Origin of the sequence: Nitrospira sp. MA-1 (assembly GCA_032139905.1) — a bacterium.
Lineage (GTDB): Bacteria > Nitrospirota > Nitrospiria > Nitrospirales > UBA8639 > Nitrospira_E.
In genome coordinates this window covers 115,344-173,014 of sequence record JAQJDB010000002.1, presented here as the reverse complement: position 1 = coordinate 173,014, position 57,671 = coordinate 115,344, and the positions used below count along the sequence as shown (strand labels likewise).

Below are 57,671 nucleotides of genomic sequence, written 5' to 3'. Positions count from 1 at the left end.
CCTTGATAGCTGCTCGTGTTCAGATCCAGACATGTGTCTTGATGTGAAACCGGTGGGTTCCTGTAGTCAAATTACTAATGAGTCCCTTATTGAATGGCACAGGATAACTTCACCCTTCGGGGGTCTGAAGTCCTCTTATTAATAATAAATTACCATTTTTGAGAGTCAAGAGGTAATGCGGGGAAACGATATTCTTACCAAAAAACCACAGATCCCTTTCCCCCTTGTAGAATTCTTTGAGAATCAGATGGAGGAGAATACGAAAGGGATGCCAACTTCGACCATAACCCGCATATCGGGGAGCAGTGTGAAATGAATGGTAGTGAATTGCCCTGGAAAACGACCAGGAATTTTAATTGTGTCAGGTGAGCAAATGGCACTTGAATCAAATGCACATGCTCCATCCTCTCCGCAACCGTTATGCCTCATCGTATGAGGAGTTGCCGTTGGATTCTCGCATAAATGGAGATTTCCGAGGTCAATCAAGCCTGTTGAGGAGTAAAAGACGGCGCAAATCTCTCAACTAAACTGAATATGAGTGGAACTACCCCACGCCCACGTAGTGCTCATTAACATGCATAATCCCAGAAAATTTTTGCACAGTGCCTGTCGACAACCCTCAGGTTTTCTATTCACGAAATGGTTATGTTTAATATTTTCTTCTTCTAATTTCATAATTCCTATGAATTCGATCTTTTTGTGATCGTCATCCTTTTCATTTGGCGGTTTTTTAGTTTTTGAGTTTACATTTCAAAAACTAATGAAATACCACTACTTTCCCAGAGTAACTTTCATTTACCTCTCTCAACAGTTCTTCCCTAATTTGCGCCACTTGCCCATTGCCATAGTCCAGTTTTAACATCAAGGCTTGGACCTAAATATCCCGTCAATCAATGCGGTGACCTTATGCTGTATTGCACACCATCAAGAAATCCTCCTCACCCTCTTCACGAGAAGTTAAGCAAGATTTAGCCTAGATTAAGTCTCGCGCGGGTGTGAATGGGGACTACGTTCTTCCTGGCTTTAGCAAAAGTGAGAAGAAGGGGGATCCCAGGATTGATTTAAGATTTACTTCCTGTTTAAACCCTCAAACCAAACGAAGGTATGCCATAGCCAAGTGAAGCACTGAATCATCTTTGGCCCAATTGCCTGTTCAAACGAAATCGGTAATACCCACAATTAAAAAAACGGGAGGGCGCCAAAATTGGAAGACAACCAAAGAGGTCTTCGATAAAAAATAAACTAGGTTCTGGTTCTGTACCCCTGATTCCCGATCGTATCGAACAAAAAGGAGGGATGAACATGAACCGTAAACTATGCGCAATTAACGTAATAGGGAGTGTCGTATTTGGAAGTGCCTTAGCCCTGGGAAATCCTGGAATGCTGCCGGACCATCCGGGTTATCCCATGGGAGACGCCAAATCCCCGGTGACGGGCCAGTCGGTAGCCAATGACCCGGGTCAATCTCACCCCAGCCGGGATGAATCGCTCCAACAAGCTTCCGGATTTCATGATTCACATACCATGAATCCTGGAAAGGAAGAACGCCCGAATATTGTGCCGCCTGGGGGATCAAAGGCCATGAACACAAAGAGTGATTCCGGCAAGTAGGGTATAAGTCTGCAAACCGTCCCCGAACAATCGGGAGCACCAGGGGGTCTGAAAAGGAGGGAGCTTAAAGCTCCCTCCTTTTTTTATTTTCTATGCAAGCTTTTGCCTGCCACTCAATCAGGTTTCCTAGTAGCTCCATTCCTCCCCTTCGATTTAGAACAAGGTATAGATGAAGGGGGCAACGGCTGAACCCTCACTTAGGATTATAAGGCCGCCGAGCAATAAGAGCATGATGATGATGGGGGCAAGCCAGAACTTTTTTCGTTCCCGCATAAAGTCCCACAATTCCCCAAGAAAACCTGTCATCTGTTTTTCCTCCTTTAGAAGGGTTTCAGCACATGGTCTGCGGACCTGGCCTTTTTGGGAATGCGATAGCTGTTCGCTTTGGGATCATAACCAAGTTGCAATGGTCGTTTACCTAATACTCCCATGACGAACGCCATGGGAGTAAACATTCCAAAGAACATTAGGCTTAATATTATTCGGGAATTGATCCATCCTAATTTTTCCCCGATTTTCATCCAGACTCGATGTAAGGGACCCAGACCTTTTGGATAAACCATTCCCATTGCCCCAAAGGTCCCGGCAACAAGACTTGCCCATACTCGAATGCCTTCTCCATGAATGACCAATGGCCATAACGCTACTATCAAAAAGACTCCGCCCATTAACAAGCCAAACGAGCGAAGATCCTTTGCAGTTGGTTGATAAATCGTTGATGTCATGTCATTATTCTTTCCCGCTTAATCCAATTCAAACTCATTCATCCACGCTTCATCCTTAGGCACCGGCTTTTGATGTTCCTTCAAGACGAGACAATTTTCCAGCACCAGGACGTCCATCTCAGTCCGCATAAAACACCGGTAGGCATCTTCAGGCGTGCAGACAATCGGTTCGCCTCGAACATTAAATGAGGTATTGATCAACACCGCACACCCGGTTTGTTTTTCAAACTCTTGCAACAATTGATAGTAGCGAGGATTGGTATCAGGTGACACCGTCTGAACCCTGGCAGAATAATCCACATGAGTCACTGCTGGAATATCCGATTTGGGAACATTCAGCAGATCAATCCCCCAAAGTTTTTGTAGATCCGGTTGTACCGCTCGTCGTCGCTTCTCGGCAACCGGGGCCACCAGTAACATGTAAGGACTATCGGTATCCATCTCAAAATACTCTGACACTCGTTCTCTTAAAACCGATGGTGCAAAGGGACGGAAGGATTCCCGATATTTAATCTTTAAATTCATGACCGATTGCATTTTCTCGCTACGAGGGTCACCCAAGATACTTCGTCCCCCTAAAGCCCGAGGACCAAATTCCATGTGCCCCTGTAACCATCCGATGACCTTTCCCTCAGCCAAATACTCCCCCACTCGACGATACAGGTCTGAATCCTCCACGCGCTCATACCTGGCCTCAAGCTGTTGAAGGCTGGTTTCTATTTCCTCGTTAGAAAAGCGAGGCCCTAAATAGCTACCTCGCATCGAATCACTAGAGCCCTGACATACCCGAGGCTGATTCAGATAGCTGTAATGCACATTTAACGCCGCCCCCAACGCGCTCCCCGCATCGCCTGCCGCCGGCTGAATCCACAGCCCGCTGAATGGTCCTTCCCGCAGCACTCTCCCGTTTCCGACGCAATTCAAGGCGACCCCTCCGGAAAGGCAAAGATTGGAAAGGCCTGTTTCTTGTTGAAGACTATTGGCAAGGCGCAGCATGACCATCTCGGTGACTTCTTGTACAGACCGGGCCAGATCCATTTCCCGCTGGGTGAGAGTACTTTCCGCCTGACGCGGAGGACCACCAAATATGGCGTCGAACTTATTGTTGGTCATCCGTAATCCGGTACAGTAATCGAAATAGTCCATATTGAGCCGGAAGGTGCCATCCGGCTTCACATCCACCACATTATCCAAAATTGTTTTCAAATACTTAGGCTCTCCATAGGGAGCGAGCCCCATGACTTTATATTCACCGGAATTGACCTTAAATCCCGTATAGTATGTAAAGGCGGAATACAGCAGCCCGATGGAATGAGGGAAGGGAATTTCCCATAGAGGCGTTAATTGGCTCCCGCGTCCAACCCATGCTGAAGTGGTGGCCCACTCGCCGACCCCGTCCATACACAGGACCACGGCCTCCTCATAAGGGGAAGGGTAAAAGGCCGCAGCGGCATGAGATTCATGGTGCTCCCCAAAGAGCAAAGGTGGCAATTTCTCCTTTTTTTCGAAATTACCCACCTGACGAAAAGCCTTTTCTAATAAAGTTCGCAGAAACAGCTTTTCTTTGATCCAAACCGGAATGGCGGTCAAAAAAGATCCTAGTCCCTTCGGGGCATAGGACAAATAGGTTTCCAACAAACGTTCAAATTTGACAAAAGGTTTGTCATAGAACACCAGATAATCGACGCCGCGCAGGCCAACCCCCCCTTGCCGCAGACAAAACTCCACTGCATGGTTCGGGAACCCGGCATCATGTTTCTTTCGCGTAAACCGTTCTTCTTGGGCAGCCGCTACAATCTTGCCATTCTGGATGAGACAAGCCGCACTATCGTGATAATAGGCCGAGACGCCTAAGATTGAAGTCAATTTGCCGGTTGGCTTGGTCATGTTTTCCTTAGATTAAGGGCTTTCCTTAAGAATTGAGACTGGTGTTACCAGGCAGAAAAACCTCGAACCCTACTTTTTCGGTGAAAATCAAAGGGACTTAAGAGATCCTCTTTTCTGTTCATACTATCGATAGAAAAGAGCACACTCAACTCATCGAAAGATTTCGTCAAAGAACAACTTCATATACCCCCATGATCGTCGATTGGCTTGTTCCTGGTATTGTACCCCCTCCATGCCATATTGATTGGCCGAAGGATTAGTAAATCCATGTTGGGCGCCTCCAAAAACCACCATGTGCCAATCAAACCCAGCTTCGCCTAATGCACGTTTAAATTTTGTAATGTGGTCCTGGCTAAGAAAGGGATCAGCCTCTCCGTGGGCAATGAGGATTTTTACTGAATTCTTATTAGAAAGAGATGCGGACGGAAGAGGGAGCGACCCATGAAAACTCACGACTCCTTTGACCGGTGCCCCATCATACACCATTTGCATAACCGTTGCCCCTCCAAAACAATACCCAATAGCCGCTAACCGGGTTTGGTCTACCAGGGGGTTAGCCTGAAGAAGCCCTAATCCCTCTCTCCCCCTGGCCTGCCACATCTCTACATTGGCGGTGATCTGTTGCATCCATTGCCGGGCGTCATCGGGATGAGTGGTCACTTTTCCCTTTCCATACATATCCACAGCCACCGCCACATATCCCAAGGCCGCCAATTGTTCCGCACGTTCTCTGACATATTCATTCAGGCCCCACCATTCGTGGACAACCAAAATCCCCGGACGCTTACCTTTTATCGCATCATCCCAGGCAACGACCCCTTCCAAAGCAACTTCTCCATGGTTATAGGGGATAGTTGTAATCTGTACTCTGGCTTCCACTAGCGAAGACCACCCACACACAATCATGAGGAGAAATAGACCCAATCGATAGTAATAGTTCATGATTTCTACTTTTTTGATGGATTGGTATAAAATATGGATCGGAATACCGACTCAGAAATGATAACGATCTAGAACTATTTCTTCCATTCATTGACCTGAATTGCTTCAGGAAGGGCTAGATACTAATTTTACGGTAAATTTAGCAGTTGGCAATCTTTTTGGCATTCATTGCTTCTGGGGTTCCAAAGAATCCGCCAGCTGTGTTCTCCAATCGAGGGAAAGGAGCACAATGTTCTTTTTTGATCGGTAGAACTCAAACAACACGATGGCATTCAAATTGGGATCACCGGAAATAACTCGTTGATACTGGTCTTTCGTCATCATCACCATACGGGTAGATTGTTGAACATCCCTTTTCAGTTCTTCAAGCGCCAGGAAATCTCCAAGACCCTTTCCCACAATTCGTGAATAACCGTGGAGATAGTCCCAATAAAATTCATCTTCATCCTCTCGCCAATCCCATGACTGAAACACCAATATAGGGTCGGTCTGATTATTCAGACGCCGTTGATTTTCGTCAAAGGCCAGCCTGGGAGAACCTTCCGCCTGAATACCTGGGATAATAAACCCTGTTACTGTCACCATAAGGGCTATGCCCAACACCCCAACACCCACCAGACCCATTCGCAGATAATTCTTCATGGCCAGGCCAATCATCATCAGGCCTAAGATACCTAATCCCAGTCTAAGCGCCAGAGGAATGATGTCCAACGGAACATGCCATTTTTTTTGTATCAGGATAGGTCCGAGAATTACTGCAACAACAAAAACAATACCCAAACATCCTAACATGCCCCTCAACGGGCCCCATCCATCTGATGCTGACGTTTCATATAGCAATCGATGATACACATACCCTACCAATAAACCGAATGCTGGCAGGAGAGGCATGAGATACCGTTCATGTTTTTCAGGAGCCAGACTCAACGCCACAAAATATACCACCACCCAAAGAAAGACCCACAATTCTTTTGGCGACTCAAGCCATGGTCGACGTTTCCAGATGAGAAAAAGGCCCACAGGAAATAAGGCCGACCAGGGGAAGGCATCGAACCAGATTACCAGTCCATACCAAAAAATGGGACGTTTCCCCCAATAGGCCTCCCACGCAGAATGTTTTTGATCTCCCGAGACGGTGATCATGCGTTTGAGATTTTCTTCAAAGAAAAAATGTTGTCTGAATTCCTGGCCAAGCAACAGGTAATAGACGCCCAGCAACAAACCACTCAAGACGACTCCCACCCAAAAATACGGTTCACGAAACACCCGCCTGTCCCGGCGCAACCATAAGAATATTCCCACCACCAAAATCGGTAGGGCTAAGGCATGTAACGTTTTGACCATCGAGCCCAAAGCCAAAGCCACAAAACCGACGACATACCACCCTTGAGACGACTCCTGAAAATACGCGCGGGCCCAGGCATACATCCCCACCGTCATACAAAACGTTAACACAGGATCAATAATGGCCAAGGGACCAAACCACAAGCCCGCATAACAGGTCGCGCAGACCAGTGCGCCCCAAAATCCTGCCATTCCTGAAAATAACAACCGGCCCAAGAAATAGGTCGTGATCATTGTTCCCATACTGGAAACAATCGATGGTAACCGTAACGCCGCCTCACTCCATCCCAACCCATGAATAAATCCCGCCTGAAGCCAAAAGAAAAGAGGCGGTTTATTAAAATACGGTTCCCCCCGCAGCCACAGATGCACATAATCCTCCGCCGCCATCATGGTGTGGGTGACAATGGCATACAAACCCTCTGTTTCCCCAAACAGAGAAATCGAGGCATTGTAACTAAACGCCAGAAAACCAATGACTAGAAGAAGAGGAATATGGATAGCAGGGCGCTCAAGGAAGGCACCCCAGGAGGTATTCATCAGAATAAAAGAGAGATTTCGTTGCCCATGATGGTCATTTCCCACTAATTTAGCGGGAACACCCTACAAAAAAACCTCCGAGGTTGTTAACCCAATCGGCTATTTGAACCACTCATTTCTTTGAATCAGGGCATCGGCATCAACTTGGGAATGGTGATTGGGCAACAATACTTTTATGTTTGCCCCTATTGAAGTTCTGCCATGAAGCAGCCGGAGGGAATTAATACAAAAGGAAAATTGACAGTCCCTAATTAATACGTGAATAACTCTAAAAATCACGTTTACGTGTTGTAACCTACGAGTGGTGGTATTAAATCATCAAGTCAACAGAGGAAATTTAAATGGTGCGCCCGGAGGGACTTGAACCCCCAACCCTCGGCTCCGAAGGCCGATGCTCTATCCAATTGAGCTACGGACGCATAAGGAGCTGACTTTATACATCCCGCCAAGGTCCCCGTCAACCAGGCTGTCATCTCTTCAGGGTTCCTCTAGCTGTTTCGGTTTCTTTCCATCCACTAAAGTGATTTGATCAACTAGTAAATTTGACCAGTTTGGCCCATCCGTCTGGGGAATAGTCGCAGAAGCTCCTGTTGGGTTGAAATAGGCTTGAGTAAGAAATCTTTGCAAATTTTCCAAAAGTCAGGAATCACATGATACGTACCGAACAACTGGCCCACGACACCATCATGTTTCATGTGCGAGGGCAGTTTAATAAACAGGTTGCCAAAGAATTGAGTTTGTCGGTCTTTCGTTCCTATCACTTAGGGTTCAAGACATTTCTTTGCAATCTGTACCTGGTAATGGTGTTTGATAAGGATGCACATTACCACCTGACATTGATTGGGGAAGGGTTACGAGTTAAAGGAAGAAACTGGCGAGTAATTAGACCCCCCTCTTCGAGCGGAAACCAGCTTATCCTCCGCACGAATCTTCAGTTGCTTACTCCTGCAAACTTGAATTAATTTTCCTGCTTAGGTTCTAACTCCAAGTGCAACAGGGAGTTCATAGCTTTTTCTATCAGGCGGTTCGTAACCTATGAGGGTTTACCATTGGCCAAGAGCTATTGGACTGTCCCCACGACCATAATCTCTTTCTAGGTTCTCCCAGTCACTAAGGCCATTGCAATATCAGGCTTATCCCTTTTCAAAGAATGTTGCACTTGGAGAAACCGCCCTGTTAAAAAAAAAGACGTTACCGACTATCTTCCCTCGGTGTAAATAAAAACCTCCATGTCCGGCTCTCACTTAAGCCCTTCTTGAACTCACCTGATAACTATAAATTTTGCCCCTCTCCAATTTTTTGTAATCCCTGCTGACTTCCGGCCAGAATGCATATCATTTGTGGCGGGGATAGAGATTCGATTACCAATTTGTGGAATGAAGGAAGGGTGGAGTTAAAGCAAAGAAAACGGGAGATCGTTCCGTTTGATCTCACAGGGAATTTCTCTGCGACTATTCCCCAATGTCATGATTAATACGATTCAGGGGTGGGGAGATCGACTTCGGATTGGGTGGCTTCCGGGACGAGTTTTTCTAATCGGCGATGATAATCACGAAGACGTTGCTGTTGAGGTGGAGTGAATTTAATAGTTTCCTGATTGTGCAATTCCACCAACTGTTCGACGCATTGTAACAGGGGAGGAACGGCGTCAAATACTTTCCCCGCCTCAAAGGCTTCTAAGGAATCGACAAACAACGGTGGGAGAGTTTTGTACGTCAGTCCAACTCGGTCACGAAATCGATAGACCGTGGTTTCATAGGCATCGACTGCCTCCGGAGTCGGACGAATTCCAGCAGACAATGCCAGCATGGACTTGGCCGGTACCTTGGCAGCAAAAGCCGCTAGACCAGCAATCAGTTCTCCTAAGGTGTCAACTACCTGCCCAGGTTCCAGCTTGGCCTCGTTTTTCATAGGTTCAAATCTACTCCAATCGCTTGGTTGCTTGTCAAGACAGCAGTAGGTCTTCCTTGCCCTTCAAGGCATTCAGTACCGTCGCCATATCTTTCGGCAACTCTGCTGCAAATGTCACCATTTTATTAGAAACAGGATGCACGAAGCCGAGAACCTTGGCATGTAACATCACCCGGGGAATGGCCATCCCTTCTACAAACATAACTTTTTTCCCACCATAGGTTTGATCACCCAGGATCGGACATCCGATAGCCTTGAGGTGAACTCGTAGCTGATGCGTGCGTCCTGTACCAGGGAATAACTCCACATGGGCGGCCGCTGACCCAAATCGCTCCCTTACCCTGAAACTGGTCAACGATTCCTTGGGGTTGGTTGTGCGTGCGGAAAAAGTTTTTCGGTCTTTGGTATCCCGTCCGATCGACAACTCAATCCGGCCTTCCCGTGTCTTTGGTCCTCCCCACACAATCGCTTCATAAACTCGAGTGATGGAATGGGCTTTAAATTGTCCTGCCAATAATCTGTGAGCCTGATCATTTTTCGCCACGACTAAGATACCTGTCGTTTCTTTGTCCAGACGATGAACCAGCCCCGGACGCTCCTTCCCTCCAATTGATGAGAGATGCCCTTCACCGCTTTTCATGTGATGCAGGAGCGCATTCACTAAGGTCCCAGTCCAATGGCCTGGTGCCGGATGAACGACAAGGCCTGCAGGTTTATTGAGAACCAACAGGAATTCATCCTCATACAGGATGACAAGGGGAATAGGTTCAGGATTAATTTCCACGGGCTCTGGACGTGGTACGACCAGCACAACGCAATCACCAGGCCTAACCTTGTGGCTGGGTTTCACAACCTGACCACCGACGGTAATATGGCCGTCCTCAATTAATCGTTGGAGAGCTGTCCGGGAAAAATATGGTTCGCGGTTGGCAAGAAAATGATCGAGGCGCTTGGGCGATTCGCCTGCGGTGACGATGAACTCCGTCCGCGTAGCGACATGCGGCATGGCAGGTAAAAACGAACGGGGTGGTCAAAAACTCTATAACAGGCGGGAACCGCCCTGTTGGCGGCGGCCGGCAATCTTTTGTCGAAGACGGGCTTTTTCCAAACTGACCCGAGCTTCTTCTACTTCCGATGGCAAACCACCTCGCTCCAGACGCTCCTCTGCTTTTCGAACGGCATCCTCGGCGCGTTCCACATTAATATCCTCTGCTTTTTCGGCGATTTCTGCCAGAATCGTCACCTTTGTCGGCGTGACTTCCGCAAATCCCCAAAGTACAGACATATATTCGGTCTGTTCACCCACACGGTAATGAAGCTCGCCAATCCGCAAAGTGGTCAGAAAATGACAATGGCCAGGAAGCACCCCGAAATCGCCTTCGCTTCCGGGAGCCGACACATAGTCGACTTCCTTACTGAGCAAGCGGTGCTCCGGTGTGACTACCTCCAAAAGGATCTTCCCTGAGGACTCTGTTGCAGCAGAATCAGCCATTATTTTTTATATCCAAGCTTTTCCGCTTTTTCAATGGCCTCTTCAATCGGTCCAACCATATAGAAGGCCTGCTCTGGTAAATGATCATATTTACCATCCACAATTTCTTTGAAGCTTCGAACCGAATCAACGAGCTTGACGTATTTCCCAGGGGATCCCGTAAAGGCTTCGGCCACATGGAACGGTTGAGAGAGAAACCGTTGGAGTTTTCTGGCCCTCGCCACTAATTGTTTGTCGTCTTCCGACAATTCGTCCATACCTAAAATCGCGATAATATCCTGGAGATCTTTATACCGCTGCAAGGTGCCTTGTACCCGTTGCACCACCTGGTAATGTTCCTCACCCAAAATATGGGGATCTAAAATTCTGGAAGTGGAGTCCAAAGGATCGACCGCAGGATAGATGCCCAACTCCGCCAGTTGCCGGGACAACACCGTGGTGGCATCCAAATGGGCAAATGCCGTAGCCGGGGCGGGGTCAGTCAGGTCATCGGCCGGCACATAAATCGCTTGAACGGACGTGATAGATCCCTTCTTGGTCGACGTGATCCGTTCTTGCAAGGTCCCCATCTCCGTACCCAGCGTCGGTTGATAGCCCACGGCTGATGGCATTCGACCGAGCAAGGCCGAAACCTCTGATCCTGCTTGAGTAAATCGGAAAATGTTGTCGACAAAAAGGAGCACGTCCTGATGCTCCTCATCACGAAAATATTCCGCGATGGTCAGTCCGGTGAGACCCACCCGGAGACGCGCTCCGGGTGGCTCATTCATCTGACCATAAACCAAAGCGGCTTTTGATTTGGTGAAATCATGGGGATCAATGACCTTAGAATCCTGCATTTCATGCCAGAGATCATTGCCCTCACGGGTCCGCTCACCAACTCCGGCAAAAACTGAAAACCCGCCATGGTGGAGAGCGATGTTATTGATAAGTTCCATAATGATGACGGTTTTACCCACACCGGCACCACCGAACAGGCCGACCTTTCCCCCTTTGGCATATGGCTCCAACAGGTCGATGACTTTAATTCCGGTTTCCAATATTTCTGTTTTGGTTTCCTGGTCCTCTAATGCAGGAGCCGGACGATGAATAGACCACCGTTTTTGCGTTTTGACTTCGCCGAAGCCATCAACGGGATCTCCCAAGACATTAACCACTCGTCCCAGAGTTTCCTTGCCTACGGGAACAGAAATAGCGGCACCGGTATCCCTTACCTCCAAACCCCTGACCAGTCCATCCGTTGAGGACATGGCGACCGCCCGCACACGGTTTTCCCCTAGGTGTTGGGCTACTTCCAATGTGACCTTATCCGGCTGTCCGCTCTGATCTCCTGAATTATTGGTGATCGTTATGGCATTAAAAATATTTGGAAGTTTTCCTGGCGGAAACTCAACGTCCACCACCGGTCCAATGACTTGAATGACTTTTCCAATTCCGAGATCCGTACCCACCATAGACTCCTTGGTTGAAAAAGATTGGTGAACGGCACACGGAGTCCCGTGCCCGGCCAGGATCAACCTTCGAATTATTTAGAGGACTCTGAGCCTCCCACAATATACATGTTCACGGCATTAGTTATTTTCTGAGTGTATTTAATAGAAGAAATTTTCTGTCGAAGACTTTGAAGACTCGGCATAGCAAATAACTTTACCCCGCTTGATCGTAGCCTTTGGACTGTTTAAATTCTGAAACGATGTTTTTTAACTTACCCCCAAATTCCTCATCAATTTTCTTTTTGGTCACAACCTCTTCCCTGATATTGGGATACTTTTCTTTAATGAAGGCTAAAAGGCTTTGTTCAAATTCCCTGATTTTATTCACAGGAACATTATCAAGAAACCCATTCACTCCCGCAAAAATTGACAAAACCTGATCTGCCACAGGCAGGGGTTTGTACTGATCCTGTTTAAGCAACTCTACCATGCGTGCACCCCTGGCCAATTGGGCTTGGGTGGCTTTGTCCAATTCACTTCCAAATTGCGAAAAGGCCGCCATTTCACGATATTGGGCCAAGTCAAGCCTGAGCGTCCCTGCAACTTGTTTCATCGTTTTAATCTGGGCCGAACCACCCACGCGGGATACTGACAACCCAACGTTAATCGCTGGCCGAATACCTGAATAGAACAAGTCGGCAGCTAGATAGATCTGCCCATCGGTAATAGAAATTACATTCGTGGGAATATAGGCAGAGACGTCACCTGCCTGCGTTTCAATAATCGGCAATGCCGTCAAACTGCCTGCGCCTTTTTCATCACTCATCTTGGCTGCCCGCTCTAATAAGCGGGAATGCAAAAAGAACACATCACCCGGATAGGCTTCACGGCCTGGTGGACGTCGAAGGAGAAGGGAAAGCTGGCGATAGGCAGTCGCATGCTTGGACAAATCGTCATATACAATAAGCGCATGCTTCCCGTTGTCACGGAAATATTCCGCCATGGTGACACCGGCATACGGTGCAAAAAATTGTAGCGAAGCCGAATCGCTGGCTGTGGCAGACACCACCGTGGTGTACTCCATGGCTCCATGGTCTTCCAAGGTTTTCACCACTCGAGCTACCGTCGATCGTTTTTGCCCGATAGCCACATAAAAACAAAAAACACCCAGACCTTTTTGATTGATGATGGTGTCAACGGCAATGGCTGTTTTCCCAGTCTGACGGTCTCCAATAATTAGCTCCCGTTGGCCTCGCCCGACAGGAATCATGGCATCAATGGCCTTGAGCCCAGTTTGAAGTGGTTCTCCGACTGATTGCCGATCAACTACACCAGGTGCCCGAACTTCGATAAGGCGTGTTTCCGTGGTATTGATCGGTCCCTTTCCATCAATGGGCTTCCCAATGGCATCGACCACGCGACCGACCAGCGCCTCCCCAACAGGGACCTCAGCAATTCGCCCGGTGCGCTTCACCGGATCACCTTCGCGAATCCCCACATCTTCACCCAACAGGACCGCTCCCACACTATCTTCTTCCAGGTTCAATGCCACCCCGTATACTCCACCAGGAAATTCCAACAACTCCCCTGCCATCGCCCCTTCCAGGCCATAGACCTTGGCAATATTATCACCTACCTGGATGACGTAACCCATTTCTTTGACGTCAACCCGTTGCTCGAATCCTTTTATTTTTTCCTTAATGATGGAGCTGATTTCTTCTGCTTTGATCTGCATGGATTATCCCTTCGTCAACTGATCGTGCATACCGGCTAGTCGGCCAGACACCGTATTATCAAATACCAGGCTGCCAATTTGTATTCTCAATCCCGCAATAAAATGGGGATCCACCTCAAAAGCCACTTCCACCCCATGGTGCAGCGATTGAGACAAGTTTTGCTTGATCTGTTCTTTCTCGGCCGCTTGTAATGGTTTGGCCGAGCCCACACAGACTTGCTGAACTCCCTGTTGTTGAGATGCCAAATCCGCAAACGCCTCTGAAATTTCAGGGAGCAACATAGCCCGATTCTTTTTCAACAGTTGAGTGAGGAAATCCCGCATGACTGGAGGGGCTTCCATCCGTCGGCTCAATTCATTCAGAACGGCCTGTTTTTCCTCAAAATTAAAGACAGGTGAAGCGAGGACATGCTTCAAGGCAGGGGTTTCCTCCAAGCCCTGTTGCAATGCGCTTAAGGCACTTCGTGCGGGCTCAACACCCGATTTATCGAGCAGTTGGAAAAGCGCCGATGCATATCGGCGCCCAATGGTGCTTTTATTCACAGTTTACAGAAATTCCAGGCAGCCACGGGTTGAACGGAACTGGGCGTGTGCTAAGCGGGTGAAAGTAGCATGAGTGATAAAGGCTGTCAACCGCAAAGAGCGGATGTAAAGGGATTTTTTAACTAATTCCGTATTAACGTGGGAGTGACTCAACGGGGATGGGCTCCTCGCACATCTGAATGCCTTTTTTGTGAGTTGGCCCTTGAATGATTCCTCCTCCCAATACACGATCACCCAGATAAAATACGGCTGACTGGCCGGGGCTTAAAGCCCGAACAGGTGAATCAAACATTATTGTCATCGAGGTGGAGCCTGCCCATCGGTGAATAGCTGAGACGGGAGGAGAACTATAACGAAATTTCACATCAATTTTTGGAGTATTTCTCAATGTCTCCTGGGAGAAAATATTCAAATCTGAAACCAGACATTCTCTGCTATCTAAATCCTCGGCAGGACCCAAAACCACCATATTTTTTTCCGGTTCCACGCGCTGTACATACAACCGGCTTCCTCCGGAAATACCCAAACCTTTTCGTTGCCCTGGCGTATAAAACGCGACGCCTTGATGCTGCCCTAGCTCCTTACCCTTCCCATCCACGAAAGTACCAGGAATTGAAGCCTGAGGTGCATGCTGCTTGAGGAATTGACGGTAATCACCTTGCGTCACAAAGCAAATTTCCTGGCTTTCTTTGAGTTCGTCCACTGGCAGGCCCATGGCCTCCGCTTCCTTCCAGACGTCAGGTTTTTCCATTTCCCCTAAAGGGAACATCATTTTTGAGAGCCAACTGGGTGGTATACGATAGAGAAAATAAGATTGGTCTTTTTTGACATCCTGCCCACGAACCAGGAAAGGGGTCCCTGCTTCATCGTGTCTGATATTGGCATAGTGGCCGGTCGCAATAAAGTCAGCTCCAAGATCATCCGCCACCTGGAAGAGACCTCCAAATTTCACTCGTTCATTACACCGAACACAGGGATTAGGTGTGGTTCCTTCAATATAACCCCCAATGAAGTCATCTATGACTCCCTTCTGAAAGCGTTCGCGGGTATCGATGACCTGGTGAGAGATCCCCAATAGTTCTGCCACATGCCTGGCCATTCCCACCTTACAGCATCCTCGCTCCTCCCAACGTTTGGAAACGGAGGACTCATCCTCTTCCTCCCAGACCTTCAATGTGACCCCGATAACTTCGTGGCCCTGCTGCTTTAATAGTTTGGCTGCAACGGAGCTATCCACGCCTCCGCTCATTCCCAAGACAACCCTTTTGGAAACTGAGAATGGCATTAGCGACTCAACGGCTCTGTTTCTAATTTTTTTTCTATTTTTTGCTCTACCTTGGGAATCGTCTTGCCCTGTCCATTCGGGATACCTTTATTGTCGATAGGTGCCTCTAATTTCGGAGCCGAACCCATATCGCACTCGCCTTGGAAATACACGCCTTCTTCCATGGCAAAAATAGGAGCATGAACATCACCAATGAGAACCGCCGGCTTCAGAAGTTGGATTTTTGATTTTGCGGTGATGACACCCTCAATCCGGCCACTGTTCACAATGGTCCCGCCTGTGATGGTCCCTTTGATAACGGCACTTTCACCTATGATGAGGGTATCATCAATCGTGATTTCACCTTCAAAGTTTCCATCTACCCGCACTGTTCCCTCAAATTGAGCTTTACCTTTAAAGTCGACACCCTTACCCAAAAATGTATAAAATTCCTGGCCAAAGCCCAAGTCCTTTTTCTTGTCTTTTTCACCCCACATACATCGTTTCTCCTCTCATCCAGTAAAGAGCCATCAGGTAGCAGGCTGGGATCTCCATGACCACCTGGAAACCAGCCGCCTATTTTTTGCAGAAGACTGCCTGGCTTTATTTCACCTTCACCGCTTCTTCTACCGAAATTACAAGTTTGGTCTCTTTGCCTTTTCGCTCATTTTTTTGGGGCATATTGCAGGTGCCATTAAACAAAACCCCCTCATCCATCGACAAAAGAGGGGCAGTAATTTTACCTACAAAAACTGCTGGGGCTAACAATTTAACTCGATGCTTGGCCTCAACATCCCCCGTCAATTGTCCCTGACACATAATGGTTCCAGCATGAATTTTGGCAGCGATGACCGCTTTTTGCCCAATAATTAAATTACCATCGGTATATATTTCACCCTCCAGGCGGCCATCCACCCGAACCGTTCCCTGATACCGAATGGTTCCCTTGAAGGTCACCTCTTCACCAACAAAGGCAATGATATCACCTGATTCAGGCTGGCTGCCTGAGACCACCGGACCGTCAACCACAGCTGGTTCCTTCTGCTCACCTTGACTCATTTCTGCCGCATCCTGACCGTTTTCTTCCTTTTTGTTGAAAAACATGAGCCCCTCCCTCCTCGATAACTGTGCGCTCCAATTCCTTCATACCTGGCTAGGTACCCATTAAAAATAACTCCACCATTTTCCATCAGCATGATCCTTCACCCCTATCAGGAGAGGCCTTCTGACACAGAAGCCATTCCGCTAGTACATTCAAATTCTATTCCAAAACCAGTGAAGTAATCCGATCCAGCTCATCATCGGAAAAATAATGGATGATGACCTGTCCTCCCCTGTTTCCGGACTTCACCTGCACTTTAGTTCCCAATCGTTTTCGAAATTGCTCCTCCAGGTTACGAAATCTATTGGGTTCCTCTTTCTTCGATTTGGCGAATTTGCCTTTTTTGTGCACGGCAATCATCTGCTCAATTTGCCGAACCGAGAGTTGCTCGGAAACAATTTTGCGGGCAAGCTGGAGTTGTGCTGCCGGAGTTGGAAGACCTGCCAAGACCTTCGCGTGGCCTAAACTGATGGCCCCCGTCTCAATATACTCCTGAACATCTTTAGGCAGCGAGAGCAGCCTGATAATATTCGCGATGGAGGAGCGATCCTTTCCTACGGAGCGGGAAACCAGATCCTGAGTCAAGCCAAATTCCCCCATTAGCCGTGAATAGGCTTTGGCTTCCTCCATAGGATTGAGATTCTCACGCTGGATATTTTCTACCAACGCGATCGCTAAAGCCTTCTCGTCGTTGGAATTTCTCACCAGGACAGGAATGGTAGACAATCCGGCAATTTTCGCCGCTCGAAACCGGCGTTCTCCGGCAATCAGTTCGTACATGCCATCGCCTTTTCTCCTGACGACAATTGGCTGCAGTACGCCATGCTCTTTGACGGATTGGGCTAATTCATCTAATTCTGCCTCAAAAAATGTGGTTCGGGGCTGGTACCGGTTCGGGAGAATCTGGTCAAGTGGAACCATGGATACTGCCTGACCATCCTGCTCCACTTTCCAGACAAGAGTCTTTTTTTCTGGAAGCAGGGCCTGAAGCCCTTTACCTAATGCTTTCTTTTCCATTCCTCAAAATCTCCTTGGCGAGGTCAAGATATGCCTTAGCTCCACTAGACGCGGCATTATAGGACAGAACCGGCTTCCCATGGCTGGGCGCTTCAGCCAATGCCACATTCCTTGGGATAACAGTCCGAAAGACTTTCTCTCCAAAAAACCCTCGAATTTCATCTTGCACCTGCCGCGAAAGATTAATTCTTGAATCATACATCGTCAACACAATGCCTTGAATCTCCAGATTCGTGTTAAATGACTCCCGAATCCTTTCGACATTTCCCAATAACCGACCTAATCCTTCCATTGCATAATACTCGCACTGCACCGGAATAATCAGGCCAGATGCTGCGACAAGAGCATTAATCGTCAAGAGTCCGAAGGCGGGCGGACAATCGATGATAATAAAATCATAATCCAGAATTCCGTCCAACACACTTTTCAGAATAGTTTGCCGATCAGGGAGATTTGTTAGTTCGATTTCCGCTCCGACCAAATCGCCCTTTGAGGCTACGACACTCAGTCCGCTTATGTCAGTAGGTAATATTACCTTCTCAATCAAACGTCTTTCCATTAAACATTCATAAATTGTCACGCCTTGAGGCTCAATGGACAACCCACTGGTCGCATTGGCCTGTGGGTCCAAATCAATCAATAGGACAGATTTTCCAGATATGGCCAAAGCCGCGCAAAGGTTGATGGACGTAGTAGTTTTTCCCACTCCGCCCTTCTGATTGGCAATGGCAATGGTCTGTTTCAAGATAATTCCATAAAAATTCTTATGAATAGTTCCACGTGGAACATGGCAATGGCCAGATTATGGCGCAAATTTTAAAATCGACAAGACACGACTTCCATACTCAAACGGCAATTCATAGGAGAATTCTTCAAACACTTCCATGCCATCGAGCCGAGAATTATTGTCAATACTTTTGGATCGAAATACAACTAGTTTCCCGGTTTTTTTTAAAATGTGCTTAAGATACGGCAAAATATGGTCTACATTGACCCCTTTACATATGGCGAAATCACACTTTTCATCATCCACCACCATAGAATCAAAGTCTTCCAACCGAACTTGGAGAACGGAAGTCTTTGGCAACTCAAGTTTTCCAATAATATAATGGAGGAAGGCCGTCTTATTGGATCTGGGCTCCATTAACAAAACATCAAGAGCAGGCAAAGCCAGCTTGAGCGGTATTCCCGGAAACCCTCCTCCTGTCCCAATATCAACAATCTTTGCATCAGCTTTGTTTCCCAGCGCCAAATGTCCAGCCAAGGAATCAACAAATAGCAAAATGGTCCGCTCCCTGTCCGTACGAAGACCGGTCAGATTAATCGACCGGTCCCAACGACACAATTCATCATAATACAAACCAAATTTACCAAGTGTTGCCTCGGTGAAAGAAAGCCCAAGCTTCTGAGCCCCGCGATTGAAATGATCTATGAAATTAAATGATTGATCGCTTTGTTCCACGTGGAACATTCCTACTTATATGAATCTTAAAGTGAGAAATTGTTTTTGGGCTTAATGAATATGGAATTTGCCAAAAAACGGATTTATGCTGATACTGACGAATGAATATACCGAACTAGCTGGCCTTTTTATGTTTTTCGACCGCAACAAGGAGAAGTGAAATGGCGGCAGGAGTCATTCCAGAAATTCGTGAGGCCTGACCAATGGATGAAGGGCGAACTTTTTTTAGTTTTTCAACAACTTCATTTGAAAATCCTTTGATATCATCATAATTAAAGTCATCCGGGACATGACGATGCTCTAGTTTTTTAAATTGCCCTATAAGCTGTTCCTGCCGCTTAATATATCCCTCATATTTGATCGTTATTTCAACAGCCTCAACTACGTCAGGATCATCCTCTTTTGTTCCATTTAAGAATTGAGCCAAATGATGATATGACACCTCATGCCTTCGAAGCAGTTGAGCAAGTGACGAGTTTGGTGCAAAACTTTCCATTGGAATGATGTCATCATGAACCAAACCCGATGACTTAGGAGCCGTGGCATGAAGTCTGTTTATCTCACGTTCGATCTTTCCCTTTTTTTCTTGAAAGGTATCAAACGTACCCTGAGATACAAGCCCGATGCGATAACCTTCCTCCATTAAACGAAAATCGGCGTTATCCTCTCTGAGTAGAAGCCGATATTCAGCTCTTGAAGTGAACATTCTATAGGGCTCACGTGCATCTTTTGTGATCAAATCATCAATTAATACGCCGATATAGGCCTGAGATCTATCTAAAATTAGCGGTCTGTCTTTCTTCACCTGAAGCGCAGCGTTAATACCGGCCATGATTCCCTGGGCGGCCGCTTCTTCATAGCCGGAAGTCCCATTTATTTGCCCGGCATGAAAGAGTCCCTTAACGAGCTTCGTTTCCAAGGTTTCATGGAGTTGTCGTGGCGGAAAGTAATCGTATTCAATCGCATAGCCGGGCCTGAGAAAAACCGCCTGTTCAAGACCCGGTATAGTCCGGACAAATGCCTGCTGGACGTCTACCGGCAGACTGGTTGAAATTCCATTCGGATAAAATGACCGTGACTCAAGAGTTTCAGGTTCCATGAAAATTTGATGTCTGTTTTTATCCGCAAACCTGACCACTTTATCTTCAATAGAGGGACAATATCGTGGACCAGTTGATTCAATGATTCCGCAGTACATAGGAGACCGATCAAGATTTTCCCTTATAATTCGATGTGTTTCATCATTCGTATAGGTAATGTGGCAGTGAATTTGTGGGTTGGGAAGGGTAGTGGTTCGAACGGAAAATGGTCGAGGGACCGCATCACCAGGCTGCGGAATCATGACGTTGAAATCAATTGAATCCCGGTCAATCCTCGGAGGGGTTCCTGTTTTTAGCCGTCCAATTTCAAAACCGAAGTCTCTCATGCAATCCGATAGATTCTCCGCAGAAGGCTCGCCCGCTCGCCCGCCGGGAAGATGGTTCAATCCAATATGCATGAGTCCCTTCAGAAAGGTTCCCGAAGTCAGGACAACCGCTTTCGTGAGAATTGTTTCTCCGCTATTGGTCATCACACCATTGACGGCACCGCCCTGCGTAAGAATCCGATCAACGGTGCCTTGGATAATTGACAAATTATCCTGCCTGCTTACGGTATCCTGCATTCTATTGGCGTAAATTTGTTTGTCACATTGGACTCGTGTAGCGCGGACGGCCGGTCCCTTCCGCATATTGAGCACACGGAATTGAATGCCGGATTGGTCGGTATTCCATCCTATTTCTCCCCCGAGGGCATCAATTTCTTTAACGAGATGGCCCTTCCCAATCCCTCCTACGGCAGGATTGCATGGCATTGTGGCGATTTTTTTTAAATCAATCGTCACCATCACCACCCTACACCCCATCCTGGCGGCTGCAAGGGCTGCCTCACACCCGGCATGGCCACCTCCGACGACGACAATGTCACATTCCCTACTCATGAGTTAGTATTCTGTTTTTTATGAAAAAATTGGCCGGTATGCCTTTTACTTCCCAATGCAAAACTCTCGAAAAATTTTGTCTAAAATATCTTCATTTGTGATCGCACCGACAATTTCTCCAAGGGAATTCAGTGCCATCCGTAATTCTAACGCCACACATTCGGCAGAAAGCCCATCATCTATGGCTACAATGGCGTTTTTCAAGGCCACACCCGCGTTGTGAAGAAGCGTCTTATGTCGCAGTCTTGATACGAGCACTGAATCATTGGCTTCAAATTGGCGCCCCACAGCCAAAGACTTGATGGCTCTCTTTAATCTATCGAGTCCTTCACCGGTTAAGGCCGATACTTCAACATATTTTTTTTCTCCCACGAAACCATCCTCAGAGCTTATTCTATTTTGGTTGACAATACTCTGAAGTTCCTTCATGGAAAATTTTGCCGGCAAGTCGATTTTATTGAGAACCATGACACAGGGTTTTTGTATATATTTTTCAATAAAACTTAAATCTTTATCATTAGGTGGTAAACTTCCGTCAAATGACACAATCAACACATCCGCGTCTTCAATGGCCTGATTAGCGCGATGCATTCCCTCATTCTCTAACTCATCTGTCGTTTCTCGTAATCCAGCAGTATCGAAGAGACGTATCATGACTCCTTCAACCATGATGGCCTCTTCGAGAACATCACGTGTGGTCCCAGGAATATGGGACACAATAGCTCGATTGGTTCCCAGTATGCCATTCAACAAACTGGACTTTCCCACATTGGGTCGTCCTACAATGACGGTACGAATACCTTCACGAATCATTCGGCCTTCCTCTGCGGACTCCAACAGCTGCAATATTTCTCCCAAGATCTCCTGTGTGTCGTGTTTCAATTCGCTCTGGTCAATAAACTGGATATCATCATCCACAAAATCCATTCCGGCTTCCAGGTGGGCAACGAGTTTCACGAGACGGTCCCGTTGATGTTGAATGAGCAGAGATAACCTTCCCTGAAGGTGTTCCTGGGCGATCTTCAAACTCTGAAGGGAATTTGCTCGTATGGTATCTAAGACTCCCTCTGCTTGGGTTAAATCCATCCGCCCATTCAAAAAGCCCCGCTTGGTAAATTCACCCGGTTCTGCCAATCTGGCACCAGTCTGCGTCAAGGCTTCGCAAATGGCATTCACAATGACCGGCCCTCCATGTGCATGGACTTCTACGACATCTTCTCCTGTATAGGATCGGGGGGCTCGCATGGTCACAACCAGGACCTCATCCAATACCGAGGGAATCGCTCTTCCCTCATCCCCCCAAGATTGAATAGGGTTCCAAATAAATTGGCCCAAATACAACTGATAGGGCTTAATCTGTTCAAGAGACTTACCAGAGCGCAATTGAAGAATGCTTGAGGCAACCGGAAGGGCACGAACACCACTAACCCGAACAATTCCTACACCCCCTTCTCCCATAGGGGTGGCCACGGCACAGATGGTGTCGTCTAAAGAGCCCATAGCTTAGACAGAGGCAAGGACTAGGATTTAGAGGAAGGACCCGAGGGAGATGATGAGCGTTTCTTTTTCCCAGACTCCAAAGCGGGTTCGCTCCCTTTTGGAGAAGGATCCGTAGACCCACCTCTCGGTTTTTTCAAAATATACCTGTCAGTCACAAATTGTTGAGTGACGGTCAACACATTATTGGTCACCCAATATAACACCAAACCTGCGGGAAAGGTGACAAACAAAAATGTCAAGCCAACAGGCAGGATCATCATCATTTTTGCCTGGGTGGGGTCCATCGTGGTGGGCATGATTTTTTGTTGGACGACCATAGAAATCCCCATCAGCACAGGCAGCACATAATACGGATCTTGGGCAGAAAGGTCTGTAACCCACAACATAAACGGGGCCTGCCTGAGATCAATCGTCATATACAAAATATTAAAGAGCGCAACAAACACGGGCATCTGCAACACCATGGGGAGACACCCACCGACAGGATTCACTTTATGCTCTTTGTAAAGCTTCATGAGTTCCGTGTTGAGCTTCTCTTTGTTGTCTTTGAGTTTTTCCTGAAGGGCCAGCACTTTTGGTTGGATGGTTTGCATTCCTTGCATGGACTTGTAGCTTTTGTATTGCAAGGGAACAAATAACAGTTTAATCCCTAAGGTCAGTAAAATAATGGCCACACCATAATTATGGGTATAGTCATAAATGAAACGTAAAACTGAAAACAGCGGCTTCGCCACGGCTTTCACAATGCTCCAACTGCCATAAATAAACCATCCAAAATCAATGGTATCTTCCAACCCGATATTAAAAGATTTAAGGACATCGTATTTTTTGGGACCGGCGTACAATTTTGTCTTATGGACTTGTTCTCCTGATCCCCCCGAAAGAGACATGCCCGCTGAGACAACCATTTCGGTTTCAAGTTTGGAAAACAGGCTTTTCGCATTTTCCGGGATAAAGACACTCATAAAGTATTTATCCTGAAGGGCCAACCATCTCACAGGACCCTCGCGACGCAGGATCGGAGCATCCGCATCGGGAGACACCTTTTCCATTTCCTCCCCGACCATCCAGGCAGATCCCAGCAATCCAATAAATCCTTGACCCCATTCAACAACACCAAAATTGGTGCCCAAAAGCACATCGATATCCCCTGAAATCCCCCGAGTACGAATAGTGATATCCACCAGATAGGAATCGTAATGAAAGGTAAGTTCTTTTTGGACCCACAATTCGGAATCGGAAGAGGAATAGGTTAAAAGCACTTTACCGGTGGGATGGGCTTCATCTAATTGGTTAAAATCCTTTTGAACTTGAAAGTTCCCTTGACGAAGCCGCTGGGTCTCCACCTCATTGCCTTTGACCTGCACGGTGAGTGGCCCGGGAAACTGCCCATTGGGATATACCAATTGGACGGGAACATTTTCCTCTGTCTGGGTGAGATATTTTTTTAATTCCCAGGAGTTCAACACTCCTCCCTGCCCTGAAATCCCAGCTCGGAAAAGTGGTGTCTCAACAACCACAACCTCTTCGGTAAGAAGTGGCTCAGTAGAAAAATTGGAAGAAGATACTGAATGTGATTCAGATGAAGACGGGGAGATCGTCTCCGCATCCGCCCCTTTCGCCGGCAAACTCGTTTTCAGCTCTTGATCGATGATTGGACTGGTAGAGAAAGGAGAATACCCCAACTCCTTCAGGAGCAGGTCATATCCAAAGATAATCCCTAAGGAAAGAACAAGGAAAAGGACGACGCGCTTTTCCATTTTTCTAACTCGTGAGTCTCATTAAAGCTGGTGGTAATTAACAATCAAACAAACGGAGGCAAAATGTTCAGCATTCAGGGAACCGGATCCAGCCCCCCAGGATGGAATGGATGACACTTGAGAATTCGACTGGCCATTAATACCAAACCCTTTATCGCGCCATGTTTATGGATAGCCTCTAAGCCATAATGAGAACAGGTTGGTTCAAAACGGCAACAGATTCCCATAAATGGGGATATCCCATATTGGTATCCCGCAATCATTTTTTTTAAAACAGAAGCTACCATATTTTTATTAAAGAAGACCTACTTGGGCCAATGTGCCCTTCCAGGTTTCTCCAACCTTCTGATATTTCACTCCCAAAATCTTTGTTTTTGGGTAAACGATGCAATGAAAACCACTCGCCATGCCGGAGTGCGATTCTCTTACGAGTTCACGGAAAATCCGTTTCAGCCGATTTCTCGTCACGGCTTTCCCCACTCGTCGCCCTACGATAATTCCTATACGGGACGGATCATGGTTGGGTACACGACTAACAAGGAGGGTAAAAAATGGGTTCCGCACAGCAGACCCATTGGACTTCACTCCATCGTATTCATATTTTTTCTTTAAAAAAAACGGGAAGCCCACCTCTTACTCATCAGAAACCGTTAAACGTTGCCGGCCCTTCTTTCTCCGGCGGGCAAGAACCTTTCTCCCATTCTTAGTGCTCATGCGTTTTCTAAACCCATGATCTCGTTTTCTTTTTAAATTAGAAGGCTGTCGATAGGTCATTGACACGGCGTTGTTCTCCTTTTAGCCATTTTCTTATTAACACGGCATTTTATTGGGGGAAAGAGTAAGAGTCAAACATATTTTCCCATCCTAAACTCATATACCCCATTGATTCGTTGACTGGATTCTGACGGAAAGATATAGTCGGATTCTCTTTTCCCTCAACATTTTCTTCAACAGAACAAGGTTTCCCGTGTTGCGCTCCATCAAGGGTCTTAAGGATATTTTACCTCAACAAACCCCCCAGTGGAGCTATATGGAACACCTCGCCCATACACTTGCCACCCAGTCTGGCTTCTCAGAAATACGTATTCCAATATTCGAGTCCACTGAACTCTATGCCAGGAGTATTGGAGGAGCAACAGATATTGTAGAAAAAGAAATGTACACCTTTCCCGATCGAGATGGAAGCTCTCTCACTTTACGTCCTGAAGGAACAGCGGGCGTAGTGCGAGCTGTATTGGAGCACCATCTCCTGGAATCTCCTTCAACCAGAAAACTATATTACCTTGGCCCGATGTTTCGTCATGAACGCCCGCAGGCTGGTCGATACCGGCAATTTAACCAATTCGGGGTTGAGGCGTTTGGGACCGAAGATCCCTTTATGGATGTGGAAGTGATTGCCCTTTTATGGAGATTCTTTAGTTCCCTGGGACTTAAAGACCTCACGTTGCATATAAATTCAATCGGCAATCCTCAAGACCGTGAAAACTATATTCAGGAACTCAAACGATTTATTTTGCCAAAACTGGAATTGATCTGTGGTAACTGCCAGCGTCGGTACTCGACAAACCCCTTAAGGATACTTGATTGTAAAGTTCCTATTTGTCAGGAAGCGACCCAGGACGCTCCAACTCTTTTCGACCATCTTTCCCCGGAATCAGCCTCTCACTTTGACACCGTCCTCGACGGATTGACTTCTATAGATATCCCTTTTTCCATGAACTACAGATTAGTGAGAGGATTGGATTACTACACCCGTACGACTTTTGAAATTACCACTCCGCACTTAGGCGCACAAAGCACCATTGGGGCCGGAGGACGGTATGACGGATTAGTCGCCTTACTGCATGGACCTTCCACCCCTGCCATAGGGTTTGCTGTGGGACTGGAACGAGTCGCACTTCTCCTTTCAACCCACCTCTCCACCCCACATCCGCCGTTATTTTTCGTGGCCGGGTTTGGAAAGGATGCTAAGCCGATGGCGCTTAAACTGCTTCACACCCTCAGAGAGGCGGGTATACGGGCAGACACAGACTATAAAAGTGTCAATCTTAAATCCCTTCTTCGATCCGCGGATAAGCTTGGAGCCAGTTATGCCATTATCCTGGGAGACGATGAAGCCCGTTCGGAAACGGCCATCCTTAGAAATATGACCACCAAAGCTCAGGAATCCGTGAAGCTGAAAGAAATTTCTCAAAAAATTCTATCATTAACCTTATAAATGATGGGATAAGATATCTTGCCTTTTTTCTTGACATTTTTTTTACCTGGTGCTAGGGTTTTTTTCTTATTTTTCAATAAGAAACGATATTTTTTGAATAAAAAAATATCCTCCGCATATTTCATTAACAAATCCAGTATTTTACGTATTAATCCAAGGTATAAATAAGGGATGCCAAAAAATCTGGTTATCCTTATCAGAGAAGATCCCACCCTTACGCACCGGGCATCCGAAGCTATGCGAATTGCGTTGGGATTATCGACCGGTCCAAATCCGGTAAAGATTATTCTCTTAGAAAATGCCAGGCAGTTAATTTCTGATGAGGCCTATGATCTTCCTGATGGGGAGATTCTAGAAAAATACCTCCCTTCTATCAAAAATTTAGAATTGCCGATAGTTGTACCAATAGGGAGCGGGAAGACCTTCTCACTCGATCAGGAGTTTACTATTCAAGAGTCCACCCCATCTCAAATTGCCTCACTCGTTTCTCAAGCAGATCGAGTCCTTACCTTTTAACGGTATCGCTTATGAGAAATATTTTATATATCTGTACGAAAGACCAGTATGACTGGAATGTTTTTATCCCGGAACCGGTTCCTTCTCTATCTGAGAAAGATGTAACGGTCTTGCTCCTCAAGGGTGGACAGAGTTTACCGCCTATTCCAACCTCCCAGGTTTTTGTTTTAGGCCGTGAAGGAGAAAGAGGAGATGATTCCCGACCTTCTGAGACAATTTCCTATCAGGGGTTTTTGGAAAAAATATTTCTGTCGGATTTGGCCTTGGTGATATAACTATCCCTCTTCTTCTTTGTTATAAAAAAGAAAAAGAAACAGTAGGAGTAGTCGTAGTAGGGATAGGGAATAGGGGGGATAATTGATCTTGAAATTTAAAACTCCTTTGAAATTGGGCAGGGAAAGTGGTTTGAATTTTAAAAATATCTGGGTGGAAGTTGTGGATAGAGGGCATGAAGTTTATGGTAGAGGGTGTTGATAGGAATCGGGAAGAGTCTAATAAAAAATGGCAGGACCATGATTGGTGTCGTTACTATTAACATCTGTGAATAAAATTGTGAATAAGTTGAATTTACCTAATATTAACAATGAAAAAGTTTGGGTAGACGTGTTGAATTTTGTCAGTCCACGTGTGGGGGATGACACCATTGAAACATGGTTTCAGCCTTTGGTTTTAGAGGGTCTTAATGAAGATCAGGCTCAGATCCGTGTTCCAAATAGATTTTTTGGGGAATGGTTAGGCAGAAACTATAAGGATTTACTCAAAGAAGCTTTTCAGTATGTCGAAGGGGTGAATCCGGCAGAGATTATTTTTGTCATGAAAGAGCAGGATGGGGAAGGGAAACCTTTGCCCGAGCTTAAAACTGAAGTTCGAGAAACCCGTGGGCCCGTTCAACTTCAACGGGTAAGACGGCAACCTCTTCCTAATCCAAAATATACCTTTAAAAACTTCGTGGTGGGAGCAAGTAATCAATTTGCCCATGCGGCATGTCTTGCTGTAGCGGAATCCCCTGCCAAAGCATATAACCCGTTATTCATTTATGGCGGCGTAGGATTGGGGAAAACCCATCTTCTCAACTCTATAGGGAATTATATTGCCGATCATGGTGATCTCCGTATTGCCTATGTCACAACAGAGCAATTCACTAATGAGGTCATTAATTCCATACGCTATGACAAAATGATTGAATTGAGAAGGCGATATAGAAATGTGGACATGCTGCTCATTGACGATATTCAATTTTTAGCAGGAAAAGAACGTACTCAAGAGGAATTTTTTCACACATTTAATTCTCTCTATGAGGCTGGAAAACAGATCGTGTTGTCGAGTGATCGTTTTCCCAAAGAAATGCCCTCAATGGAGGAACGGCTTCGGTCCCGGTTTGAGTGGGGGCTGATTGCCGATCTTCAACCACCTGATGTGGAAACTCGAATTGCCATTCTCCGAAAAAAATCGGAAGAAGAAGGTATTGCGATCAATGAGGATGTCATCCAGTTGTTGGCAGCGAATTTAAAAAGCAATATTCGCGAGATTGAAGGAGCACTTATTCGGCTTGGTGCCTATGCGTCGCTCACGGGTCAAAAAATCACTGTGGATATGGCAAAACATATTCTCCGTGATCTCCTGGGTGGGAAACGAAAGGTGATTACGACAGAGGATATACAAGAAGTGGTCGCCAACCGCTTCCATGTCAAAATATCCGACTTGAAGTCGAAACGACGGACGAAAACGTTAGTGTACCCTCGCCAAATTGCCATGTTTCTCAGCCGTGATATGACGGACTCCTCCTTTCCGGAAATAGGAAGAGATTTCGGGGGAAAAGACCATACAACAATTATTCATGCCTGCAAGCAAATGCAGAAGGCTCAGGAAACAGATTCCACTCTTCGAGCCACCATCGAAAGCCTGAAGGAAGAAATCGGCAAGGGATAGAACCACCGTTCATAGGAAACATATGAAAATTCAAATTACCAGGGAGGATTTGTTAACCGCACTCCAACGGGTGCAGGGTGTGGTGGAGAAGCGGAATACCATGCCGATCCTGGCGAATATTCTGTTGGAGGCCAAGCCGGAAGGCCTGGATATTGTGGCGACTGATTTAGAAATTGGCATGAGAGGATTATATAAAGCCACGGTTCATGAGCCGGGGTCGGTCACATTCTCCGCTCGAACACTTTTTGATATTTTAAAAGAGATCAGACATTCCGACATTGAATTGGTCGTGGGTGAAAATAATTGGGTGACGGTGAAGGCCGGGAAAAGCCAATTTCGTGTGGTGGGCTTACCCAGTAAGGATTACCCTGCCCTTCCAACTATTGAACGGGAAGGGTTGATGGCGCTCCCCGCCCAAGGGTTGTTGCAGCTTTTAAAAAAGACGGTATTTGCCGTGGGCGAAAAAGATACACGTTATGTGTTGAACGGGCTTCTTCTCACCCTGATTCCTACAGGAGCCACGGTGACACTTCGTCTGGTGGGCACCGATGGCCATCGGTTAGCCTGGGCTGAGCAGGAAGTGACTCCCGAGAAAGCCGCAATCCCCGAAGCCGAAATTAAGGTCATTATTCCCAAGAAAGCTGCCATAGAAATTCGGCGACTCCTGGAAGAAGACGACGAACAACCGTTCCTCGGGTTTACCAAAAATATGTTAATCTTTCGGAAAAGCGGGTTGGTGTTAACTTCCCGGATTATGGAAGGGACCTATCCCAACTACCAGCAGGTGGTACCGAAAGAAAGTTCCAAAAAAATTACCGTCAATAAGTCCGATCTGGAGGGTGCCCTTCGAAGGGTAGCTATCCTTTCGAAAGATAAGGCCCATGCCGTGAAACTGTCCATCAACCCCGATCACATTCATCTTTCTTCAAAAAGTCCGGATTTAGGAGAAGCAGATGAGGACATCCCGGCTAAATTTGTGGGAGAAGGCTTTTCAACCGGATTCAACGCCAGATATTTTTTGGATGTGTTATCTGTCATTGAAACGGAATCGCTGACCCTTCAAATGGAAACACCCTTAAGCCCGTGTTTGATTCAGGAGCAGGGAAATCCCGCGTTCAAAGCGGTGGTGATGCCCGTGAAGGTTTGACGGATTTGACCCAACAGACATTTCTTCTTCCACACGTAGCCAAAGCCTAAAATTGTATGGAATCCGAAACAAACCCTAGCCAAGAATCTGCCCACTCGGCAGACCGCCAACATTCTGATGTTCGGTACGATGCCGACCAAATCCGTGTCCTGGAAGGACTGGAGGCGGTTCAAAAACGACCCGCCATGTATATCGGCAGCACAGGTGTCGATGGCCTGCATCATATGGTCTACGAGGTTGTTGATAACAGTGTGGATGAACACATGGCAGGCTATGGAAGTGAAATACAGGTGGTGCTTCAGGTGGATGGTAGTGTCCTGGTCTCGGATAACGGAAGAGGGATACCCACCGGCCTGCATTCCACACAGAAAAAATCGGCAGCCGAAGTCGCATTAACAGTTCTCCATGCCGGTGGAAAGTTTGAGGAGGGTGCCTATAAGGTGTCGGGAGGATTGCATGGTGTCGGGATATCCGTCGTGAATGCCCTTTCGGAATGGCTGGAATTGGAAATTTGGCAAAATGGGGAAGTATTCGAACAACGATATCATCGTGGGAAGCCGCAGACACCATTAACGGTTGCGGGGATCACTAAAAAACGCGGAACAAAAGTGGTCTTTAGGCCGGATCCCCTCATTTTTGAAACTGTGGAATTTAGTTTTGATGTATTGGCGCAACGACTTCGTGAATTGGCCTTCCTGAATAAGGGGTTGGAGATCTGCTTAAAGGATGATCGGGCGGGAAAAGAAAAGGAGCAGGTATTTTGTTACATAGGAGGAATCGTCTCTTTCGTCGAACATCTGAATGAAGCCAAATCTCCCCTTCATCCTCCCATTGTCGTGGAAGTGGAAAAACCGGAAATGATTCTCCAGTTGGCCCTTCAATACAACGAAGGGTATTCGGAGAATTTGTATTCCTTTGCCAATAATATTAATACCCGCGAGGGCGGCACGCATCTCATCGGATTTAAGTCCGCCTTGACGCGCACCATCAATAGTTACGCGACCGCCAATGATTTGTTTAAAAAGGATTCAGAATCGCTGAGCGGAGAGGATGTGAGAGAAGGTCTGACCGCCGTGGTGAGTGTGAAAATCCGCAATCCGCAATTTGAGGGCCAGACCAAAGCCAAATTAGGCAATAGTGAAGTTAAGGGCATTGTGGAGTCGGCCGTCAATGAAGCCTTGGGATCGTATCTTGAGGAAAATCCCTCGGTAGCAAAAAAAATCGTCGGGAAGTCTGTGGATGCGGCACGGGCCAGGGAAGCCGCAAGAAAAGCCAAAGAGCTGATTCGCAGAAAAGGCGCGTTGGATGGGGGGTCACTTCCTGGAAAATTGGCCGACTGCTCAGAAAAAGATCCGCAATTCAGTGAACTGTATCTCGTAGAGGGTGATTCGGCAGGAGGGTCTGCAAAACAGGGGCGTGATCGACGTTCACAAGCCATCCTTCCACTCAAGGGCAAAATCCTGAATGTCGAAAAAGCCAGATTTGATAAAATGCTTGCCAGTGAAGAAATCCGAACCCTCATCATGGCGATTGGTACCGGAATAGGGCGGCCACGGGAAGATGCTGAAAAAGGCAAGGAAGATAAAGACGCCTTTGATATCAATCGAGCCCGGTACCACAAAATCATTATCATGACCGATGCGGACGTCGATGGCAGCCATATCCGGACCCTGCTTCTGACTTTCTTTTTCCGGCAAATGCCGGAACTCATCGAGCGAGGCTATATCTACATTGCTCAGCCTCCCTTGTTTAAGGTCAAAAAAGGGAAGGGAGAAAAGTATCTCAAAGACGAAGCGGCAATGAATACCTATCTGTCCAATCTCGCCGTGGAGGATACGCAACTCTTTCTTCCGGAACAAAACGAATTTGTGACCAGAGATGAACTTATCCCGATTTTAGACAAGCTGGTGGCCTTTGAGGGGCTCTTAACTCGTCAGGGGCAAAAGCAAATTGAACCGGCGCTGCTCCGCGTATTGGTGGATTTTCCACAATTAACGAAAGATCTGTTAAAAAATCGTGGTGACTTGGAAGTATTAATTGAGGAGGCCACTCGTCGGCTTCGACTGGCGTTCCCCGAAGGCACCGTGGATCTGACGATTCAGAACGATAAAGAGCATCAGGCCCACCACATCCTCTGTCGGGTGGCAGGGAATGGCAGTCAGAAGTCTTTGAACCTGACTCACGACATGGTGGGTTCTGCAGATTTCAGAGAATTACAAAAAATCTCTCCTTCGGCGTTGGGGTTGGGACGACCCCCTTACCGGTTAAAACGCAAAGACACGGAAGCGGAATTTTCCACCAGTCAGGATCTGGTGACAGAGTTTTTGGAAACAGGGAAAAAGGGCATGTCAATTCAGCGCTACAAGGGTTTGGGCGAGATGAATCCGACACAACTGTGGGACACCACCATGAATCCCGAAACCCGCAGTCTTCTGCAGGTGACATTAGAAGATACCACCGGAGTGGATGAAATCTTTACCATTTTGATGGGTGATGAAGTTGAACCCCGCCGGAATTTCATTCAACGACATGCCCTGGAAGTTCGAAATTTAGATGTCTAGCAGGTGCCTTCGTTTGCCTACCGCTCTGTTGAACCGAAGGTCGAATCTTTGGCGTGGTCTTGCGTGCAGGGAGCGATGGGCCGGACCAAGTCCCGTGAATGTGCAGAACAGGAAGTGCGATGATCTCTTTCGAGGAGTGACGTATGCCGGTTGAACCACGTCTGACGCAAGTTGCCATTGAAGATGAAATGCGTTTGTCCTATTTGGACTACGCCATGAGCGTCATTGTCGGACGGGCGTTGCCGGACGTGCGAGACGGACTGAAGCCGGTTCATCGGCGCATCCTGTATGGCATGAATGAAATGAGTCTGGGCTCCGGGAAGCCCTACAGAAAATCCGCAAAAATTGTCGGTGAAATCATGGGTAACTATCACCCGCATGGTGATTCAGCCATTTACGACACGTTGGTCCGCATGGCCCAGGATTTCAATATGCGGTATCCCCTCGTGGATGGTCAGGGAAACTATGGGTCGGTCGATGGCGATCCACCGGCAGCCATGCGTTACACCGAAGCCCGCTTAACCAAGCTGGCCGAGGAAATGCTGGTGGATATCGACCGGGAGACCGTCAACTTTACTCCGACGTATGACGAGTCGTCCCAAGAGCCCGTCGTATTGCCGGCTCGTATTCCGAATCTATTAGTGAATGGAGCAGGAGGAATTGCGGTAGGATATGCCACCAATATTCCTACGCATAATCTGGGCGAAGTCGTGGCGGCGCTGATTGCCCTTATTGAACGGCCTGAGGTGACCATTCACGAGCTCATGGAATTCATTCCAGGACCTGATTTTCCCACGGCCGGATTTATCTACGGCACGCAAGGGATTAAAGACGCGTATGAAACGGGACGGGGTCTCTTGTCCCTTCGGGCCAAGGCGGACATCGAGGTCGATGAACGCACCGACCGGTCGCGCATCATCGTGACGGAACTGCCTTTCCAGGTGAACAAAGCTAAACTGATAGAAAAGATCGCCGACCTCATCCACGAAAAACGGGTGGAAGGGATATCCGATCTTCGGGACGAATCCGACCGGGACGGACTCCGCGTGGTGATCGAACTCAAGAGAAATGAAAACGCATCGGTCTTACTGAATCAATTATATAAACACACCCAGATGCAAACCACCTTCGGGGTCATCATGCTGGCCTTGGTGGGGAACCGTCCTGAGGTGTTAACCCTCAAACAGATTCTGGCCGCGTTCCTTGAACATCGTAAAGAAGTGGTGATTCGCCGGACCGCGTACGACCTTCGCAAAGCCGAAGAGCGGGCCCACATCTTAGAGGGCTTAAGACGTGCCTTGGAATTCCTGGATGAGGTCATTGCCCTCATTCGTGGAGCGTCTTCTCCGGAAACCGCTCGCCACGGCCTGATGAGCCAGTTTACCTTAAGCGAGGTGCAAGCCACCGCCATTCTGGAAATGCGGTTGCAACGCCTGACCCAACTGGAACAGGACAAGCTGACGCAGGAATATAACGAACTGGTTTCCCGCATTGCCCATTTGCGCACCATATTAGCCTCTGATGCGATGGTGCAACAAATCGTGAAACAGGAATTAATAGAAATCAAAGATCAATATTCCGATGAGCGACGAACGCAGATTCTCCCGGCCGAAGCCGAGTTACAAATGGAAGATCTGATCGCCGAGGAAGAAGTCGTCGTCACCATTACGCATGCCGGGTATATTAAGCGAAATGCCGTGTCCATCTATCGGGCCCAACGCCGTGGCGGAAAAGGGAAAGTCGGCATGGGGGTCAAAGAAGAGGACTTCGTCGAACAAATCTTCACGGCCTCAACCCATGATTACCTGTTGTTCTTTACCGATGCCGGTCGGGTCTACTGGCTCAAAGTGTATCAGTTGCCGGATGTCGGACGGTCCAGCAAAGGGAAAGCCATTGTGAATTTGTTGACCATCAGCCAGGGGGAGCGGGTCACCGCGACTCTGCCGGTCCGGGTGTTTGCCGAAGACCAGTATGTGGTGATGGCCACGCAAAAAGGCTATATCAAAAAAACCGATCTGGCCGCATTCAGCCATCCCCGGCAAGGCGGAATTATTGCGTTGACGCTGGAGGAAGGTGACCGGCTCATCGGTGTGGATATCACCGATGGCACGAGGGAAATTCTTTTGGGCACCCGCATGGGTATTGTCATTCGCTTTCGTGAGGAAGATGTCCGTCCGGTGGGACGAACGGCCCGTGGAGTCAGGGGCATCACGTTGGCGAAGACTAATGAGGTCATCGGGATGGTCACGATTACCAGTGAAACGCAATCCTCAATTCTGACTGTCACCGAACGCGGGTATGGGAAACGCACGCAGGTCGAGGAATATCGCCTCCAATCACGGGCGGGCAAGGGCGTCATCAGCGTCAAAGTCACCGAGAAAAACGGGCCGGCCATCTCGTTCCATCAAGTCTGGGAAACGGATGAAATCATGCTCATGTCCGCAGAGGGCATGATCCTTCGTACCCGCATGGGAGATATCAGGGAAATTGGGCGCAATGCCCAAGGGGTTCGGCTGATCCACTTGCCCGATGACGATCGAGTGGTAGGCGTGGCCAAACTCGCAGAGACCGATGAAAGTGACCAACCGGATCCGGATGAACTCAATGGCGAGATGCCGGACGAACCGGCCTCCTCAACGGAATAAGGTCACGCGACCTTCTCAAACCTGCAAACCGAAGACGTTGGTGTGTTCCGAGATGACCAGAGAAATTGAGCGGTCATCAATAATACGGTAATCCCTACCCTTGGTAAGGAGGGACGCAAGATGCAATGAGGCTGTGCAAGGGGTGGGAAATCGAACTGCCGTTCGCCTGTTCGTTTCTCCTCCATCACTCCCCTACCTCTCCTGCACCTGGAAAACGGGAGGAAGCAGGAAAAAGAGATTGCATCCGGGAAGGTTGTAGAGTTGGATTTCCCTCACAAAGCCACAGAGCAACCAGCAAAACGCAAAAAGTTAGACCCCATCGTCATCATGGGATTGGGCATTTTGATTGGGGGAATAGGTGTCATCTCCCTCGGTATGTTCCTTTCAAGACCAGACCGCACCATTCCGCCCTATAGTATCGGTGCCCAAGAGGGGTCGTTGGTAGCCGTCCACGTCCCTTCCTATACCAGTGATCCAGAAATAAAAACCCTGATTATGCGGTTCGGCGATGTCGGCCGCGCCACTCGCGATTTTGGAGACATGAAAATCCGTCCAACCACTCCCGACGATCCTCGCGGACGATACCAAACGCTACAGGTCATCATTTTTTCGGATCCATTCTGGACGGAACCGGATAACCTTCATCGGTATGTCGCCAATGAGGCCGATGACGCTTCGGAAAAGACCTTTCGAAAAAACTTTGAAGAGGCCGTTCGAGCAGGCTATCGTGCTGATGCCGAAGGTCAGGCGGGATGGATCGGTCCCTGGAACCGGAGCGGTTCAACGGATCGAACACTTACCATGCAGTGGGTATTTCAAGAGACCTGGGAGGAGGGGAGTTCTAAACCCCAGGCTTCTTCGCCGGCTCTGTAGTGGAGGACGGTGGTTCAGCCAGGGCTTTAGTGATAGTCTGAGAAAGAAGGACTTGAAGGTCAGGGTCACTCAGGCGTTTAGCTAAGCCGGTGGCAAAGGGCGATGATTCACCGACAAAGGGAGGAGAAGCTTGGGGTATCGGATCCGGTTGAGGGGGAGCCTGTGGAATGGAGCCGATACGTAAGACGACCTCGGTTAAGGCCAGTTCCGGCATCATCGAGTGAATCGCTTCCAAAATAGCCGGTTTCAAAAACATGAGTTGCTGAAGCCAAATGGAGTTATCCGCCACCAGGTGCAGTTTTTTAAAGCGGATACTCTCAGGGTAGGAATGCTTGGCCATCGTTGAACCCACAAGGTGTTCCCACTCCTGTTGAAGTTGAACCTCGGAAAGCTTGAGGCCGAGTGGATTACCTTTGGAAAAATCTTGTATAAGGCTCTGGATCGACTCAAAATAACTCATCGTGCAGCTATTGTATCGTATCGTCCAGAATGATTCATCCGTCTTGGGCCTATACCCGTTTTGTCATCTCGACCCGAGGGAGAGATCATTTTCCCGGCATCTTGTAGGCAGCGGGGGCCTATCGAATGATTGAAATTCTGTTATTTCAGACGACTCTGGTTAGGTTTACGATAAAATAAAGAGGGCCTGTTCAAAGCTTGTCCTGAGCTTTGCCGAAGGAAGGTCGTCCAGCAAGGCCGCAAGCCGCGAGGATGGCGAGGCGTACCGGGCGGTACGTTGAGCGCTACGAAGCAGTGAGAACGACGCTGGCGGCTTTTTTCAACAGCCCCGATAGCGGCATCATCCCATACTTCAAGATATAATTACCCATGGCCAAACAAAAAACAGACCCCTCCAGCAAAGTCCTCAGTACCAACAGGAAGGCCTTCTATGACTACATGATAGAAGAAAAGCTCGAAGCCGGCATCGTCCTGGTCGGGACCGAAGTCAAAGCCTTACGGGAGGGCCGCCTGAATTTGAAGGAGAGCTACGCCGCCATCATCAATGGAAAAGCCATCCTGCATAATTGCCATATCGGCACCTACAGCCACGGCAATCAAATGAATCACGAGACGTTGCGCGCACGAACCCTGCTATTGCATAAAAAAGAGATTGAGCGTTTGGCCGAAAAAGTTCAACAGAAGGGACTCACCCTCGTCCCGCTTCGGCTCTATTTTAATGACAGGGGGCGGGTGAAGTTGGAAATCGCCCTAGGGCGTGGGAAGAAAAACTACGACCGGCGGGAGACCATCAAAAAGCGAGAAGCCGGCCGCGAAATCGACAGAGCCATGAAAGAGTCTCGCTCCTAGGAAATGTGTTGGCTTGCCCAGCATTCGTGGGACTTGGGCAATGACATCGGCACGATTTCCCCATATTCTAGTCACTCCAATAAACTTCCACTTTGTTTAGGAGCGAAAAACCGCAAGTGCCAGGTTTCGGCCCGGCAGCCGAGCCACTTTTGTTTCGGCAAAAGTAGCCAAAACCAGGGACGCCCCGTCCGGTCTCATAAGATGAGACGAACGAAGGTCTCGGGAGGGCGGGCCAACTCGCTGTGCTCAAACAGGGCCCGCCAGTTGCTGGGAGCGTTCGTCTCTAGGCCCGGGCGGCAGGCGTCAGACAAGGGGGAGAAATGAAGACGACAGGGAATTCCATATGACAAGGTAGCCTATATTGGCTTGACTACAAGACAGGAATGCTTGGGAAATTATTTGGAATCACTTAAGTCGGATAATCGTCAATGTGGAAAATAAAGAAACCGATCATAAAGGAAACTTCCAAGAAAGCTGGTTTAATGGGCTGGCATTTTCCTTAGCCTTAGCCCGAAATTTTTTTCTTTCTTCTTCTGAATAATCCTGCGAGGCCCAAATCAGTTTCCAGTCTCGCGACAACCCTGATGAATAGTAATCATGGGATTGCTCCTTTTCTTCCCATGTCTCAATACAATCGTTGGGCGGAGGAGCCGGATCTGTAATCTGCTGGTTAGCGGCCCATCCTCCCTCAATCCATCCTTCTGGCGTGAGATGGAAACGTGAATTGACGGTGTCGGTACCCATGTAAGTCTCCTTGTTGTACTTAATTATTTCCCTAGAAGCCTAATCCATTTATGTGAAAAGGAAATAATGAGCATTTTTCTTTGAGTGATAATATAACTTACGTAAAGCCAATGTTTATCTTGTTCACCATCATGGGAATTTATGAGTAGTTTCCAAATTCTCAAAATGCCGAATTATTTAACGAAAAACTTGCTCACAATTAAATTGTTTCGCCATATATGCCAAACTGTGAATCACCATGTCATCAAGTTCTGCTATCAGAGGATTTTCCATTGATGATTAAACATTTGCTTCTTCTACTGGACCACCAAAATCAACGGCCTTTTGAAGGCGATTAACCACTGCTTCTTTGGCGAGGATAAGAGCCTTAGCTACCTCAAACTCAATCCTATTGGTATCAGTTTTTTTATAATATGGACTCCCTTCATCTAAAAACAAAAAGGTCCATGCTGCAAAAACCTCTAATGGAATTTCCAGTCCTTCAAACTTTTTTCCAACATGTGAAGTTGAATCATCTAAATTGCTCATCCAGAAACTGAATGTGTTGGATAAACCTTCTAGGCCCGGTTGTAAGTTTTCCGCCTTTTGAAATAGTTCTACTGCCTGTGCCACAAACTGCCTGGTGAACACTTCCCCATATTTTGAAGAAATTAAAAGCTTAAAAATCCAGGATAAATAAAACAAAATCCATGCTTGGGTACAGTCTTTTAATTCATTAGGTAATTCGGCGGTGAATTCCTTGTATTGCGCTTCTTCTAACCCAAATCTTGGGGATTCAATAAATTGAACAACCATGAAAGTCCCAAGAAACTTATTGTCTGGTGGACCTTTGGGCTGAAATTGGGGTGATTTATTTCTAGATAACTTATTTTTTAATTTTGAAAGCCATTCCATTTTTCTTCCTCCCAATTCTGACCATACCCAATGTATGGGATTCAAGGACAACCCCATGTTTGAATTTCTTGAGCAGGTCGGAAACAACCTTTGCCCCAAACGCTACAGAATTTTTTGAATAAAGGGAAGCAGGAAAGGAAAAGGAATTGCTCAGGGCTAAGAACTTAGGACCGTTGGGGGGTCTTTTGCGTGTAGTAAGTTTGGCATCCAGAAACGAAATTTTTGGTATCAGGGGAAATTCAACTTTTAATGTGCCTGAGAGTGGCCTATTTTGATGGTTTGCAATCACATGGGACTTTAGGGTCGTTTAGAGGAACAGGAGCATGAAATATATGTTTTGGATTTCCATCACACTCCCAATGTCTCCAAAATTCAGGATTTCCATCTTCCCTATTTATGGACCAATTATACTTTGGGGAAGCATCAGCCTGGCATTTATCGTCGAATAAACATTTAATGTTCATTGTCATAATGGTTTACCCTAAAAAGGTTTCTGTATCGGGCCTTTGGGGTAAATACAAGGTTGGAAACCCTACAAAATTCGGTGAATAAAGGAAAGCAGAAAAAGAATGGAAATGAGGGGGCAGTTAAAAACGTTGGAAGCCCTGGAACCCGCCAGGCTCTTTTTATGCCCAAGTGGTTACTTTGCTAAACCTATCTTTCTGCTATGAACCTTCAGCCTGCTTCGTATAGATCTTCCACTCGTCCAGTAATTCCAAAAACTCACTAGGCAAAAGAACCACAATCCCACAGATATTTCTTAAATCCCTTGCCTTTCTCAGGATGCCCCTATCAACTGTAATAAAATAAACTCCACCTTCTTTTTTAGCCCTCAAGATGTGCTCAGTGTCTTTTTCATGTTTTTCCCGTTTTCCATTACCAGTTAAGACTTTGAGAATTTCCTCCTTAACTAGGAGTTCATCGTCTGTTAGTGAAAAATTCCTACTATATAGTTGCCTACTAGCTAGTGATTTTACCCATGAGGGAGTATTTTTATGGGCAATCTCATTTTTTACGGATTTAGACATTAAGATTATTGGTAACCCATCCCTTTCATAAAGTCTAAACAATTTTTCAGAGGCAGAAAACTCTAATTGGTCGCCTGGATTGAATGCACACGCGTCAAAGTAATTATTAAGGCGATAAGGGTCTGGATATTTTGGAGGAACCATTAAAATACCACGTCCTATCGTATAGAAATCTATAATCAGTCCGTTTGCTTGGAGAAGTCTTAGTGATTTGAGGCTTTGAACAGCCCTAACTGCCTTCAGGTAAGCGACCACTTCAACAGAGACAGTTGAATATTCAAATACCTGTTTTTCTGAAACCCATTCCGGAGTACAAAAATGAGGAACCACACATTGGCTTTCAATGGTTTTGCGCCATTGATGAATTTTTGAAAGGTTATCCATTAATTTTATGCAGGCACTTACGGAGAAATCTTAATTTTCCCGGCCTGCTTTCGCATTTCGGCGGAGTCATGCCATGCTTGCATTCGCAACAACATATCCTTGTTGAGTTGAAAAGCCTTTTCTACTTGTAGGGCCATTTCCGCGGAAAGCGCGGCTTTTTCATTCATTAAATCCGACAGAGTGGCGCGGAGCACACCCAAAACTTCGGCTGCTTTTGTCACACTTAAACCGAGTTCGTCTATAACTTCCGACTTAATGAACGCGCCCGGATGGGACGGCTTCATCTTGATTTTTAATTCTTTCATTTTCAGAACAACTACTTCATTGTTATTCGTCGACCAGCCGTTTCAATCCATTATTTTTTTCTTTAATATGCAACCATTCCCGCTCCTCACAACCAAGACCAAAAGAATTACACAGTAAAACCGTGCCAGTAGAAACTAAATCGGGAATGCCCCGGATCAACCATATAGACTGCCAAATAGTTTCAGAGTCGGAAATAAGGTCCATGAGTTCTTCCAACCCTCGTCCAACTGGCCCACCACCATGAATGTTCACGTATACAAGGAGGTGGCCATTGAATCCATCAATTCTCCGAGCTTTCTCAGTTTTCTTGCAGATCACCGGAGCAATCCAATCTGGATTCATCGGGGTTCCAGCCATTGCTTGCATAGGAAAGGAGGGGCGTCTCCCATTTTTATACTCCTCTCTAATTTTATAATCTGGCGGATACGCTGTGGTTAATTCAAATTGGAAAGCCGAATTTTCCTGAGAAATAAGTTCAAAGTCTAGAAGCTTCTCGTGCACCTTTGCCATTCGTATCTGAACAGGCGATATATGTTCCTGAAACACCAGGGCGAATGTAGAAGCGACGAGAGCTTCTTGGAGTTTTTGTTCAAAGTCTTTTCCACGGGAAAGAAGATCTTCATTTGCCATGGAGGATGCTATTTGATTCGCAAGGCGCCACAAGTTCCATGGAGTTTGTAGCTGGCAGAATTTATTCAACGACCCCATAAATTTCAAAAAGCCCTGTTACATAAAAGCTTTAAAAAAATCGGGTATGCCTTGACCTCTATTTCATACCTGATGATAGCTTTTATTCGAAATAAACAAAATCCCTGCTTTTTGGCTTTTCTATATCCCCGACAATGGCGAGGGAGAATAATCCAATAATTGCGACTCTACACTTCCTTTTCCCTGACGCCTGCTCCCTGGCCTCTGGTGCGGACGCTCTCAATATTCGGCAGGCCTTGTCCGAGCCCTTCGACAAAACTCAGGACAGGCTCCGCGAGTTGGGCTGCCTCCTAAGACTGGCGTCCGCCCTATCCGATCTGGCCAGGGAGGGCGTTTATTTCGATGGTGCGTCTCGGAGAGCGTGACCGTTGTTTGGTACTTTTGCTCCACAACAAAGGTTCCGCCCTATGGGACGCGCCAGGCAAAAGCTCGGCTGCCGGGCCGAAACCCATAGCTGTTAAGCTAAGCCGGGCCCTTGCTGGGAGACAATTTGGGGTCGACTCGGGCTTCCAGCATCTCTAAGGTCGTCATTCGGGATCGTTGGGACTGTTTGGTACAGTGCCGGAGTAACGGCTCGAGTTCACGAATGAGGTGGGTCCTCCCTTGGCTGAACGAGATGATCAACTGCTGTGCGAGCTGAAAGGCTCGCTCCTGGAGTCGCTTGTACAACTTCTCGAGGCTGATCTCTTGTCCCGCGGTCAGCCACCGCGCTTGGTTGGCCCACGTATGAATACGATGGACCAATACCGCCGCAATCCATTTGCCATAGAGTTCACAGCGCACTCGATGTTCATTGCCGGTCGTCGAGTGGTGCACCTGAAGAATCGATTTGAATTGTTTGAACACCAACTCGATCTGCCAGCGCAGGCTATACAAGGCTCGCACTAGATCGAGGGGCAACCAGGCTTCAGGCACATTCGTGATGAAAAGCGTCCAGTCACACCACGTCAGAGTCGAGGTCCGAGCGGTCCGGCCTTGTTGCTGGGCGTGAGCCTTGACGCGCCGCCGCCGTTGCCGGGCTATCTGGGGACTCACGCGCAAGCACACGAGGCGGCAGGCAGGGGTTTGCTGAGGCCCCTGGCCCAGGCGCACCTGGATCTCCCGGGTCAGGACGGGCCCCTGGGTCAAGAAGCGGTCAAGCTCGAGGCGCGCGCCGGTCTGGGCCACTTCGACCGTGGTGCCCACCATGAACCGGGTTAAAAAATACGCGTCGCGGGTCATGATGGCGTTCAGGGTGCGCAGCTTGAAATAGCCTTGGTCCATAAGCACGAGATCCTGCCGGTTGAGGAGAGCGGGCAGCCGATCCGTGTAGCGATTATCCGGCACCGTCCCAGCGGTGGTCTCCAGGAAGATCAGTTCTCCCTGCTTGTAGTCATAGGCTACTTGGATCTTGCAATTAGCTGGGGAGGCATTACCGCCAGCCCCAGGCCAGACCTTCTGCAGCTTTGGGCTGACATCCCAACTCGAACTATCAACCAACAACACGCGGCCGAAAGGCCGCAGCAACATCGTGCGTATACCCGCCCCCTGGAACTTCTGGTGCAAGATCGTGTGCAAGCAGCGCTTGAGAAACTGAGCGGCAGAGGCCGTAAACCGCTGATGCAGGGCTTCCCGACTCATGCGGGCTTTCAGAGCCCCCACCATCCCCCCCAGCGAGGGATGCTTCATCCCGAATTGTCCTAGGGTCATCAGCACCAGGAAGTCATACGGCTGCAGCACGCCTTGGCGTTGAGCGAACCCCGTTTCCTTAGCCAGCCTATTGAGGCGTTTTTTTTAAACCCCTCCAAAACCCCGAACAGGGCGGCCCTCATGCTCGGCTCCCGAAGCCCTGGCAGCGAGCCAGCGCGACCTCAGCCTGGACCCAGTCGGTCGTCAACGTTTTCAAACGCTGATACCGTTTGAGCCGCCGCCGGACCTCCGCCAGATCCTTCTTGGGAATAAACAGGGTGGAACTCTTGCCGGCCAAGGTGAAGCTCAATTGATGGTAAGGCCCATGCTTCTTCGGCTCCTGAGGGTCTTTACACTGACACCCGGTCGTGCCGCAGACATTCCATTGGGTGCTCAGGCTCCCCGGCAGGACGGGGCCGAGGTCAATCAGCTGAGTCTTAATGCGTTGCAGGGTGCGTTCTTCTCGCGTCATGAGGACCTCCTGGTTAAACCGATAGCCTATATAATGCTATCGGTAATATAGCACAAAAAAAGCGCCAGGCCAGCGCTAGTTGAAAGTTTTCTGTCCCCTTAGCTTAACAGCTATGGGCCGAAACCCGGCAACACTCGTATAGGCCAATCATTTCAGTTGATGAAATTTTGTCCTCGAACATGTCGAAAATATCATGAGCTTTTCGTTGCCAACCTTGGAGTGAGCTTCTACACTCCCTGTTATGTCCACCATTCCTGATCAGCTCTCTTCACCAGATCCGGCGGCGCCGGTTTTTCGGCCTGGAGCGTTCAAGGGCCGTGAGGGATTCGTCCGCAATATGTTGCGGCGGCTGGAACGAGGGGAATCTTTAAGCCTTGTTGGGGGGCCAAAGTTAGGGAAAACCTCTTTGTTGCTTCACCTCGCCTGGCAATTGAATCATAGAACGCCATCTTCCAAGTCCACCGGGCCTTCAGCGGTGTATGTTGATGTCGCCGACGAGGCTGATTGGAAACGATTCCATTCCCGTCCCCCAAATCCTGAAACCGTTCTTCTCCTTGATAACTGTGACCTGCTGGTTGAAGGGAAGGTTCGTTCGCTTTCAGACATTGACCTTTTGCCTGGAGGATCCACGGTCTTTGCGGGAGGACGAGCATGGCGGGAGGTGGTGAGAGGAGGCGATTTACCACACACACTGAAGTCTATTCCGTTGGCAGTGTTTTTGGAAAAAGAGGCCCAGCAGCTATTCAGTCCGGATCTTTCCATAGAACAGCACGCCACCGTCCTCACCTATGCAGGGACTCATCCTTATATCTTCAAGGTCTTCCAGGCTGAAATATTACGTGAAGGAAACCATGGTCGATCTGAACAGGTGGTTAATGATGTCAAACAATCGCTTTCTTCATTTTTTCAGGACTGTGTGAATCAACTGCGGGAACCCCTCGAACATGAGGTCCTGGCCTATGTGATCAATTCGAGCAAACCGGTGAACCCAAGCGAGGTGGCGAGGGCCGTTGGCTTGCCGACAATCAAGCCGGTTGCCGATACGTTGTGTGCGTTGGGATTGGTTGCCAGGTGGATTCGGGATGAAGAAGCCACGCTTTCAGCAAGCAGCCGGTTGTTTAATGAATGGTATAGGGAAACGTTGGCCTCCTAAGATAAGATGGCTCCGTGGCCTCATGATGACTCATGCAGGATGGTCGTCAACTTCTCTGTTCGTCTATTAATGAAAAAGAGGAACTGATCGTGGGAGCGTTTAAAATATTTTCTGCTGAATTCAAGGCGAGTTGCGGGACGGTTGAGCAATTCCTGAAACCGACGCTTCCGGAAGTGGCGATCGTTGGCCGGTCCAATGTGGGGAAATCATCGGCCATCAATTGTCTGGTCAACCACAAAGGATTGGCCAAGGTCGGCAAGACTCCAGGCAAAACGCAAACGATCAATTTTTTTGAGATTGCGACGAACGGCCCTCGTTTCATGCTAGTCGATCTTCCCGGATACGGATTTGCCAAAGTGCCTGAACGGATTCGAGAGCTTTGGGGGCCTTTGATTGAAGCCTATCTCAGTAAACGCCAGAACCTACAGGGTGTCGTGGTGCTGGTGGATTCCCGCCGGGTGCAGGAATCAGATCGGGCCATGGTCGAGTGGTTGATGGGATTGAGGATTCCCGTGATGGTGGTGGCCACCAAGGCCGATAAGGTTACGAGGGGAAATCGCCAGGCGGCGCTTCGGGGATTACGTGAGGGGTTGGGCATGGAGGAAGATCCGCTGTTCCTATCGGCCTACACAGGGGAAGGCAAACAGATGCTATTAGACCAGTTGCGGGAGCTGCTCACACTGGACTCTCCCCTTCCCTAATGGGAGTGTTGAAAAAGGCCGCCAGCGGCGTTCTCGCCGCTTGGTCGTGCTCACGTACTCTTCCGTACGCTCCGCTCGCCCAAACGGCTGCGGCCTTCCCTTCGAGAAGCACCAGGACAGAACGTCCCTTTTTGAGCACTCCCTCAATTTCCTTTGCGAAGTCTTTGTCACACATAGGCCGATGAAAAGCCCAAATATTTGATATATTTAATAGCCTCCGACTCTCATTCTTTCGTTATCCGCCACATATGCTTTCCTGGCTGTTTTCCTTTGGAAGTTGAAGAACTTCCATGAGATCTCCTATTCTGACGAGTCCCACAATTTTTACCATGCTGTTTTATTCATGCCTGGCCGGCAAATGAAATCGCCGGCTCTGCCTGTGTATGTATCCATTTCTTAATATGAAGGTAAGCCATGCCATTGTTTGGTGATACGAATACACCCATGACCTTTTCCCCTCCCTCCAGACTGGACCGGATCGGACCATCGCAAATTCGCGAAAATATGCGAATTGCCATGGAGCATGAAGCCATTAACCTGGCTCAAGGCCGTCCGGACTTTCCCACTGCGCCTGTGGTGAAACAAGCCGCGATTGATGCCATTGCCCATGATCTCAATCAATATTCCGTGACCTGGGGATTGGCAGAGTTGCGCGAAGCCATTGCCAGACATGTCCATGAACGTCATGGTCTTACCTTTGACCCTGAGACAGAGATCACCATTACCTGTGGGGTGACGGAAGCGATCGTGGCGGCGATGCTGGCGTTAGTCGAGGTTGGGGATGAAGTCATCATCATCGAACCCGCCCACGAAAATTACGTTCCGGCTGTGTATTTTGCGAGCGGGACGCCACGGTTTGTGACCCTCCGCCCACCTGATTACGCCTTACCGCTGGATGAACTGCGAGCAGCCATCAGTCCACGCACCAGAGCTATTATCCTGAATACTCCCCATAACCCATCAGGCCATGTTTTTACGCGGGAAGAACTGAACGCCATTCTGGCTTTGGCCGACCAACATGGGATCTATGTGGTGACGGATGAAATCTACGATCATCTCTACTACGAACCTTATCGGCATATTGCCCCGGCCACTCTGGCGCCCGACTGGAAAGGCCTGGTTATCACCGGGGGCTTGTCCAAAATTTACGCGGCAACCGGATGGCGTCTTGGCTATGTCTTGGCCTCCAAGGATGTGACGACGGCGATCCGGACCGTCCATGATTACCTCACGATTTGTGCGCCGACGCCCTTTCAATACGCGGCGGTCACGGCTCTGGCCTTACCCGAGAGCTATTACACCGACCTACGCGCGAGATTCCTGCGGCGTCGGGATCTCACCATGCAGATGCTGACTGACAGTGGATTTGAGCCCTATGCGCCTCAAGGGGCTTATTACCTGTTAGCCGGTTACGGGCCATGGAGACACCAGGGTGATTCCCAATCGTTTGCCAGGCGGTTGATTACGGAGGCGAAGGTGGCGGTGGTTCCCGGTGGCGCCTTTTACTATCAGGCGACAGATCTGGGACAGCACCTCGTCCGTTTTGCTTTTGCTAAAACGAGCCAGGTTCTCAAGCAAGCCGGCGAGAATCTCGCAAAGGCGTTTCACAATCGTTGAGGGAGAACTTACCGGAACGGTTTCCGGTCCTCTGAGGAAATCCCCCCGCAACTCCAAACCAACCGTCTAGTGTAGGGAAGGGAAGGGTATATGACCACATCAGTATGGGATGAACTGTCTCAGCAGATTGCCGAACTGGATACCCTGGCAGGCATTGGAGGGCTATTGGGTTGGGATCAGCAAGTGACCATGCCCTCGGGGTCGGCAAGGGGCCGTGCTCAACAAAGTGAATTGATCGGACGGTTGTATCACGAACAAGCCACCTCACCTCGACTGGGTGAACTGATTGAGGCGGTTGCCGCCCTACCTGATTTGACTCCGGAGCAACAAGCCGCAGTTCGTAATATGCGCCGCACCTACGGCCGGGCGACTTGTGTGCCGTCGAAACTCGCCAGCAGGATCGCGAAGGCCGGTGCCAGTGGTGTCGCCGCTTGGGGAGAAGCGAAAAAAGAAAAAAATTATCTTTTGTTTGCAGAGAGCCTTCAGACGAATGTGGATTTGGCACTCGAGCGAGCCCAAGCCATTGATCCCAACCGTCATCCTTATGATGTCCTTCTTGAAGACTATGACCCCGGCACGACAGTCGAGGAGTTACGCCGGATGTTCGGGGCCCTGCAACAAGGCCTGACCGATATCCGGCAACAGGCCCTGGCCAGGAAAGGGTCGGTTGACTTCAACGGCCAATTCGATCAGGCCAAACAATTGGCGATGCATCAGGATGTCATTAAGGCGGTGGGATACGACACGACACGAGGTGCGTTGCACGAGGCGGAGCATCCATTTTCATGCCGGGTGGGCAGCGGGGATGTGCGTATTGCCACGCATGTTCATGAACGGGATCTGCTCAGTGGATTGGCGGCGACGATGCATGAACTGGGGCATGCGCTGTACGAGCAGGGTATCCAGGAGGGACAGGGTGGATCAGCCGTGTATGCGGCTACGTCAACCGGCATGCATGAATCACAATCCCGCCTGTGGGAAAACATGATTGGACGATCCCGTGGGTTCTACCGGTGGCTGCGGCCGGTGTTCGACCGACATTTTCCTGGCCAGGCGTTTGATCCGGAATTGGTTTTCCTCGCTTCCAATCGGGTGAAGTCTGGAAGCATTCGGATTTTTGCGGAGGAAGTTTCCTACAACCTGCATATCATTCTGCGGTTTGAAATGGAGCTCGCTCTGTTGGAGCGACGCATCACGGTTGAAGATGTTCCGGCTGAATGGGCCAAATTGAGTGAGCAGTACCTGGGAGTGCGACCAAAGGATGATGCGGAAGGTGTGTTGCAGGATGCCCACTGGGCGGGTGGGGCTTTTGGGTATTTTCCGAGTTACACATTGGGAAATCTTTACGCGGCTTCGCTCTTTGCTGTCTTACGGGAAGGCTTCCCGGATTTGGAGCACCGTATCGAAGAGGGGGATTTCGCGACCATTCTGAATTTTTTGCGGGAACGGGTTCACCGCCATGGCCACCTATATGAAACCCAGGATCTTCTCCGAATGGCCGTAGGAACTCGTGACCATGTGAAAGATTTATTGAGCTATCTCCGGGAGCGGTATATCAACCCTTGAGCCCCGGTGGCCTCCTCCCTTCAATCTTTTAATTCTGAATTCTTATTTCGAAAATTTTGTTTGTCGATGTGGTAGGCATTGAGCTTGCGCAGGAGCGTTCGGCGACTCATGCCGGCCTGATTGGCTGACTCGGCAATGCGACCGCTATTTTTGGACAGCACGGTTTCCAAATACTCTTTCTCCAGGGTGGCGAGGTGTGGCTCAAGGTAGGCCGCCAGCGTGAGGGCCGGATTGAGGGACGGAGTGTGATCACCCTGGCTTTGGAGGGGTTGGTTCACGCTTTCTGTTTCAAGAGCGGTCGGAGCTGAAGAAGACCCAGGAATATCCTGTGAATACAACACCTCAGCCAGATCTTCCCCGGTCAATTCACGGTTGTGGCCTTTTAAGACCAGACGTTGCGTGAGGTTTTCCAATTGTCGGACATTGCCTGGCCAGGTCTGCTCTAAGAGCAGATCCATGAAGGATTGGTGCAATTCCGGACAGTCCATTCCATAGTCGGCACAGACGCGTTTCAGAAAATGCCCGAACATATAGAGGATATCCTCCGGTCGCTCTCGTAAAGGCGGCACTTCTAAGCGAATGACGTCAAGCCGGTAGAAGAGATCTTCGCGAAAGGAGCCGGTTTGAACGGCGTTGGCTAACGAGGCGTTGGTCGCGGCAATGACACGCGCATCAATGGGTACTTCATGATGAGACCCAACCGGCCTCACCGTCTGTTCCTGCAATACCCGTAAAAGACTGAGTTGAGTTTGAACCGGCATATCCCCAATCTCATCCAGAAGGATGGTGCCGCCATCGGCATACCGAAATAATCCCTGCTTTTGTTGATGGGCTCCGGTGAAAGCCCCGCGTTCATGGCCGAACAATTCCGATTCAATAATTTCTGGACTGATCGTGCTGCAATTGACGGCCACAAATCGTCCGGTTCGCCCGGACTGACGGTGAATCGCCCGAGCCAGTAAATCTTTACCCGTTCCGGTTTCCCCCACAATTAACACTGTGGCGTCCGAACTCGCGGTGCGGGTAATGGTTTCAAAAATATCCCACATGGCTCCGTTACGGCTGAGAATGCCTTCAAAGCTTCCCACCCTTTTGCGTGTATCACGCAAATCCGGGGTATCGGGAGAAAACTTTTGATTGTTCTGAATGGCCTCTATGGCTTGATGAAGTTTTTCATGTGAATCCTCGTAAATCACATCCGCTGCGCCGTTTTTCAAGACAGAATGAACATAGCCGGCATCGGCGCCCGGCTTAAATACCAGCACATCAAGATAGGGTCTGTGTTCTTGTATGGTCTTCATCATCTCAAACATCCGGGAGTCTCCAAGATGTTGACCGTCGAGTATAACCAGGCGGGTCTGTGAACCAATCGACAGGGTCTTCACATTTTCCGGGGTTTCCAACCGTACAACCCCAAGGCCTTCACGATTCAAAGCCTGTTCCAGCTCCGGGGAACCCATAATGACTATAGAAGTTGAATCCGGCATTGAGACAATGTTGTCTCATAATATGCAAATGAGTCAAGTGTGTCCCAATTGTAGGGACATTGCAGTCCCAAAATTCAATAAATTTTCAAATATCAACCATTTAACTGCTGGAACAGGTCTTGCGAAGTGTTAGTAGGTATTAAGAGGTATGGATAGATGAATTTTGGGGATGACCATAAGACATACCTTACAAATGAATGGTTTGAATGTCTCTGTGAGGTGTACTGGTTTTAATTCAATTCGGTGATCGAGCCAAGACCATTTGACTGGTTGCGCTTGATTACCATGAGTTGAGGCAATGTGAATACGGTGTGCCGTAATTTCCCATGCGCCCTCATACCTTACGAAAATGGAATGAAGACTTCATTAGTTTTCGTAAGAAATTTTCAAAATCTTACGCAATGTGAAATGTCGGTGTGAATAAGGGGATGCTCACACCAATTTTCCCTCTGAAAACAATTATAAGAAATTATAAGAAATAGGCAAGAATCCTAGGGCTCGGCTCTTTAGGAGCATGAGTCCGTGGCACAAATTTAAACAAAGGATCAATCTTTATGATGCAGAATCAAACGGAAATAGGGGAACGTCTACATCGAAGAACCGGTAGGAGAATTATTCATCGGCGGCTGGATATTCAGCCGGCCAAACGTCATGAGATGGTTATTGCTGCCAATATCCTCAGATCTTCTGCTGACTGGTATCGACCCTTTCTTCATGAGAAGGATATGGCACAGCATGAGGTGGATGAATCCTGGGGGGAACGGGAGTTTGCTCGGCGGCAGTTTTATATCGGGCGAGAAGGGAATGCGCCGGTCGGCATCGTATCTACCCAGTCAGTCGGAGACATGTTTTATATTGGGTACATCTATGTCTATGATCACCAGACCGGCAAAGGGTTTGGGCCTCAATTACTCAATTACGTCCGCGATGTGGCCCGGCGCGAGGGAAAACGTGGCATGGTGTTAATTGCCCATCCCAAGGCCTTTTGGGCCACGCGCTCCTATCGCCGTTTCGGTTTTGAATGTATTGCGTCCACTCGTGACGAAGTCTTAGAGTGGGGCGGCGGTTGGTTGAAGCCCTACCATGAAGAGGGTTTTGAGCTGTACCAATATCTGTTCTAACACGTCCTTCCTCCCAAACGAGCGAATTATCATTGCTGATGGGTTCTCCATTTGTCTGCTAGCAGCGACAGCATGGAGGAGTTTATTCGATATGTCCCCCACTTAAGGAGATTTGACATGGAAAAGAAAGCCCCAGTGGTCAAGAAAGCCCGGATAGGAAAGAGGGCCCCAGTGGCTCTGCTCGGCTATAGCTTGGAAACGATGGAAGCAGCAAAGGAACACAACATCCCCTTCGTCGCGGTGGTACCGGAGGGTTTTGATATCGCATTAAAAGAGGATGGGGTGGATGTGGTGACCTGGGACTTTTATGTGCACAATCAGAATTCCGACCGACTCTATGAAAAGTTGGTGGAGCGGGGGGTGAGTCATGCTGTTCCGCTGTATGAAGAAACGGTAGAATGGGCCGGGTCCCTCAACACCCGTCTGCTTAAAGATCCACGTGCCTTTCAACGGGCTCTGCTGTTCCGCGACAAGGCCATGATGAAGCGCAATGCGCAAATGAACGGCATTCGTGTCGGGGTTTTTGAAGAAATTCGCTCACGGGAAGAAGCACTCGCGTTTTTTGATGACATCAATGAGGCTAGACTTCGCTTGCAAGAGGAAGCGCCGGAACCGGTTCATCTGAAACCTCTCTCCGCGGCTGGGAGTGTGGGCCATGTGTTTGTTCGAAGTCGACAAGACATCATCTCCCTTCCCGACGATGCCTTTCCTTGTCTGGCCGAGAGCCATTTGGCCGGTCAGGAATTTTCGGTCGAAGCCTTTATCCATAAGGGAAAAATCGAATTTATGAATATTACCGAGTACGTGCATCTGGGCTATTCCCAGATCGTGCCGGAAACGCCGAAGCTCAGCAAACACCGGACAAAGATTCGTAAGGCGATTGAAAAACTTATGAAGGCATTTGGCATCGTTAATGGTATGATTCATCCGGAATATTTTTTGGATCCGGAGGGGGAGTTGCATTTTGGGGAGGTGGCGGCCCGTGTACCCGGCGGCCATATTTTTGAACTCATTCAGCGTGCCCATGGCTTTAATCCATATGCAGCTTTATTGTTATGCTCTGATCCCAATACCTCCAAAACAGAATTGGACCGGTTTTTCCCAAAAGAAAAAGACCATAAAGTTTTTGCAGCTAATTTAATGGTGTATCCTCGAAAAGCCAGCGTCCATCAACTACAATTTCCAAAAGAATTGGAAGCCCATCCCTATATGGACCGGCATACCATGTTTGAACCTGTCACCGCCAAAGTGGCAGAGCGTGTGGGTTTCGGTAATCATTATGGCACCGTCTTTCTGGCGGGAGAAGATCCGGAAGCCCTGCGTGAGCTCGTCCAACGTTATGAGGAGTATGATTTCTATGAGTGATTCCCCCCAAGGCTCTTTTCAGCCTGAATTAATGGACGCCACTGCCCGTCAAGAACAAGCGTTACTTCAGGCCCTTGAGGCTTTGGAGCAGGCGGAACCATTTGCCAAGGCCAAGTATCAGCCAGAGGTTATTCGTCGTGCCACGGATTTGTTTGAAAGCGACGAAGGTCTGCAAATCGTAAGAGGACAGGCCCATCGTTTTGATTCCGCAGGGGTCTTTCATGCCGGACCCTGGGAACATCCTGACCGGCTTCTAGCCGAGTTGGTGGGTGGGGGGCTCCGTGCCGAAGGGCAGTATTCGTCATTAGAAATGCTGAGCGAGCTTCGGGTTTTATCCATTGCAGCCGGCGACTCGCAACACCCGAAATTTTCTGCGCAACTTGCTCAAGCATTTTTACAGACGGTTATGGGGCTCAATCTTGATTTGCTGTACGGCAGTGAGACCGAGGAGTCCCGTCTGCGTCCGAAGGTCTATGCACGAGCCCGCAGAATATTAGCCATGATTGAGCAAGAGGTTTCCTCGGAAGGGTTGCTGGAACATGTTCTTGATGATATTGATGCGCGAGTGGCTCAGCGTCCTATTGATGTAAGCCTCACATTAAAAATGATTGAGCAAGCCAAAAACATTCAGGGGGATCCAGACCCCAAACTGGCTGCTAGACTGGACCGGTACCTCAAGGCCACGGGCGCTCCCACACCACTGGCCCAGAAAGCGGGCTCTCCCACGAATTATCGCAATCTTTTGGCCAAAGCCACCACACATGAGATTGAGAATGAGGCCAAGGTGGTGGGGAAATTGTTGACGCTGACCGGTCTATCCAGCGAATACCATGTCGCGTTCCTCCAGCATGTCCTCAAGAATGACGAAACGGGAATCCTGGCGATTGCCTTGGATTTGACCGAGGTAGGCCAGGCCCACATGGAACAGTATCGGGAAAAGGTCTTTGAGTTAATGCGCCTGACCATTCATCCTGCTACGAGTTGGATCATCTATGGGTTTCAACAGATGTTAGAGCGGATGCTTCTTGCACGACCAGAGGTCGCTGATGGTCTGACTAAATTGCTTAATCTTGATTTGTGTTCTACTGCTCAACAAGTCACCAAGAAACATCTGCCCCGCGGGACTGGGATTACGGCCAATGCTGCCATTGTGGGTGGGGCGATTGCCATGTTAGGGCAGCCGTTGGGAGTCGGCCAGGGAAACAACCCGACCTGTCAGGGCGCCCGTGCCCTGAGTCTCTGGAGTCTCCATGATCCTGGGTATTTGCTCCAATTATTGACCAGCGCGGCTCGGGACGACACTGTTGAATTTCTTTTTGAGGGGCAGAGGATCTTATCCGGAGAAATCGGGGGAGGAGTCGCGGAAGGAAAATTTGATTTGAAGCTCGATCCGGTATCACGCATTCTGGTACCGCATCTGGATCGTATCTACGATGAAAAGATGAGGCGTGCGGCGTTGCGGGGTGAAGATCCACACAAATGGGTGAACCCGGCTTTGTATGGTCGGTGGGTGGCGACCAGTCTGGCTTCAATTACTATGGTTAACCAGACGGTCTCCGGGTATGAGGAATTTTTACGGTTATTTTATGCCACCCATCATCCTTTATACGACGGGGGGCATGATTTGGTGTATCCGAATCCAGTTGGTCTCCTTATTACCAATGTGCATGGGGTCTTTTTAGGTTATCACGCCGTCTCCATCCAGCGTGTTGCCGAGGATGAAGAAGGGAAGGTTCGCGTCTATTTCTTCAATCCGAATAATGAGGGCCGTCAAAATTGGGGGAGAGGGGTTGAACCGTCTGTGGTCGGTCATTGGGAAATTCCGGGAGAATCGTCATTAACCTTCGAGCATTTTGCCGCTCATATTTATGCGTTTCATTATAATCAGATGGAGGTGGGTGACCCAAAAGCCGTTCCGGCCGAAATCATCGCTGAGGTGACCGCACATGCCAAGGAAGGGTGGGGGCAGGCCTTCACCTGGTTGTAGACCTTTGAACGGTTACGATTGAAAGGGGTGAGCATGTTTTTTGTACAGGTCAGGCAATCAACCCTCACAGGGGAACGAAAGACCTTTATCAGTGCATCGGCCATTGCCTATGTTCAAGAACTGAAGCCTGACCAGGATCTTGGTTGGCAGATTGGGGTGGAACCATCCAGGGCACTCATTTACTTGCATCAGAAGCTTGAGCCCATTATTTCCCTCGATAGTTTTTATGACATTGTGAGGCAATCAAAGTCCACTACTCTGGGTGTCGGGGTAGCTGGGCAGAAATTAGCCAAAAAGACCAAGTAGCGTTTCCCTTCCCTAAAATCAGGTTTGTCCCATTACCAAACAACCCTTATCTGTAGATCGTGGAAATGGCCATGGTCCACTCGTGTGGCTCATGGTGTCCGGTGCGGTGGCTGGTGGGGTGCTCGGAGCCCTGGCTCCAGAAGTCGCTCGCCATGTGGAAATTCTGGGTGAGCTCTGGATCCGGATGTTGCGGATGCTGGTGGTGCCCTTGATTGTGGCTTCGATAATCCAGGGCGTTGGATCCCTGGGTGATATTCGCCAGTTGGGAAAATTAGGAGGAGTGACGGTCACCTACTATTTAATTACTTCCGGTATGGCCATTGGGCTGGGAATGATCCTGGTCAGTCTCATTAAACCTGGAGCGGGAGCCGATATTGCCGCGGCGATGGCCCCTTCCGGAGTTGAGGCGGCGGTGAACATCGGATGGCTCGACCTCATAAAGGGAATCTTTTCCCCGAATTTATTCGCGGCAGCTTCGCAGGGTGAATTATTGCCATTGGTCATCTTTTCTTTGGCATTCGGGGCGGCCCTGACGACGGTCGGGGAAAATGGTACATTAGTGCTCAAGTTTTTCGAAGGGGTGTTTGGGGCGATCATGAAGCTGGTTCACCTTGTGATGTGGATCGGTCCCATTGGCGTGTTTGGCTTGGTGGCAGGGCGCTTAGCAAATGCCGGTGGAATTGACGGTATTGTCGCGCTGTTAGTTGGTTTAGGGTTATTCACAATCACCGTGCTACTGGGATTGGCCATCCATGCAGGAATTATTCTGGGGTTCATCTTGCATTTTGGAGGTCAACGGAATCCTTTGACATATGTGCGTGCTCTTGGCGCAGCTCTGACGAGTGCGTTTGCGACCGCGAGTTCGTCTGCGACCTTGCCTCTGACAATGGAGGGGGTCGAAAGTGCCGGGGTGAGCAGTCGATCAAGTCGGTTTGTTCTTCCAGTCGGTGCGACGGTCAATATGGATGGATCCGCGTTGTATGAAGCCGTAGCCGCAGTGTTTATCGCGCAAGCCTGGGGGATTGAATTAAGTGGAGGGGCGCTTATTGTCCTGTTTGTGGTGGCGACCGTGTCTGCCATTGGCGCTGCAGGGATTCCTGAAGCTGGGCTTGTAACGATGGTTGTGGTCTTTCAAGCTGTCGGGCTTCCACTCGAGGGGCTCGGACTCCTCTTGGCCATTGACTGGTTGATCGATCGGTTTCGAACCGCAGTGAATGTCTGGGGTGATGCGGTAGGTGCCGCCGTGGTCGATCGCTATGTCACCGTCTAGCATCGAATTCCTTCATCTTCTTGGGTTATTATTCAATAAAAAAGCGAGCTCTTGCGGTTGACACATGGTGAGGGCTCAATAAATGTACACAACCTTATTTTAGGTGAACACGGCATGGAATCAAAAATCACGTATCAGAAAATTGCATCTCACGAAGCCAAAAAGGGAACGTTTGATAAGTGTGTTTTACTGTACTCGGGAGGACTGGATACCTCCATTATGCTTAAATGGATTCAGGAAGCCTATGCCTGTTCCATTGTGGCACTGACAGTCGATGTAGGCCAATTACATGAGGATCTTGAAGCGGTCAAAGCGAAGGCGATCAAACTGGGTGCTGAGGAGGCGGTGGTCATTGACGCCAGGGAAGAATTTGCTGAAACACTGCTGTCTCGGGCCATTAAAGCCAATGCGGATTACCAGGGGGGATATCCTCTCTCGACTCCCCTAGCCCGGGTAACGCTTTCGGAAATTGCCGTTCGCGTGGCCAAGGGGCGGGGAATCAAAGTCATTGCTCACGGCTCAACGGGAAAGGGGAATGACCAGGTTCGCTTTGAAAATTACATCACGACATTGGATGCCACGATGAAAGTGATTGCTCCGGTTCGTGAATGGAGTATGGGCCGGGATGAACAGATTGATTATGCCAAACAACACGATATCCCCATTAAGCAAACTAAAGAGTACCTGTATTCGCATGATGACAATATGTGGGGCTCCACTAATGAGGGAGGGGATATTGAGGACCCGGCCTGCATTCCTGATTTACGAAAATTTCTGCAGGTGTGCATTCCCCCGGAACAGGCACCGGATGAACCGGAAATTGTCGAAGTTGGGTTCAACAAAGGAATCCCTTGTTCAATCAATGGTGAAGAGCTTTCCCTTTGCCGGGTCATTGAACGCGCCAATGCTGTAGGGGCAAGGCATGGGGTAGGCATTGTGCATTTAACGGAGGACCGTTTAGTCGGATTGAAGGTTCGTGGCGTCTATGAAGCTCCTGGAGCGGAAATCCTCATCAAAGCGCATTTTAATCTGGAAAAACTTGTCAATACCCGTGACTTAAACGAATTGAAAAAATTCATTGATGAAAAGTGGGCGTACACCTGTTATGGGGCCAAATGGTTTGATCCGTCAATGGATGCCATCCATGCTTTCCAGGATTCCGCCAACCAGCGTGTGAAGGGAACGGTGAAAGTAAAGCTGTTTAAAGGAAAAGCCGATGTGGTCGCGATGAAATCTCCCTATTCTTTATTTGATGCCAATTTGGCCACGTTTAATAAGGATGCGAGTTTCAACCAGAATGCGTCTGCAGGGTTTATTGAGATTTACAATCTGGCCCAAAAGACCTATCGGCGCTTTGACCAGGTGTAGGATGGAGAATGAGAGGGATTCGTGATGGAAGAAGGTCTTGGGCCAGCAGGGGTGAAATGAACCTCTCTATTTAAGCCTCACAT

53 protein-coding genes and 1 tRNA gene (2 of these 54 cut by a window edge) are annotated in these 57,671 nt (G+C 48.5%); 20 read left to right on the top strand and 34 right to left on the bottom strand.

Annotated elements, in window-relative coordinates:
* Positions 1-33, bottom strand: partial view of a MoxR family ATPase gene (locus tag PJI16_01605; protein ID MDT3776254.1) — the 5' portion only. It extends 942 nt beyond the left edge of the window; the window shows 33 of its 975 coding nt (coding positions 1-33); its start codon is at positions 31-33; its stop codon lies off the left edge, out of view.
* A 1,269-nt stretch (positions 34-1,302) separates the two neighbouring features.
* On the opposite strand from PJI16_01605, the gene PJI16_01600 reads away from it, so the two are divergent.
* Complete coding sequence (locus PJI16_01600) at positions 1,303-1,611, top strand: hypothetical protein (GenBank protein MDT3776253.1); 309 nt, start codon at positions 1,303-1,305, stop codon at positions 1,609-1,611.
* A 153-nt stretch (positions 1,612-1,764) separates the two neighbouring features.
* On the opposite strand, the gene PJI16_01595 is transcribed toward PJI16_01600, so the two are convergent.
* The 6 genes from PJI16_01595 to PJI16_01570 form a co-directional block, all read right to left on the bottom strand.
* Positions 1,765-1,917, bottom strand: coding sequence for a DUF5989 family protein (locus PJI16_01595; protein MDT3776252.1), 153 nt, complete (start codon positions 1,915-1,917; stop codon positions 1,765-1,767).
* Positions 1,918-1,931: 14 nt separating this feature from the next.
* Entirely contained in the window at positions 1,932-2,336 is a 405-nt protein-coding gene (locus PJI16_01590; GenBank protein ID MDT3776251.1) for an SxtJ family membrane protein, read from the bottom strand.
* 18 nt (positions 2,337-2,354) lie between these two features.
* Entirely contained in the window at positions 2,355-4,223 is a 1,869-nt protein-coding gene (locus tag PJI16_01585; GenBank protein MDT3776250.1) for a carbamoyltransferase, read from the bottom strand.
* Between the two features lie 150 nt (positions 4,224-4,373).
* Positions 4,374-5,165, bottom strand: a complete 792-nt coding sequence (locus tag PJI16_01580; protein MDT3776249.1) for a dienelactone hydrolase family protein — start codon at positions 5,163-5,165, stop codon at positions 4,374-4,376.
* Positions 5,166-5,330: 165 nt separating this feature from the next.
* Positions 5,331-7,094, bottom strand: coding sequence for a glycosyltransferase family 39 protein (locus tag PJI16_01575; protein MDT3776248.1), 1,764 nt, complete (start codon positions 7,092-7,094; stop codon positions 5,331-5,333).
* A 297-nt stretch (positions 7,095-7,391) separates the two neighbouring features.
* Positions 7,392-7,468: transfer RNA gene (locus tag PJI16_01570), tRNA-Arg, on the bottom strand.
* 231 nt (positions 7,469-7,699) lie between these two features.
* On the opposite strand from PJI16_01570, the gene PJI16_01565 reads away from it, so the two are divergent.
* A complete protein-coding gene (locus PJI16_01565) occupies positions 7,700-8,011 on the top strand; it encodes a hypothetical protein (protein ID MDT3776247.1) in 312 nt (103 codons plus the stop codon).
* Positions 8,012-8,519: 508 nt separating this feature from the next.
* Here PJI16_01565 and PJI16_01560 read toward each other — a convergent pair.
* The 17 genes from PJI16_01560 to rpmH form a co-directional block, all read right to left on the bottom strand.
* Positions 8,520-8,960, bottom strand: a complete 441-nt coding sequence (locus PJI16_01560; GenBank protein MDT3776246.1) for a hypothetical protein — start codon at positions 8,958-8,960, stop codon at positions 8,520-8,522.
* A gap of 34 nt (positions 8,961-8,994) precedes the next feature.
* Positions 8,995-9,966: an RluA family pseudouridine synthase gene (locus PJI16_01555; GenBank protein ID MDT3776245.1), complete on the bottom strand. Its 972-nt coding sequence runs from the start codon at positions 9,964-9,966 to the stop codon at positions 8,995-8,997.
* Positions 9,967-9,999: 33 nt separating this feature from the next.
* On the bottom strand, positions 10,000-10,452 hold the full coding sequence (locus PJI16_01550; protein ID MDT3776244.1) for a F0F1 ATP synthase subunit epsilon: 453 nt from the start codon (positions 10,450-10,452) through the stop codon (positions 10,000-10,002).
* Positions 10,452-11,906 carry a F0F1 ATP synthase subunit beta gene (atpD, locus tag PJI16_01545; protein ID MDT3776243.1) on the bottom strand — a complete coding sequence of 485 codons (1,455 nt, stop codon included), beginning with the start codon at positions 11,904-11,906 and terminating at the stop codon, positions 10,452-10,454. Before atpD ends, PJI16_01550 begins: the two co-directional genes overlap by 1 nt.
* A gap of 193 nt (positions 11,907-12,099) precedes the next feature.
* On the bottom strand, positions 12,100-13,620 hold the full coding sequence (gene atpA / locus PJI16_01540) for a F0F1 ATP synthase subunit alpha (protein MDT3776242.1): 1,521 nt from the start codon (positions 13,618-13,620) through the stop codon (positions 12,100-12,102).
* Positions 13,621-13,623: 3 nt separating this feature from the next.
* Positions 13,624-14,163: an ATP synthase F1 subunit delta gene (atpH, locus tag PJI16_01535; protein MDT3776241.1), complete on the bottom strand. Its 540-nt coding sequence runs from the start codon at positions 14,161-14,163 to the stop codon at positions 13,624-13,626.
* 133 nt (positions 14,164-14,296) lie between these two features.
* Positions 14,297-15,448, bottom strand: coding sequence for a tRNA 2-thiouridine(34) synthase MnmA (gene mnmA, locus PJI16_01530; protein MDT3776240.1), 1,152 nt, complete (start codon positions 15,446-15,448; stop codon positions 14,297-14,299).
* Entirely contained in the window at positions 15,448-15,924 is a 477-nt protein-coding gene (locus PJI16_01525) for a polymer-forming cytoskeletal protein (GenBank protein ID MDT3776239.1), read from the bottom strand. The genes mnmA and PJI16_01525 overlap by 1 nt, the downstream gene beginning before the upstream one ends.
* Positions 15,925-16,030: 106 nt before the next feature.
* Complete coding sequence (locus PJI16_01520; protein ID MDT3776238.1) at positions 16,031-16,531, bottom strand: polymer-forming cytoskeletal protein; 501 nt, start codon at positions 16,529-16,531, stop codon at positions 16,031-16,033.
* A gap of 157 nt (positions 16,532-16,688) precedes the next feature.
* On the bottom strand, positions 16,689-17,546 hold the full coding sequence (locus tag PJI16_01515) for a ParB/RepB/Spo0J family partition protein (GenBank protein MDT3776237.1): 858 nt from the start codon (positions 17,544-17,546) through the stop codon (positions 16,689-16,691).
* Positions 17,524-18,291: a ParA family protein gene (locus tag PJI16_01510; protein ID MDT3776236.1), complete on the bottom strand. Its 768-nt coding sequence runs from the start codon at positions 18,289-18,291 to the stop codon at positions 17,524-17,526. The genes PJI16_01515 and PJI16_01510 overlap by 23 nt, the downstream gene beginning before the upstream one ends.
* A gap of 57 nt (positions 18,292-18,348) precedes the next feature.
* Positions 18,349-19,008 carry a 16S rRNA (guanine(527)-N(7))-methyltransferase RsmG gene (rsmG, locus tag PJI16_01505; protein MDT3776235.1) on the bottom strand — a complete coding sequence of 220 codons (660 nt, stop codon included), beginning with the start codon at positions 19,006-19,008 and terminating at the stop codon, positions 18,349-18,351.
* Positions 19,009-19,123: 115 nt separating this feature from the next.
* The gene (gene mnmG, locus PJI16_01500) at positions 19,124-20,986 is read right to left on the bottom strand and encodes a tRNA uridine-5-carboxymethylaminomethyl(34) synthesis enzyme MnmG (protein ID MDT3776234.1); all 1,863 of its coding nucleotides are present in this window, start codon (positions 20,984-20,986) and stop codon (positions 19,124-19,126) included.
* A gap of 45 nt (positions 20,987-21,031) precedes the next feature.
* On the bottom strand, positions 21,032-22,486 hold the full coding sequence (gene mnmE, locus PJI16_01495) for a tRNA uridine-5-carboxymethylaminomethyl(34) synthesis GTPase MnmE (GenBank protein MDT3776233.1): 1,455 nt from the start codon (positions 22,484-22,486) through the stop codon (positions 21,032-21,034).
* Positions 22,487-22,506: 20 nt separating this feature from the next.
* Positions 22,507-24,246: a membrane protein insertase YidC gene (gene yidC, locus PJI16_01490; protein MDT3776232.1), complete on the bottom strand. Its 1,740-nt coding sequence runs from the start codon at positions 24,244-24,246 to the stop codon at positions 22,507-22,509.
* A gap of 74 nt (positions 24,247-24,320) precedes the next feature.
* Positions 24,321-24,509 (bottom strand): membrane protein insertion efficiency factor YidD, encoded by a 189-nt coding sequence (gene yidD / locus PJI16_01485; protein MDT3776231.1) that lies wholly within the window; start codon positions 24,507-24,509, stop codon positions 24,321-24,323.
* 370 nt (positions 24,510-24,879) lie between these two features.
* On the bottom strand, positions 24,880-25,026 hold the full coding sequence (rpmH, locus tag PJI16_01480; GenBank protein ID MDT3776230.1) for a 50S ribosomal protein L34: 147 nt from the start codon (positions 25,024-25,026) through the stop codon (positions 24,880-24,882).
* A 187-nt stretch (positions 25,027-25,213) separates the two neighbouring features.
* On the opposite strand from rpmH, the gene hisS reads away from it, so the two are divergent.
* The 7 genes from hisS to PJI16_01445 all read left to right on the top strand — a co-directional run bounded on the left by hisS (position 25,214) and on the right by PJI16_01445 (position 36,135).
* The gene (hisS, locus tag PJI16_01475; protein MDT3776229.1) at positions 25,214-26,464 is read left to right on the top strand and encodes a histidine--tRNA ligase; all 1,251 of its coding nucleotides are present in this window, start codon (positions 25,214-25,216) and stop codon (positions 26,462-26,464) included.
* Between the two features lie 171 nt (positions 26,465-26,635).
* Complete coding sequence (locus PJI16_01470) at positions 26,636-26,980, top strand: hypothetical protein (protein MDT3776228.1); 345 nt, start codon at positions 26,636-26,638, stop codon at positions 26,978-26,980.
* 519 nt (positions 26,981-27,499) lie between these two features.
* A complete protein-coding gene (dnaA, locus tag PJI16_01465; protein ID MDT3776227.1) occupies positions 27,500-28,909 on the top strand; it encodes a chromosomal replication initiator protein DnaA in 1,410 nt (469 codons plus the stop codon).
* A 22-nt stretch (positions 28,910-28,931) separates the two neighbouring features.
* Complete coding sequence (gene dnaN, locus PJI16_01460) at positions 28,932-30,056, top strand: DNA polymerase III subunit beta (protein ID MDT3776226.1); 1,125 nt, start codon at positions 28,932-28,934, stop codon at positions 30,054-30,056.
* Between the two features lie 56 nt (positions 30,057-30,112).
* Positions 30,113-32,617: a DNA topoisomerase (ATP-hydrolyzing) subunit B gene (gyrB, locus tag PJI16_01455; GenBank protein MDT3776225.1), complete on the top strand. Its 2,505-nt coding sequence runs from the start codon at positions 30,113-30,115 to the stop codon at positions 32,615-32,617.
* 143 nt (positions 32,618-32,760) lie between these two features.
* On the top strand, positions 32,761-35,262 hold the full coding sequence (gene gyrA, locus PJI16_01450; protein MDT3776224.1) for a DNA gyrase subunit A: 2,502 nt from the start codon (positions 32,761-32,763) through the stop codon (positions 35,260-35,262).
* A gap of 261 nt (positions 35,263-35,523) precedes the next feature.
* Positions 35,524-36,135 carry a hypothetical protein gene (locus PJI16_01445; protein MDT3776223.1) on the top strand — a complete coding sequence of 204 codons (612 nt, stop codon included), beginning with the start codon at positions 35,524-35,526 and terminating at the stop codon, positions 36,133-36,135.
* Here the strand turns inward: PJI16_01445 and PJI16_01440 are convergent.
* Positions 36,104-36,595 carry a DUF721 domain-containing protein gene (locus PJI16_01440; protein MDT3776222.1) on the bottom strand — a complete coding sequence of 164 codons (492 nt, stop codon included), beginning with the start codon at positions 36,593-36,595 and terminating at the stop codon, positions 36,104-36,106. The two genes, PJI16_01445 and PJI16_01440, sit on opposite strands and share 32 nt — an antisense overlap.
* A 368-nt stretch (positions 36,596-36,963) precedes the next feature.
* On the opposite strand from PJI16_01440, the gene smpB reads away from it, so the two are divergent.
* Positions 36,964-37,443 (top strand): SsrA-binding protein SmpB, encoded by a 480-nt coding sequence (gene smpB, locus PJI16_01435; protein MDT3776221.1) that lies wholly within the window; start codon positions 36,964-36,966, stop codon positions 37,441-37,443.
* Between the two features lie 450 nt (positions 37,444-37,893).
* Here the strand turns inward: smpB and PJI16_01430 are convergent, their stop codons facing one another.
* From PJI16_01430 to PJI16_01400, 7 genes are all read right to left on the bottom strand, one after another.
* A complete protein-coding gene (locus PJI16_01430) occupies positions 37,894-38,187 on the bottom strand; it encodes a hypothetical protein (protein MDT3776220.1) in 294 nt (97 codons plus the stop codon).
* Positions 38,188-38,466: 279 nt separating this feature from the next.
* Positions 38,467-39,081: a hypothetical protein gene (locus PJI16_01425; GenBank protein ID MDT3776219.1), complete on the bottom strand. Its 615-nt coding sequence runs from the start codon at positions 39,079-39,081 to the stop codon at positions 38,467-38,469.
* A gap of 665 nt (positions 39,082-39,746) precedes the next feature.
* Positions 39,747-40,493 carry a hypothetical protein gene (locus PJI16_01420; protein MDT3776218.1) on the bottom strand — a complete coding sequence of 249 codons (747 nt, stop codon included), beginning with the start codon at positions 40,491-40,493 and terminating at the stop codon, positions 39,747-39,749.
* A gap of 17 nt (positions 40,494-40,510) precedes the next feature.
* Complete coding sequence (locus PJI16_01415; GenBank protein MDT3776217.1) at positions 40,511-40,798, bottom strand: HigA family addiction module antitoxin; 288 nt, start codon at positions 40,796-40,798, stop codon at positions 40,511-40,513.
* A 22-nt stretch (positions 40,799-40,820) separates the two neighbouring features.
* Complete coding sequence (locus tag PJI16_01410) at positions 40,821-41,429, bottom strand: hypothetical protein (GenBank protein MDT3776216.1); 609 nt, start codon at positions 41,427-41,429, stop codon at positions 40,821-40,823.
* Positions 41,430-41,969: 540 nt separating this feature from the next.
* Positions 41,970-43,226: an IS4 family transposase gene (locus PJI16_01405; GenBank protein MDT3776215.1), complete on the bottom strand. Its 1,257-nt coding sequence runs from the start codon at positions 43,224-43,226 to the stop codon at positions 41,970-41,972.
* An 88-nt stretch (positions 43,227-43,314) separates the two neighbouring features.
* Complete coding sequence (locus PJI16_01400; protein MDT3776214.1) at positions 43,315-43,647, bottom strand: hypothetical protein; 333 nt, start codon at positions 43,645-43,647, stop codon at positions 43,315-43,317.
* Between the two features lie 241 nt (positions 43,648-43,888).
* On the opposite strand from PJI16_01400, the gene PJI16_01395 reads away from it, so the two are divergent.
* From PJI16_01395 to PJI16_01380, 4 genes are all read left to right on the top strand, one after another.
* Entirely contained in the window at positions 43,889-44,800 is a 912-nt protein-coding gene (locus PJI16_01395; GenBank protein MDT3776213.1) for a hypothetical protein, read from the top strand.
* 32 nt (positions 44,801-44,832) lie between these two features.
* Positions 44,833-45,501 carry a ribosome biogenesis GTP-binding protein YihA/YsxC gene (yihA, locus tag PJI16_01390; protein MDT3776212.1) on the top strand — a complete coding sequence of 223 codons (669 nt, stop codon included), beginning with the start codon at positions 44,833-44,835 and terminating at the stop codon, positions 45,499-45,501.
* 414 nt (positions 45,502-45,915) lie between these two features.
* Positions 45,916-47,118: a pyridoxal phosphate-dependent aminotransferase gene (locus tag PJI16_01385; protein ID MDT3776211.1), complete on the top strand. Its 1,203-nt coding sequence runs from the start codon at positions 45,916-45,918 to the stop codon at positions 47,116-47,118.
* Between the two features lie 90 nt (positions 47,119-47,208).
* The gene (locus PJI16_01380) at positions 47,209-48,684 is read left to right on the top strand and encodes a carboxypeptidase M32 (protein MDT3776210.1); all 1,476 of its coding nucleotides are present in this window, start codon (positions 47,209-47,211) and stop codon (positions 48,682-48,684) included.
* A gap of 20 nt (positions 48,685-48,704) precedes the next feature.
* Here PJI16_01380 and PJI16_01375 read toward each other — a convergent pair whose 3' ends face one another.
* Positions 48,705-50,171: a sigma-54 dependent transcriptional regulator gene (locus tag PJI16_01375; protein MDT3776209.1), complete on the bottom strand. Its 1,467-nt coding sequence runs from the start codon at positions 50,169-50,171 to the stop codon at positions 48,705-48,707.
* A gap of 554 nt (positions 50,172-50,725) precedes the next feature.
* On the opposite strand from PJI16_01375, the gene PJI16_01370 reads away from it, so the two are divergent.
* From PJI16_01370 to PJI16_01345, 6 genes are all read left to right on the top strand, one after another.
* Positions 50,726-51,292 (top strand): GNAT family N-acetyltransferase, encoded by a 567-nt coding sequence (locus tag PJI16_01370; GenBank protein MDT3776208.1) that lies wholly within the window; start codon positions 50,726-50,728, stop codon positions 51,290-51,292.
* A gap of 117 nt (positions 51,293-51,409) precedes the next feature.
* The gene (locus tag PJI16_01365; protein ID MDT3776207.1) at positions 51,410-52,657 is read left to right on the top strand and encodes an ATP-grasp domain-containing protein; all 1,248 of its coding nucleotides are present in this window, start codon (positions 51,410-51,412) and stop codon (positions 52,655-52,657) included.
* Entirely contained in the window at positions 52,650-54,644 is a 1,995-nt protein-coding gene (locus tag PJI16_01360; protein ID MDT3776206.1) for a hypothetical protein, read from the top strand. Before PJI16_01365 ends, PJI16_01360 begins: the two co-directional genes overlap by 8 nt.
* A gap of 33 nt (positions 54,645-54,677) precedes the next feature.
* Positions 54,678-54,950, top strand: a complete 273-nt coding sequence (locus tag PJI16_01355) for a hypothetical protein (protein ID MDT3776205.1) — start codon at positions 54,678-54,680, stop codon at positions 54,948-54,950.
* A 91-nt stretch (positions 54,951-55,041) separates the two neighbouring features.
* Positions 55,042-56,220 carry a dicarboxylate/amino acid:cation symporter gene (locus PJI16_01350; GenBank protein MDT3776204.1) on the top strand — a complete coding sequence of 393 codons (1,179 nt, stop codon included), beginning with the start codon at positions 55,042-55,044 and terminating at the stop codon, positions 56,218-56,220.
* Positions 56,221-56,334: 114 nt separating this feature from the next.
* Entirely contained in the window at positions 56,335-57,588 is a 1,254-nt protein-coding gene (locus tag PJI16_01345; protein MDT3776203.1) for an argininosuccinate synthase, read from the top strand.
* Positions 57,589-57,654: 66 nt separating this feature from the next.
* On the opposite strand, the gene PJI16_01340 is transcribed toward PJI16_01345, so the two are convergent.
* Positions 57,655-57,671: the end of a peptidyl-prolyl cis-trans isomerase gene (locus tag PJI16_01340; protein ID MDT3776202.1), read on the bottom strand. Its footprint extends 904 nt past the window's final position; only the last 17 of its 921 coding nucleotides appear in the window; its start codon lies off the right edge, out of view — the gene reads right to left on this strand; its stop codon occupies positions 57,655-57,657.

Coding starts and splice junctions, on each gene's coding strand:
- mnmA (MDT3776240.1), bottom strand. CDS start 15,448: ATGCCATTCTCAGTTTCCAAAAGGGTTGTCTTGGGAATGAGCGGAGGC.
- mnmG (MDT3776234.1), bottom strand. CDS start 20,986: ATGAGTAGGGAATGTGACATTGTCGTCGTCGGAGGTGGCCATGCCGGG.
- PJI16_01515 (MDT3776237.1), bottom strand. CDS start 17,546: ATGGAAAAGAAAGCATTAGGTAAAGGGCTTCAGGCCCTGCTTCCAGAA.
- PJI16_01415 (MDT3776217.1), bottom strand. CDS start 40,798: ATGAAAGAATTAAAAATCAAGATGAAGCCGTCCCATCCGGGCGCGTTC.
- PJI16_01380 (MDT3776210.1), top strand. CDS start 47,209: ATGACCACATCAGTATGGGATGAACTGTCTCAGCAGATTGCCGAACTG.
- PJI16_01345 (MDT3776203.1), top strand. CDS start 56,335: ATGGAATCAAAAATCACGTATCAGAAAATTGCATCTCACGAAGCCAAA.
- PJI16_01560 (MDT3776246.1), bottom strand. CDS start 8,960: ATGAAAAACGAGGCCAAGCTGGAACCTGGGCAGGTAGTTGACACCTTA.
- PJI16_01365 (MDT3776207.1), top strand. CDS start 51,410: ATGGAAAAGAAAGCCCCAGTGGTCAAGAAAGCCCGGATAGGAAAGAGG.
- PJI16_01440 (MDT3776222.1), bottom strand. CDS start 36,595: ATGAGTTATTTTGAGTCGATCCAGAGCCTTATACAAGATTTTTCCAAA.
- PJI16_01600 (MDT3776253.1), top strand. CDS start 1,303: ATGAACCGTAAACTATGCGCAATTAACGTAATAGGGAGTGTCGTATTT.
- PJI16_01520 (MDT3776238.1), bottom strand. CDS start 16,531: ATGTTTTTCAACAAAAAGGAAGAAAACGGTCAGGATGCGGCAGAAATG.
- PJI16_01355 (MDT3776205.1), top strand. CDS start 54,678: ATGTTTTTTGTACAGGTCAGGCAATCAACCCTCACAGGGGAACGAAAG.
- gyrA (MDT3776224.1), top strand. CDS start 32,761: ATGCCGGTTGAACCACGTCTGACGCAAGTTGCCATTGAAGATGAAATG.
- PJI16_01590 (MDT3776251.1), bottom strand. CDS start 2,336: ATGACATCAACGATTTATCAACCAACTGCAAAGGATCTTCGCTCGTTT.
- PJI16_01385 (MDT3776211.1), top strand. CDS start 45,916: ATGCCATTGTTTGGTGATACGAATACACCCATGACCTTTTCCCCTCCC.
- PJI16_01580 (MDT3776249.1), bottom strand. CDS start 5,165: ATGAACTATTACTATCGATTGGGTCTATTTCTCCTCATGATTGTGTGT.
- yihA (MDT3776212.1), top strand. CDS start 44,833: ATGCAGGATGGTCGTCAACTTCTCTGTTCGTCTATTAATGAAAAAGAG.
- gyrB (MDT3776225.1), top strand. CDS start 30,113: ATGGAATCCGAAACAAACCCTAGCCAAGAATCTGCCCACTCGGCAGAC.
- PJI16_01425 (MDT3776219.1), bottom strand. CDS start 39,081: ATGGAATGGCTTTCAAAATTAAAAAATAAGTTATCTAGAAATAAATCA.
- PJI16_01470 (MDT3776228.1), top strand. CDS start 26,636: ATGCCAAAAAATCTGGTTATCCTTATCAGAGAAGATCCCACCCTTACG.
- PJI16_01420 (MDT3776218.1), bottom strand. CDS start 40,493: ATGGATAACCTTTCAAAAATTCATCAATGGCGCAAAACCATTGAAAGC.
- PJI16_01400 (MDT3776214.1), bottom strand. CDS start 43,647: ATGACGCGAGAAGAACGCACCCTGCAACGCATTAAGACTCAGCTGATT.
- PJI16_01595 (MDT3776252.1), bottom strand. CDS start 1,917: ATGACAGGTTTTCTTGGGGAATTGTGGGACTTTATGCGGGAACGAAAA.
- mnmE (MDT3776233.1), bottom strand. CDS start 22,486: ATGGGCTCTTTAGACGACACCATCTGTGCCGTGGCCACCCCTATGGGA.
- PJI16_01375 (MDT3776209.1), bottom strand. CDS start 50,171: ATGCCGGATTCAACTTCTATAGTCATTATGGGTTCCCCGGAGCTGGAA.
- PJI16_01525 (MDT3776239.1), bottom strand. CDS start 15,924: ATGTGGGGTGAAAAAGACAAGAAAAAGGACTTGGGCTTTGGCCAGGAA.
- yidC (MDT3776232.1), bottom strand. CDS start 24,246: ATGGAAAAGCGCGTCGTCCTTTTCCTTGTTCTTTCCTTAGGGATTATC.
- PJI16_01550 (MDT3776244.1), bottom strand. CDS start 10,452: ATGGCTGATTCTGCTGCAACAGAGTCCTCAGGGAAGATCCTTTTGGAG.
- PJI16_01350 (MDT3776204.1), top strand. CDS start 55,042: ATGGTGTCCGGTGCGGTGGCTGGTGGGGTGCTCGGAGCCCTGGCTCCA.
- PJI16_01370 (MDT3776208.1), top strand. CDS start 50,726: ATGATGCAGAATCAAACGGAAATAGGGGAACGTCTACATCGAAGAACC.
- PJI16_01430 (MDT3776220.1), bottom strand. CDS start 38,187: ATGGGTACCGACACCGTCAATTCACGTTTCCATCTCACGCCAGAAGGA.
- PJI16_01585 (MDT3776250.1), bottom strand. CDS start 4,223: ATGACCAAGCCAACCGGCAAATTGACTTCAATCTTAGGCGTCTCGGCC.
- yidD (MDT3776231.1), bottom strand. CDS start 24,509: ATGATTGCGGGATACCAATATGGGATATCCCCATTTATGGGAATCTGT.
- smpB (MDT3776221.1), top strand. CDS start 36,964: ATGGCCAAACAAAAAACAGACCCCTCCAGCAAAGTCCTCAGTACCAAC.
- PJI16_01565 (MDT3776247.1), top strand. CDS start 7,700: ATGATACGTACCGAACAACTGGCCCACGACACCATCATGTTTCATGTG.
- atpA (MDT3776242.1), bottom strand. CDS start 13,620: ATGCAGATCAAAGCAGAAGAAATCAGCTCCATCATTAAGGAAAAAATA.
- dnaN (MDT3776226.1), top strand. CDS start 28,932: ATGAAAATTCAAATTACCAGGGAGGATTTGTTAACCGCACTCCAACGG.
- atpD (MDT3776243.1), bottom strand. CDS start 11,906: ATGGTGGGTACGGATCTCGGAATTGGAAAAGTCATTCAAGTCATTGGA.
- PJI16_01360 (MDT3776206.1), top strand. CDS start 52,650: ATGAGTGATTCCCCCCAAGGCTCTTTTCAGCCTGAATTAATGGACGCC.
- PJI16_01555 (MDT3776245.1), bottom strand. CDS start 9,966: ATGCCGCATGTCGCTACGCGGACGGAGTTCATCGTCACCGCAGGCGAA.
- PJI16_01410 (MDT3776216.1), bottom strand. CDS start 41,429: ATGGCAAATGAAGATCTTCTTTCCCGTGGAAAAGACTTTGAACAAAAA.
- PJI16_01395 (MDT3776213.1), top strand. CDS start 43,889: ATGTCCACCATTCCTGATCAGCTCTCTTCACCAGATCCGGCGGCGCCG.